Raw genomic sequence first — 56,000 nt, 5'->3', positions numbered from 1 at the left:
CGGGGCTGCGCCTCGCGCAGCGCGGCGGCCGCGGCGGCTCGGAACGTGGCCTCAGTGGCGGGCTGGCCGGTCAACACTTTTTCGGCCTCGCGCGAGCGCCAGGGCTGCGCGCCCACCCCGCCCAGGGCCACCCGGGCGGTACGGATGGTGCCGCCCTGCACGTCCAAGCCCACCGCGGCCGAGGCCAGGGCGTAGGCGTAGCTGCTGCGCTCGCGCACCTTCAGGTAGGTGGAGCGCTGGGCGTGGGCGGCCTGGGGAATTGTGACGGCCACGATTAACTCGCCCGGTTCCAGCACATTCTCTTTGTGCGGCGTGCGGCCCGGCAGCAGGTAAAATTCGGTTATGGGCACGCGGCGCTGCTTGCCCTTGGCATTTTCCAGCGTTAGCACGGCATCCAGCGCGGCCAAGGCCACCGCCAAGTCGCCGGGATAAGCGGTGGCGATGCAGCTCTCGCTCACCCCTAGCACGGCCAGGTTGTGGTTGTCGCCCTCCAGCGCCGGGCAGCCCGAGCCGGGCACCCGCTTGTTGCACGGAAAGGCCGCGTCGCGGAAGTAGCCGCAGCGGGTGCGCTGCAGCAGGTTACCGCCAATGCTGGCCATGTTGCGCAGCTGCGGCGAGGCGGCCAGCAGCAGGGATTTTGACACGGCCGGGTAGCCCTGCACCACCAACGGGTGCTCGCCCACGGCGCTCATGCGCGCCATTGCCCCAATGCGCAGCCCGTCCGGGGTTTGCTCGATGGCGGTGAGGGGCAGCGGGTTCACGTCGACCAGGTGCGGGGGCGCCAGCAGGTTGGCCTTCATCAGGTCCAGCAACGTGGTGCCACCGGCCAGGTAGGTGGCGGTGGGCTGGTCTTTGAGCAGGCCGGTGGCCTCCTTGGCCGTGGCGGCGGCGGTGTAGCTAAAGTCGTTCATGGAATAGCCTGTGTTAGCCTTTTGCTTGTTGCGTCGCCACCTCGCGCACGGCGGCCAGAATGTTGGCGTAGGCCCCGCAGCGGCAGAGGTTGCCGCTCATCCACTCGCGGGCCTGGTCGTCGGTGGTGGCGTGCCCTTCCTTCACGCAGGCCACGCCGCTCATAATCTGGCCTGGGGTGCAGTAGCCGCACTGAAAGCCGTCGTGCTTCAGGAAAGCCTCCTGCATGGGGTGCAGCGCCTCGCCCTGGGCCAGGCCCTCGATGGTAGTAATCTCCTTGCCCTGAGTGGTGATGGCCAGCGTCAGGCAGCTGTTCACGCGCTGGCCGTCCACGAGCACCGTGCAGGCCCCGCATTGGCCGTGGTCGCAGCCCTTTTTGGTGCCCGTCAGGTCCAGGCGCTCGCGCAGCGCGTCGAGCAACGTCACGCGCGGCTCGGCCTGCACCGTGCGGGGCTGGCCGTTGATGCGCAGCGTGAGGGTGGTGACGCCCGTGGTGGTTTTGGAATAGGCGGTGAGGCGCTCGGCCTGCCCGGCCAGCGGCGCCGCCAGCGCAAAGCCGAAAATGCCGCCCGCCTGCTTCATGAACGTGCGGCGCGAGTCGTCGGCCGGCTGCGGGGCGTCGGAGGCCGGAAAAAGGTCTTCTTGCATGGCGTGTATTAATAAGTCAGGGAAAGGCTCACCGGCTCAGGGCCGCTTTACCGCGGGGTGGGCAGCCCGGCAAAGCACTGGGCCGCTGCCATTACCCGTAAGAAATATAACCAAAATAAGGAAAAGGCATTCTCTTTTCATTATTCCTTATGCTTGTCAAGGCCTCGGCACTAACTCCTAACTGCCGGCCCCGCAGGGATGTTTAATCCCTGCTCACCAAACCGCCCGGCCGGACCTTCGTTCCGGGGCCTTCGCGACAACACAAAGCTCTGGCTGCACCCATGAGGCCGCGTTATAGAAATCAAAGCAATAAGTACAAAAATCAAACAAGCCGGCCGGCCCTCACGCCTGCTCCAGCATTTTCAGCACCAGCCGCTCCACGGGTGTCAGGGGGTCGTCGGCCTTTGCTTCGGCATCGTGCTTGCGCAAAAATTCAATCAACTGGCCCGATTTGAACAGCTCCACCACCTGCGGGTGGATGTAGTATTTTGAGCACACCGTAGGCGTATTGCCCAGGCCAGTGGCCACTTCCTTCACGGCTTTTTTGATGACTTTTTCGGGGGCCAAATCCGGTTCCTCGTTCAGCACGGCTTCCAGGCAGCTCACCATTTTCACGGTGCCGCCCCAGGTGCGGAAGTCCTTGGCCGAGAGCTGCAAGCCGGTGTGGCGGTGCAGGTAGTCGTTCACATCGCCCGATTCCAGGGCGTGGCGCTGCCCATCGGCCGAGTAAAACTGGAACAGGTGCTGGCCCGGAATTTCCTTGCACTTGCGCACCAGCCGCGCCAGCTTGGCATCGTGCAGGGTCACATCATGCGGCACGCCTTTTTTGCCCACGAAACTGAAATTCACGTCCGCGCCGTGGATAGCCACGTGCTTGTCCTGCAGGGTACTCAAGCCGTAGCTGGGCTTCGATTTGCCGTTTTTCTTCGCGTACTCCTTGTTGCCGACGCGGATAAACGACTGGTCCATGAGCGTGAGCACCAGGGCCACCACTTTTTCGCGGTCGAGGGCAGCGCGGCGCAGGTCTTTGCTGAGCTGCTCGCGCAACGGCCCCAGCTTTTCGCCGAAGGTGCGCAGGCGCGAAAACTTGGTGAGGCTGCGCATTTCGTCCCAAGCCGGGTGGTAGCGGTACTGCTTGCGGCCCAGGCTGTCTTTGCCCGTCACCTGCAAATGCGTGGTGGCGGAAGGCGAAATCCAGACCTCCGTCCAGGCCGGCGGAATTACGAAGCTGCTGATGCGGGCCAGCGTTTTCGGGTCGGTTATTTTCTGGCCTTTGGGGTCGTGGTACACAAAGTTGCCGCTGCGGGTAGGCTTGCGCGTCAGGCCGGGGCCGCTGTCGGTGGCGTAGCGCAGGCCCGCCATTTCGGCCTGCCGGGCGGGGTCTTTGTACACAATATGCGCCTCATCCTGGGGCAGAAGCTGCTTTTTGCGGGTTTTGGGGTAGGCGGTGGTGGTGGGCATGGGTGGGCGGGTAAGCGCGGGGAATTCAAGCGTCGAGCTTCTACGGGAAAAGGTGCCAGCGCGGCTGCCTTACTCTACTGCCGCTGGCGCGCCAGACCCACCCAAAGCCTTGCGCTACCAACGCTACAACCTGTCGGCCGTAGGTTTGTCCCATGAAGCTGCCTGCTGCCCTATCCAATTTTTCCGAGTGGACCGACCATCTATATACCCGCTTTTCGGCCCGGCGTGGCTGGCTGCGGCCCCTGCTAATCGACGCCTACCGCAGCTACGGCACCACCACGAAGTTCTACATCAAAGGCCGCCTGCTGGCCGACCCCGGCCTAGTGGCCGCCACCGCCACCGATTCCGGCTGGCGCAACTTCCGCAGCATGGTGCGGCGCTTCAACAGCCGCGAAGTAGCGGGGGCCGACCTCGTGGCCGAACTGCCCGACGGCAGCCAGCACCTCGTCACCACCGACGACGAAGGCTATTTCACCCTCGTCATCGAGCCGCAGGCGCTGCCCGCGCCCGTGGCCTACCTCTGGTACCCGGTGCCGGTGCGCGTGGCCCGGCTGCCCCGGTTCCTCAAGCTGCCTCACAAGGCTATTGCCACCGAGGCCGCCGTGCTGGTGCCGCCCGCCAGCGCCGAGTTCGGCGTGATTTCCGACCTCGACGACACGGTATTCGAAACCAGCGCCACCAATATTTTCAAGATGCTGGGCCGCGTGCTGTTCAGCAATGCCCAATCGAAACAGCCCTTCGAGGGCGTGGCCGAGTTTTACCGCCGGCTCCAGCACGGCCGCACCGGCCGGCCCGACAACCCGTTTTTCTTCGTGAGCAGCAGCCCCTGGAACCTCTACGATATGCTGGCCGAGTTTCTGCGGCTGCACGAAATACCCACCGGTCCGCTCCTGCTGCGCGACCTCAGCATTGCCCGCCCCAAAACCACGCCCCCGCCCGGCGTCACGGGCTCGGCCGCCATCCACTTCGCCCACAAGCTGCACGAAATCGACGACATTCTCACTACCTACCCCGCCCTGCCCTTTGTGCTCTGCGGCGACAGCGGACAGGAAGACGCTCGTATCTATCGCGAAGTGGTGCGCCGCCACCCCGGCCGCATCCGCGCCATCTACATCCGCGACGTGCAGGTGCCCGAGCGGGCCGCTCTGGTCGGGCCCATTATTGAGGAGCTGGGCCGGGAAGGCGTGCCCATGCTGCTGGTGGCTGATTATGCCACGGCGGCGGCGCACGCGGCGGGGCTGGGGCTGGTGGTATAGGCCGCCGGGCAAAACGCATTTCGCCCGCCAACGGCTCTTGGGAAAGCGGCTGGCGGGCGAAGTAAAGAAGCGAATTGGGGCGGCTAGTAGCAGGCCCAGAGGTCGTCGAAAGCGTCCAGCCCGAACACGTAGGTTTCGTTTCCGGTGTCGAGGTTGCCCATTCCGGCCACCAGGCTGCCGCTGCCCGGCTGGCCTATTTTGCCCCACTGCTTCCATTTGCAATTGTAATTCCAGAGCACGCCGCCACCGTCCTGCAGCAGCACGACGGGTTCACTGCCCGGGGCCATGACGGTGCCCAACGGCAAGGCCAGCGGCCCACCCGCCGGCTGGCCCGGGTTGGTCCACTGCCAGGCGCTGCCGTTCGGCGAGCAAGCCCACAGGTTGCCCTTGACATCGAGCGCAAACACGTTGGGCTGGCCGCCCACCGCGATGCCCCCCGCGCCCTGGACGGCCTGCAAGCCACTGGGTTGATTCAGCGTGCTCCAGACGGGTGCCCCCTGGTTCAGCCAGCCTCCCCACAGGGTACCCACGTCGTCGAGCAAGAAAGCGCTACTGCCGTGGCTGGTCATGAGGGCGGCCACGGGCTCCAATCCCGCGTCGCCGCCCGCCGGCTGGCCCAGGCTGGTCCACAGCCCGCCTTTGGCGTAGTCGCATTGCCACAAAATGCTCTTGTCGTCGAGGATGTAGACCGTAGAAAATCCGTTGCTGTCCACCGTGCCGGCGGCGTGCAGCAGCTGGCCCGTGGTGGGGGGCTGGCCCTGGCGGTCCCACTGCCAGTTGGGGCCGTTGAGCCAGCAGGTCCACAGGGCGCCTTTGTGGTCGAGCAGCAGCACGTTGGCACATCCGTCGATAAGGGCCGGGCCCACGGGCCGCGCCAGTGGCACGCCGGGGGGTTGGTTCAGGTTGGTCCACTGCCAGGTAGTGCCATTCAGCCAGCAGCTCCACAAGTTACCCTTGTTGTCGAGGCCAAACACGTTGGGGTTGCCTCCAGCGTTGCTGGTGCCCGCCGAGGCCACGATGTGCACGCCCGAGCCAGGCGAGCCCAGCTTGACCCAGCGAAAGGCACTGGGCGCACTGCCCGCGGGGTCAGTTGCCGGATTGGGGGAGTTATTGGGTTGTTCTGCCATACCGTAAGCGCATTAAGGAGTGAGCGTTAACCGGCCGCCGCCGTGGCAGCCGGGGCAGCAAACATACGCCAAGCTGCGGTACTTGCCGGGAGTATTTTACTGGCTGCCAGCTCTGTTACTGCCCTGTTGGTTCAGCCGTCCTATTATCGGTCCGCGCGGCCCGTTGCCACCGCGTCTAAAGTGGCTCAGAAACCACCGGTACCCCGGCCGCATTCGCGCCACCTACATCCGCGAAGTGCAGGGGCCCGCCATCGTCGGCCCCATCAGCGAGAAGCTGAAAACCCAGGACGTACTCATGCTGCTGGTGGCCGATTACGCCACGGCTGCGGCGCATGCGGTGGGGCTGGGGCTGGTAGGGTAATCCATTACCGCCCGCCTACTCCACCGCAGCCGCTCGCCGCGCACGGGCTACACGCAAAGGGCCCGGCACACGACCGGGCCCTTGCGCTGTGCGACGGCCGTGGCGCCTATTTAACCAGGGTGGCTTCCAGCTCCACGCTGAGGTTCGCGAACAGGCCTTTGACTTCCAGCAGCGTGGTGGCCTGCCGGACGCAGTGCCGGGCCGTCCATTCCTGGTAGACATCGGTGCAGGTGGTGAAAAACTCCGTCACCGAGGTGGTGTACACGTTCAGCCGCGCAATGCCCCGGCACTCGTAGCCGGCCTCGCCGATGAGCTGCTCCAGGTTCTGGAAGGTTTGCAGCAGCTGGCTGCGCATGTCGGCGGTGCTGGGCCGTCCTTCGGCGTCGAGGGCCACCAGCCCCGAGCAATAGAGCGTGGCTTCGGGCTGCTTGATTTCGACGGCTTGCACCGAGTTGGTGCGCTCGCCCCATATCCAGGGGTCAATGGTTCGCTTTTCCATTTGTTGATTTGTGGGGTTGGGTAAAAGGTGTTTGTCGTTTGACCCCACAAAATTTCCCGCCGCACCTGACAGCCCTATGTCAGCATCTTTTCGGGCACGCAAAAAAAATCGTGCGCCCGCTGGGCCAGCTCGCGCAGGTGTTCGCGCAGGGCCAGCGGCTCCACCGCCACCACGGCCCCCGCGTAGGGCAGCAGCCAGCTGGCCAGGTACGTCAGCGAGCCCAGCAACAAGGTCATTTCCAGGCGGCCATCGGGCAGCGGCTGCTCGTGGGCCCAGCCGTACTGGCGCTTGGTGTCGTGCAGCTGCTGCACCGTGGCCGGCGGCAGCGCCCCCAGCTGAAACCGGAGCACTACTTTTTCGCGCGGCCGCCGGCTGGCCTCCTCCTGCCAGTACTGCTGCAGGGTTTCGGGGCGCGCCGCAAACACTTCGGTGGTCGTTTCCAGGTGCTGGATGCGGTCGAGGCGGAAGTCGCGGAAGGCCTGCCGCAGCCGGCAATAGGCCACCACGTGCCACTGCCGGCCCCGGTACAGGCCAATGGGCTCCGCGGCGCGCGTTTCGGGCGCGGCGTGGTCGGCGGCCTGGTAGCGCAGGCGCACCACTTGCTGCGTGGCCACGGCCGTGAGCAGTAGCTGGTAGGCGTTGGGGCCGTCGGCCGGGCCGCGGGGTTGCAGCACCTGGATATGGGGGCTGAGGGTTTCGAGGTGGTCGCGGTCGGCGTGGCGCAGCACGGCGCGCAGCTTGTCCATGGCCGCGCCGCTGAGTTGAGCCGTGGGCGCGTCGGTAAGGCGGGCGGCCAGCTTTTCGGCCGTGAGCAGCGCCGTGGCTTCCTCCCGGGTGAACATGACGGGCGGCAGCCGGTAGCCCTCGGCCAGCGAGTAGCCCACCCCCGGCTCGCCAAACAGCGGCACGCCGGCTTGTTCCAGCGTGCGCAGGTCGCGGTACACCGTGCGCAAACTCACACCAAACCGCTCGGCCAGCGCGGGCCCACTCACCACGCGTCGGGTTTGCAGCTGGATGAGAATGGCCGTGATGCGGTCGAAACGGTTCATGGTAGCGGATTAAGGCCGGCCAAGCTACGCAGGAGATGGACGTTTGGGGCGCTGCGGCGACAGCGGCCAGGAAGACGCCTGCATCTACCGCGAAGTGGTGCGCCGCCACCCCGGCCGCATTGAGGCCATCTACATCCGCGACGTGCAGATTCCCGAGCGCGCCGCCCTCGTCGGCCCCATCATCGGGGAGCTGAGCGCCGAGCACGTACCCATGCTACTATCGGCCGACTATACCACGGCGGCGCACGCGGTGGGGTTGGGACTGGTGGGGTAGTATTTTTCATTTCAAATATGCACTGTTTCAGCTTGCGGGGCCACGCCAATGATGCAAGCTGCAATGCGGTAATCCACGGTCGGCAACACTCCTGACTCTTCTAGTAAGTGCTGCAAAACTTCAGAGGTCAGGGATACTTCGGCCCAATGCTTCTTTAGCGTTTTGAGACTAATGATATGGCGGTGATTTTTATTGGCTTGGCGTAATCGCCTTACATGAGGCAAAAGCAATTGCAGCCAATGCGCAGCCAGCCGCTCAAAATCCACCATCATTTCCTCCCGTCCTACATCAGAACCGCCTATGGATTTGACTGGTTGAAATAAACTCAGAACCTGCCGCAACAAAAAAGTACGTGAGTCGGATGTTGCTTTACTTTTATCAATATGCTTCAGGTGCAAGCGCACAATATCTTCGCCCACTTCCAATGCCCGGCGGGCGCGGTGAGGCAACAACTGACGCTCGGCTGCTTGTAGCTTCTGTAAAAAGTGATTTAGGTATGCGTCGCCATCTTCCCAGGCCAAAGAATTAGGCGGCTGTCCACTCAATCGAGCCCGTAGCGCATGACAAATTCGGGCTAAATCAGATTCTGGCAGCTCGTCGTCTATCAACAGATACCAGTTGCCGCTACGGGTTGTGCTACTGCGTAGGGCGAAAAATGCCCACGCCTTCTCCGCAGCTACGTAGCTCACACGGCATTTAATAGATTCACGTGAGGACCATATTTTTTCGTAAACTGCTTGCGGTACTAATTGATTAGCCCCTGACATCTTCAATTCGCGTACCGGTTGTAATGCGTCTTGAAGTCCTGTCCAACGGGCTTCATCACGGCCAGCTTGGCGAAACGGATTCAGCGACTTGGTGATACTGTTATGTTCTAGCCCGTCAACGTACTCCGCCAAATGCTCGTCAGGTAGCACCAGATTATTTCCTATCAATTGGCCCGCATGGCGCAAAGCTTGGATAAGATGCTCGTCGGCTTTTAGCGAAAAGGCGGAACTGTCCTTTGGCCAATAAGAAGAAATAGTTTCGTGCGGACTGTCGAGGCGGTCGAGGCGTCCCAAACGCTGCTCGGCTACCCGCAGCACGGTAGGCATATCGAGTTGCACCAGGGCCGAGGTCTGCTGAAGGTTGAGGGATTCCGATACCACATCCGAGCAAAAGGCCACAATCCCGCGGGCCGTTGAGCCAAGCTTGAAATCAGTCTCCAACCGTTTGCGGGCGCGCTGTTGCGCTCCCGTCACGGTGAAGCTCTGGTATTCAGTCAACGCCTGCTCCTCAAATAGCATCCGTAGGCGCTCTAGGGTAATCAGGGAATGGTCGAAAGCCAGAACCAAGTCATTGCCTTCGCTCAGCAGTTTGGCAATGAGCCGCACTTTGCCGCGCTCCCGTGATTCGGTGAGTTGGTCGAGCAGCGCCAATATTTCCCTGTAAACGGCCACCTCAGCAGCGCATTGAGTCTGCCAAGAAGCTAGCTCGTACAGCCAGAGTTGGGGCACTAATACGTCTGGTAGTTTATCGGCGTCACGCTTGGGTAATTTCCCCTTGGCTAGCACTTCTTCCAATTGCTGAATGACGCCCTGAGTTCGGAGCCGGGCGGCAGGCAATTCGGTCAGACCAAATTTTGTGGCTGCGTCCTGCGCTCCGGCCAGGTGCTCGTGCAAGGCCGCATTGGATGAGCGCAAGGCCTGCCGTAGACTAAAACGCGCTAGATACGGAGCCAACTCTACGCGCTTTTCCAAATAGCGGCGCTTTTCATCGTCAGTCAAATAGTGGCTCTGTTTGGGGTCAAGGTCAAGTAGGTAGCGTATACCTACGAGCTTTTCAGCAGCTTCTCGCATCTGCTCCGCAATTCTCTGGTCGGCGGCAGTTTCTTCGGTTTTGTATGGTTTGGGCTTGTGCTCGGGGTAATTGCAGCCCCGCAGTGGGGCTGGTCGCTCGTATTCTTTCGGCTGGCGCTTTATCTGGCTGGTGAGTTCGTACCGGGTACGGCGCAATAAGAACTGGCCCACAAACTGCCGAAGTTGTTCCACGTCAGCGTCGGCAAACTTGCGCAGGGGTTTGCTGCGCAGCCGCTCCAGTGTGAGCAGGTCAGTATCAGACAAATTATCCACGTCCAGCAATTCTATGAGGCGCAGTAAGTCGGTAGCATGCTTATTCAGCGGCGTGGCCGTAGTCAGCAGCAAATGCTGGTAGCTGTGCTGCACGAGTTGTTGGGTGCGCAGACTGCGGGCATTCAGGTAGCGGTGTGCTTCGTCAAGTACTAATACATCGGCTGCTTGTAGCTCCTGACGGATGCCATGCGGGTCTGGTGAACCCTCCTTTTTGCTGAGTTGTCCACCTGAAATGCCCACTAGTCCCGCCCGGCCCAATTCGAGGCACCAGCTTTTCCAATCTTTCAGAATAGCAGGCGGTGCAACCACGGCTAAGTTAAGCGGGCGGGGCTGCCGGGCTTGCTTGCGACGCTCGAGGGCCACCAGCAAAGTGCCTACTAATTTCGTTTTGCCCGAACCAGTGGGGTCGGCCACCAGCACGTTGCCGAGGTGGTCGAGCACGTAGAGCGCCTGCGCCACACCCTGCCGCTGGTGCGGCCAAAGCTTAGGCGCACCGGCCAATAGGCCACCGGTTTCAAACAAGGAATCGCCTTCCAAAATTTCGGCAATGGCACGGGCTAGGGCCTCGGGCCAGGTCACAACCTGTAGCAGCGACTTGAGTAGCTCCACAGCCCGCTTGTTGTAATCTACTCCCGCATCCCAAAAATTCTGCCCCAGTTGCTGCACGTATTCGTAACGCTTAGCAATGGCACGGCTGCGGCTGTGTCGTTGAAACCGCACGTTGGCTTCAATCTGGCGATTCATGCCCAAGCCATAAGGGCTGAAGTTGCTCGACCCTAACATGGCATGGGTATCACCCACGTATAGCTTGGCGTGCAGCCCTTCCAACAGCCGCATTTTCAACCATCCTTCCGGCTCTTCCAGCAACGCAATTGTGCGCAAAATAGCCCCGCCGTGGATAATCGAAATTCCACGTTTCAGCCAGTAGTCCCGAATTTCATCGGCCAGTGGCTGATGCACCGGCCAGCCTTTTTTGTCTCGGGGTCGAGGCTCCTGCTCAAATCCCAGCATCACCCGTACCGCCCGAAAAGTGGGCAGGTCATATTTATTGCCTCCAAACAACGTTACTAATTCGCTCAGCGAAGTAAAGCCCGTCAAGATGCCGTATTCTGTCGACGCTTTCAAATCGCGCAGAAACCACGGTTCCACCCGCAACTGCCTGGGGTGCCAATTGATAGGCTGCAAATGTTGCGGCGGCCACTTTGGGCCGTCAAAATCTAGGCTATGCTGGGTAGAATTAGGTTTGGGCATGATACGAGAGGAGGATAAATTTTTTATAGAGCAAATTCATATGCTTCCCTCCTACCATTCCAGACGCTGAAATACTCCCACTAAATCATGTTGATACAACGCGCTAGTGGTAAGTATAACATAAACTTCGAAGGTAACGCTTATAGCAAATTTGAAGGAGTGAATGGGAATGAATTAACTATAACATGTGACTTATTAGCGAAGGCAAAAGGGTGCGAATGAGTAGGCACGAACTAAATAAAGAAGGGGCGTTCTAGGTATTTTTATAAATAAAAGCCCTCTTGCTTCCGGTTCTCAGCACTTGTCAAATCCGGAAGCAAAATATTTCCGCAATAGCTTCCGGGTTTTTACGTTGCTTAAATACCGGAAGCAACTCAAATCATGCCTACTACTACCGTGCTACTAGCCCGTTTGCGCGAATGGTTTGGTCTAAGTCAAACTGAATTAGGCAGCTATTTAGGTCTTCAAAGAGAAGTGATATCCCAAGTCGAGCGCGGCATCCGCCCCCTGCCGCTCCCGGCTGCCCTGCCGCAGGCGGCCCTCACCCTGGCCTACCACAACACCCCGGCCGAACCCGAACCGGAAGCCCCCGACGCGCACGCGCTGCACAAGCAGCAGCGCGCCTGCCAGCTGCGGGCCGACCAGCTCAGCCACGAGCTGGACCAGCTGCCGGCGCGGGCAACCTGGGCGCGGCGCCGGCTGGCAGCCCTGCCGGTGCTCACGGCCGCCCTGACGCCGGCGGGCGGCGCGGCCCCGGCCTGGCTGGCCACCTTCGAGGCAGAGGCCCACGCGGAGCTGGCCCGCAGCGGCAGCACCGCGCAGGCCCGGCTGCGGGTGCGCATTGCCGGGCTGCGGGCCAAAGCGGACGCCACCGCGCAGGAGCTGGCCGCAACGGAATAGCCCTGAAAAGATTGTGTGATTTACTGCACGATATTGATTGGTTAATAGCGGTTTAGGGGCAAGCGGAGCGCGGGAGCGAGCCGGCAGTTTCAACTACCCTTTTTACTGTTTACAATTATGGCTTTTTCCGTAAATCTGCTTACCACGCAGGCCGAGTGCGACGCCCTGCTCGCCACCAAACAGCGCGAGCGCACCGGCCTGGTGAACCGCCTCAACAACCTCCAGTTTCAACTCGATAACTGGAACGACGCAACCAGCGCCGCCACCGAGCTCACCGCTACCCAGGCCCTGATTGCCGGCCTCTCGCCCGTAGTAGCGGCCCTGGCCGATGGCGACGACAAGCGCCGCAACCAGAACATGCTCAACCGCTACGAAACCCGCGCCAACAACCTCACCAGCAAAGTGGAGAACTACGGCACCACCGCCCTGCTCGAAAAAGAGCTGGACCGCGATACCCTCACCGGCGACATTGCCACCCTCGACACGTTCGTGACCGCCGTCACGGACCGCCGCGAAAAGCTGTAGCGCCGGCTCTCAAGTAAACAAAAAGCCCGCTCCGGCCCGGAGCGGGCTTTTTGTTTGTGGGTAACTCCGCAGAATGGATGCCCCCGGCCCCGATAGCTAACTGCCGCAGTCCCACCGGCGCGAGTGGCACGAGCCGCAAAACATCGGCCGCCCTCAGCCGATAACAGCAGTACCCCCCCACCGCCAACCCCGCCCAACCGGGCTATCTTGCCGCATGCAGCACCAGGAACTTGAAGCGCCGGCCGCCCTACAAGATGCCATCCAGGACTTTTGGTATCTCCGCCAGGACTTTGGCGAGCAGCCCGGCCGTTTCGAGGTGACGCCGGATGGCTGCGCCGAAATCATCTTCCATTTCGGCCAGGGCTGCAGCCTGGCTACCCCCGGCGGCCCGCAGTCCCTGCCCTCCCCGTTTCTGGTGGGCTTGCTCAACCAGCCCATCCACTTCCACGCGCAGGGCCGCCTTGAAGTCATCGGCATCAAGTGCTTCCCCTGGGCCGTGTTCGAGCTGCTGGGCCTGCCGGCCGGCCCCGGCGGCGTGCGCGAAATGGCGCACCCCATTGCCCGGCTGCAAGCCCCGCTGGCCCAATGGCTGCAAGCCGGCAACGTCGCGGCCGCCCTGGCCGAGGTCTGCCACTACTTTGAGCAGGCCCGGCCGGACCAGGCCGGCAGCCCGCTACTAAGCAAAGCGGGCGGGGCACTGCGGGCCGCCGGCGGCACCCTCCCCGTGAGCCAGGTAGCGGAGGCTGCCCACGCCACGGTTCGCACCCTGGAGCGCAGGTTCAAGCAAGCGGCCGGGCGCAGCGTAAAAGACATTTCGGGCCTGATGCGCTTCGAGCAGGCCCGCGACCACCTCTGGCTGCACCCCACCGCCAGCCTGGCCGGTCTGGCGCAGGACCTGGGCTACACCGACCAATCGCACCTCGGCCGGGAATTCAAGCGCTACAGCGGCACCACGCCCGCCGCCTTCGCCCGCAAAGCCACCCGCTGGCAACAAACCGTTAGCACCGATTTTGTCGCGTTTATGCTAGCCTAGGCTCCCCGCTACCCGGAATTTTGAGGGGCCATCAGGCAAGCAATAGCCCCTCAAAATCAACCGCAAATGGAATCCGCCCACGGAAAGCACGTCCTCATCTCCGGCGCCAGCATCGCCGGCATCTCACTGGCCTACTGGCTGAATAAATTAGGCTACCGCGTCACGGTAGTAGAGCTAGCCCCCGCACCCCGCACCGGCGGGGCCGCCATCAACGTGCAGGGCCTGGCCCTGGACAGCGCCCGTCGCATGGGCATCTTCCCGCAGCTAAGCGCCCACCGCCTGCAGCTGGAGCGCCTGGAATTCAAAAACGCCGCCGACGAAACGGAAGGCTCAGTGCAAATGCAAAACCCCGACGCCCTGCTTTCCGACGACGACATCGAGGAAGTAGAAATTGAGCGCGCCGAGCTAATAGACATTTTAGCCAACGCCGTGAAAAACGAAGTTGAATTCCTGTTCAACAACCGCATCACCGCCCTCCGCGAAACCGCCGATGCCATGCAGGCCACCTTTCAGGACGGGCTGCCCCGCAACTTCGACTTGGTATTTGGCTGCGACGGGCTGCACTCCGGCGTCAGGAAGCTGTGGTTTGGGCACGAGGCCGAGTACGCCCACTTTATGCAGCATTACTCCTCGCTCACCATCGTCAACCGCTCGCTCATCGCTCCCAACACCGCCCAGCTCTACAGCATACCCGGCAAGGGCATCATGCTGAATGCCTACAACGGCAAGACCGATATTATCTTCTGGTTTTTCTCTGAGAATGAAATCCCCTACGATTACCGCGATGCCGAGCAGCAGCGGCAACTGGTGGTAGCGCAGTTTGCCGGCCAGGGCTGGCGCACCGCCGAGTTGCTGGAAGCCGTAAACCAGGCCGGCATTTCTTATTTCGACAAATTCAGCCAAATCAAAATGCTGTCGTGGACCAAAGGCCGCGTCGCCCTGGTGGGCGATGCCGGCTATTGCGCGTCGCCCGCGGCGGGCATTGGCGCCTCGCTGGCCATGGCCGGGGCCGCCGCCGTTGCCCAGGCCCTGGAGCAACACGACGGCGACTTCGAAGCCGCCTTTTGGGCCTACAACCAACACCTGCGGCCGTTTATCGAGGAAACCCAGGCCACGGCCCTCACCATGCTCCACGACTTTTTCATCCCCAAAACCGAGGAGGCTATTTACGCCCGAAACACGCAGGGAATCCCTTTTTAGCGGGTGCTCTTGCTTTGGAAAGGTGACGAGGGCAACAAACCGGGTGCGGGGCCGGCAATGCAGGTACAGCGCCTGCGACCACCCTGCCCGCCCCGCACCCGGCCGGCCGCTACTTCCCCGGCTTCAGGTTCCAGTAGCTTTTGCCCCCTACCGACACCTTGGTTAGCGAAGGGCGCTGGTCCGGCCGCTTCCGGCCCACAATCAGCCCGCCCAGGTCGGTGAGCACCAGTGGCACGTCGGCGATGTAGGAATGGCCCAGGCCAAAATTCAGCCCCAGCGCCTCGGGGTCGGCCTCCGAGGCCACAATGGTTTCCATGCCCCGCATCGTGTAGGGCACCTGCGCGTCCACCAGCCCCAGCCGGGCATACCGGCCGTGGGCCAGCCGCGAAGCCTTGAGCGCCTTATCGCCGCTTGAGGCGTAGAGCGTGGTATGAATGTGGCTGCGCGCCAGCACCGGGGCAATGTTGCGGTTGAACACGGCGGCGTCGATGTCGGGCGCGGCTAGTATCAGCTCCTGCACTTTCGGGGCCAGCCCGGGGTGCTCCGTCAGCACGTCGCGCATGGCGCGGGCCACCAGCCGGTTGCCCATGCTGTGCGCGATGATGTATACCTGCTGCGCGTTGGTTCGCGTCAGAAAATCCACCAGAAACGTCTTAAAGTCGTCCTGCGCCCATTCCGCGTTCTGCTCATCCACCACGTAGGATTCCACGGCTGCCTGCGAGGGCCAGCTGAAAAACATCGGCACGCCCGGGAATTTCAGGTCGTAGTGCATCTGGGCCGTGCGCCGCGCCGCCTCGGCATACGACACGTTGTAGCCGTGCACGAACACAAACGCCGCCGGCTGGGCGCTGCGTGCCACCTGCGCGCGCAGCTGCTCAAAGAACGCCGCGTTGGCCAGCACCTGGTTGCTTTGCAGCACCACGTCCACCTGGGGGTCCTCCCGCCCGAAGAAGCCGGGGCGCTCCATGCCTCCCTTCTTGTGAATGCCCGGGATGGTGACCAGCGCCGTGCCATAGCTCACGCCCCGGCCCCGGGTAGTGCCAAAGTCCGTTAGTGCCCCCGCCGTCTTTTCAGCCTGGCGGTCAGTGGCAAAATACACCTGCACCTTGGCAAAAGTCTCGGCCTTATCCGCCGGCCCCGCCGGCCCCACGCTCCCAACTATCATCACCAAATCCTTCTTTCCCGACAGCAGGTAGAACGTGGGCGGCTCGAAGTACTGCTTCCGATAGCCAAAATCTGCTTTGTCGATGTGGTACGGCCGCGTGGCAAATCCCAGGGAGCTTATAGCCAGGTCACACTCCCCAAAAGGCAGCAGCCAGCAGGCTGAATTTGCCGCTTGAGTCGGTTGCTACGCCCACGTTTTTGCCTTGCACAACCACCGTGGCTCCCACTATCGGGTGCCCGTGCGCCGAATCCAGCACCATGCCCCGCAGTTGCACCAGCGAATCGAGCGGCTGGGCCGCCAGTGGTGTCTGCTGCTGAGCGCTGGCCCCCAGGCGCACGCCCAGCAAGCCGGCCAGCATCAGCCACCGCCCCTCGCCCTTCCACTTCACCCACCTGTTTGCCGGGGCTGTGCCCTGGCTGCACTTTTTGCTAACCATTGTGCTCAAAAGGAAAAGCCGTGGGCAATAAGCGCCACGGCCCTAAAGTAGTGATTAATTACATAAAATTCAGTCTTTATGCAATTAAATCGTTCAGCTTGGTTTCCTTTTCAGCCCCGGCGCTAGTTGGTATGGTCGGCCACTACCACCCACCGGCCATCAATCTGACGCAGCACCAACAGGAAATACCCCTGCAAGTCGCCCAGTGTCGCCGGTCGCGCCAAATGCCAGTGCCCCACCACCTGCGCCGCCGTGGGAGCCACCAGCGTCACCCGCAGCCCCGAGAAATCCAGTTGGCCCATAGCGGCCGCGTCGGGGTAATTTTTCTGGTAGTTGGCCATCGTGGGCTGCCAGCCGTAAGTCGGCCCCTTCCGCCCGATAAAAACCAGCGAATCGGACTTCCAATATCCCTCCATGAAACCCGGGATGTCGCCTCGGTTCCAAGCCGCCGTCTGGGTCGTGAGCACCTGCACGATGGCTTGGCGGGCAGCGGCGGGGTCGGTAGTGGCAGAAGGGCGTGCCGCAGTGCATCCGGCCAGCCCCAGCCCAACAGTCATGCAGAGCGCAGCGAAGCATCTCGCCCGCTTCGTCCACATCATTGGTTTACTGTCTCGGGTAAGATGCTTCGCTGCGCTCTGCATGACGTTTTGACTACTGATTAACAAATAATAACTGCCGACCTCTACCCCTATTTCAACATCTCTGCCACGTACCGCGTGCCGCCCAAGTTGCGCATCAGCCGCAGCACCCGCAGCTGCTTGGCCCGCGCTACCGGCCCAGGATTTGAGGCACGGAAGCGGAGCGGGTTGGGCAGCACGCCGGCCAGCAGTGCTGCCTCGGCCGGACTCACCTGGCTGGCTGGCTTGCCGAAATAGCGCTGGCTGGCGGCCTCTACCCCGAAGGTGCAATCCCCCATTTCGGCTACGCTGAGGTACATTTCCATGATGCGGCGCTTACTCCACAGCGTCTCAATCAGCACCGTGAAATACGCCTCGGCGGCCTTGCGCACGTAGCTGCGGCCCTGCCACAGAAACACGTTTTTAGCCACTTGCTGCGAGATGGTGCTGCCGCCCACAATGTGCTTGCCGTCGCCGTTCCAGTTCCGCTTGGCAGCTTTGGTGAGCGCGTCCAAGTCGAACCCGTGGTGAATCAGGAAGCGCTGGTCCTCGGCCGCCACTAGGGCCAAAGGCACGCTGGGCGCTACTTCATCGAGGCTGCGGAACCGGTAGCGAATGTGTCGGGGCTCCTCCTGAATGCCATAGTAGCCCAGCCCCACGGGCGCGTGGGCGCGGCGGTCCAGCATCAGCCAGGTGGCAGGGGGCGATACCCAACGGTAAATCAGCACCCAGGCAATGGAGGCCAGAAACAGGGCGGCCGCTACTTGCAGCAACAAGCGGCCGGTTTTTTTGAGCAGTACGGAAACGTCGGGAATCAGCTTGGCAGCAGGCATGGGGCACAAAAGTAGCGCGCCCGGCGGGGTTTCGGCTTTCGCACCTACCTTGCCGCGGCTTCATCTGCTACGGGTTCCGTCTGGCCGCCCAAAACCCAACCGCCCGCTCCCGTTGTTGGGTTGGTAGTTACAGTCCTCTTTCGTTTCGCTGCCCATGGCCCGCCTGATTCCGCTGTTTCCCTTAAATCTGGTTGTTTTTCCAGGCGAAAAACTGAACCTGCACATCTTCGAGCCCCGCTACCGGCAGCTGGTGCGCGAGTGCATCGAGCAGAACACCACCTTCGGCATTCCGCCCTACCTCGATAATTCCCTGAGCGAATTAGGCACCGAAATGCGCCTGGTGAGTGTGGAGCAAACCTACGCCAGCGGCGAACTCGACATCCGCACCCGGGCCGTGGGCGTGTTTCGCATCAACAAATTCTACCGCCAGGCCCCCGGCAAGCTCTACGCCGGCGGCCTTATCGAAGAAGTGGTGCAGGACGACGAGGCCGACCCGGTGCTGCGTGAAATCATCACCAAACAGGTCCGCCAACTCTACGAAGCCCTCGGCCTACGCAAGCTCCTGCTGGAGCTGCCCGCCGACTACTGCATTTTCGACGTGGCCCACCACATTGGCTTCAGCACCGAGCAGGAATACCAGCTTCTGGCCACTACCAGCGAACAGGAACGCCAGGAAATGGTGCGCGAGCACCTCGACACCATCCTGCCCGTGGTGCTCGAAACCGAGCGCCTCAAGGACCGGGTGCGGCTTAATGGCCATTTCAAAAACCTCACGCCGCCTAACTTTTAATTGCCTGTCATTGCGAGTGGAGCGCAGCGCAACGCGGCAACCCGTCTTCTCGCTGCGACCAGCTCTAAGATGTAATAAAGCTTTTTTATCGACAAAAGCCCCGACACTGACTGAGCAGGGTCCGGGGCTTTCTGATATAAGAGAATGTCTGGGTTTGAGAGGACAGATTGCCGCTGCGCTCCACTCGCAATGACAGACGGAATTATTGCTTCAATCCTGCTGGTACGCCCTGCGGATACTCGGCGGCAATTTCCTTCTGCAACTCGCCGATGCGGTTGCCCGGGTCGGGGTGCGTGCTCAGAAATTCGGGCGTGCTGCTGCGGCCTTCTTGGCTTTGCAGCATTTCCATCACTTTTATCATCGAGCGGGGGTCGTAGCCGGCCTGGGGCGTGAAATCCACGGCCAGCTTATCGGCCTCCAACTCATCATTGCGGCCGAAGCGCAGGGTTATGACCTTGGCAATGGCGGCAGCCACCGCCGCCTTCGCCACCGAGCTGCCGGGGCTGTTGGGGTCATAAGAAGCAATGGTTGCGGCTCCAGCCAACCCCTGTGTCAGGTTCGACTTTGCTACCTGTGCCGCCGAGTGGCGGCCCACCACGTGGCCAATTTCGTGGGCCAGCACGCCGGCCAGCTGCCCTTCAGAGGTTAGGTTTTTGAGCAGGCCCTGGGTGATGAATACCTGCCCGCCGGGTAGCGCAAAAGCGTTGATTGTCTGGTCATCGGCCAGCAGGTGAAACTGGAACTTGTAGGGCGTCTGGCCGGCTTTCGTGCTGCTGATGATTTTCTGGCCCACCGCCTGCACGGCGGCCGTGGCGCGGGCATCGGGGCTTTCGCCGCCATACTGAGCCGCCATTTCGGGGGCGGCCTGCACGCCCAGGGCAATTTCCTGGTCGGCACTCATGTTCACGTGTTGGGTTTCACCGGTTACCTCATTTTTGGAGGTATTGAAATAGTAGCCGAATAGGGACACCGCCGCCACGATGATGGCAATGATGAAGCGGAGATTTAAGCGCATGACAGGGGAAGAAAAAGGGTGAAAAAGAAACGGGCGCAGCCATAGCTCACTGCTACGGGCTGCGCCCGATGCGCTTTAAACGCACCCTTCCGCTTCTGGTTATTCCGAGTGCCTGCTTTTATTGCATCCGTCCCGCCCCTCCGCGCTGGCTGGCAAACGCCGAGGCCGCCGTATCCACATTCAGCCACTGCGAGCGGTAGCCCGCCCCCGCCGGCCCGTGCAGGTATATCACACTGCCCCCCCGAATGGTTTTCACAATGGCCGCCGTTTCGGCTACCGGCAGGGCCGGGCAACCCTGGCTGCGCCCCAGGCGGCCGTGGGCTTTCACAAAGTCTTCGCACACGTAGTCGGCCCCGTGCACCACCACCGCCCGGCTCTCGGCATTGGAATTGAAGCCCGGGTCCATGCCCGCGATTTTCAGCGACAAACCGTGTTTGCCCATGTAAGTAGTTGGGGCCGTGCGATAAAACCCCAAGCTGCTCATCTCCGAGCCGTCCTTATTAGAAAAAGCCAGCGGCCGGTCTTCCCCGCTCGCCTTGCCGTGTGCCACCAGCGTATGAAACAGCACTTTGCATTTTTCTACGTTGATTACCCACAGTCGCTTTTGCTGGCTGGATTGGCTAAAGTCAATTAGCGTGAGCACCGGCGGCGCGGCCGCGTAGTTGCCCGTCGAGCGCAGGTTATAGTAGCCCACTAGTCCTTCCCGAAACACCGGCAATGACAGCCCGGATGCCCCCAGGCCCATTTTGGCATACATTGCCATGGCTTGCTGCATAAACGCCACCTGATAGTAGGCCCGCCGCGCAGGTGCCGGCAGCGCCCCTACGGCTGCTTTTTGGCTCTGGGCCACCACAGGGTTGGCAGCAGCAAACAAGCACAATAGCGCAATAGTGGAAAAAAACCTTCTAGTCATCAAATAATTAAAGCTATATGAGATTTGAATAATTTTTATACAAGCCCCAATACACCGCCAAGCCAAAAATAGTGCTTAGTTTCGCTAAGTCACTACCTCTTCCAAACGTTTATTTCCGTTTTTTCTGATGTCAGCCGCTTTTTTTTCATCATTGTTTAGGCAACTGACCGCCGTTACGTTTGGCAGCGCCCTCCTGTTTGGCTGTGGGCATGCCCTGCCCCGGGTGCCTGGTTTTGATGCCGCTGCGTGGCGTGCCGACCCATATGCCTGCAAAAACCAGCGGCGGGCGGCGGTGCCGGCCCTCACCCAGGCCAAAGAGCAGCTCTACGAGGCCCGGGCAGACGACGTGAATGCCCTGCTCGGCCCGCCCGATGAAGAGGAGTTGCGGGCCGGCACCGAAAAAGTTTACTTTTATTACCTGGAGCCCGGCTCCCAGTGCAACGCGGGCCACGCCCGTTCGGGCGCGCCCTGCATCAGCCTGCGCTTTGGCCCGCTGGGCACCGTCACAGAAGTGCTGACCGACCCACTCTCATCAAAGTAAAAAAGGCCCGCCAAATTAATGGCGGGCCTTTTTTACTTTGATGGAGCAATTATTAGCCGAGTCCGTTGCCGGTATTGGCCGGTGCGTTGTTAGGCTGGCCGTTTTGCTGCTGGAGCTGGCTGAGCTGCGAAGGCGTGAGAATGCGGCTGCATTCCTGCTCAAACTGGGCTTCCAGCTCGGCCGTTTTAGCGGCGCGGGTGGCTTCATCGGCTTTGTATTGCTGGTCAATGCTGTGCAGGCCAGCAAGCTTGGTACGGTTCAGGGGCAATAGCTTCAAAAACTGCCCCTCATTGAGTTGGAGGCGCTTAGTCATCTCCCGAGTTTCGGCTACGGCGGCTTCCTCAGCAGACGATTTCCGCGCCAGGTTGCTTTTAACTGCCGGGTGTTCGGAAAGCCGGTCAGCCATCTGTGCACGGGCTGAGAAAGAAGCCAGTGCAAAAACGATTATGAGAGAATACTTGGACATAAAAGACATCTTTTTGTCAGCAAACAAGTGCTGATTTTCTCCTAAACGCCTGCAAGTTATTATTTAGTTTCTGTTTTGTCTAATTTTTCTTATAAAATCTAAAAAACACAATACTGCTGGGCTCAAAAAAAGGCCCTCGAAAGGGCCTTTTTTCGTTAAACATTCACTCGCAAAGCATTTACAACCAATTACTCGATACCAGCTATAGCCTGATGCTCAGAGGCTTTAAAGTATTGCATGGCAATGAGCGACGTAACCACGCCAGTCATGGTGCCCAGTAGGATGATGCCCAGGCCCCCAATGAGTACTCCGAGGTCGGCACCGAACAAGTCGCGGGCCTGAATTTGCCGCACCGCAGCCTGGCTAATGCCACCCAACAACCAGAAGAATGCGCCCAGCAACACCGAGGCTGACAAGGCCGTGATGATGCCTGTACTAAACCCTTGGAAGTAAGACATGTGCCGCCCCTTTGCCTGCTTAAGCCGGCGAATAGCCAGCACCACGCCGGCCGCCAGAATCACGATATCAAGCGTGCCAGCTTCGATTTGACCAAGAAAACCAGCCGCGGCGGCAATGCCCGTGTAGGCTGCCAGCACGGCGGCCGTGATTACGCCCATGCGGAAGCCGTTGCTTTCGGAAGTCAATTGATTGTCTGCCATGCCCGTAAGTGGTAAAAAGTGAAGAATAGGCCGACTCGCCGGCAACTACTGCTATGCTTGCTATACTTGTCCCGGCAGCCGAGGGTTGTATCGAAAAGGCTCGGGGGCGTGGGCCACACAGTGCGTGCCCCCGGGCACTAATTGCCTTGCTAGTTAGTTATTTTCGTCAGGCTTGTCAACTACTTTTTTCGCAACGATTCCAACGGGAGTCCTGTTGCGTAATTTTGCCGGGCTGCCGCGTGCCAAATGCGTGGTTTTTGTGAGCTACTATTTTCTGACTGAATGATTTCCACCTCCAATGTGAGCCTGCGCTACGGGAAGCGCGTGCTGTTTGAAGACGTTTCCGTTAAATTCCTGCCTGGCAACGTATATGGCCTCATTGGGGCCAATGGCGCAGGTAAATCAACTTTCTTGAAAATCCTGGCGGGCGAAATTGAGCCCAATACCGGCTCGGTGGAAATGCCGGCCGGCCAGCGCCTGGCCGTGCTCAAGCAGAACCAGTTTGCCTACGACGACCAGCCCGTGCTGCAAACCGTGATTCAGGGCCACCAGCGCCTGTCGGAGGTGATGAAGGAAAAGGACGCCCTCTACGCCAAATACGACGCGGGCACGGCCACCGATGCCGACGGTGAGCGCCTGGGTGTGCTGGAAGGCGAGTTTGCCGATATGAACGGCTGGGACGCCGACTACCAGGCCGCCGAGCTGCTCTCCGGCCTGGGCATCACCGAAGACAAGCACTACTCGCTGATGGCCGACCTGGGCGCCAGCGAAAAGGTGCGTGTGCTGCTCGCCCAGGCCCTGTTTGGCAACCCGGACGTGCTGCTGCTGGACGAACCGACCAACAACCTGGACGCGGAGAGCGTGCTCTGGCTCGAGAACTTCCTTGATAACTTCGAGAATACGGTGATTGTGGTGAGCCATGACCGCCACTTCCTCGACGCTGTGTGTAACTACATGGCTGATTTGGACTTCTCGAAAATTACGATGTACCCCGGCAATTACTCGTTCTGGTACGAGAGCAGCCAGCTGGCCCTGCGCCAGCGCCAGGACGTGAACAAGAAAACCGAAGACAAGCGCAAGGAGCTTGAAGAGTTTGTGCGCCGCTTCTCGGCCAACGCCTCGAAATCGAAGCAGGCCACCAGCCGCCAGAAGCTGCTGCAAAAGCTGACGCTGGAAGAAATCAAGCCTTCATCGCGCCGCTACCCCTACATCGCCTTCAAGCCCGAGCGCGAAGCCGGCAACCAGCTGCTGGCCGTGGATGGCGTGAGCAAGACCGTAGACGGCCAGTCGGTGCTGAAAAACGTAACCTTCACGCTTGACAAGGGCGATAAGGTGGCCATCGTGGGCCGCGACGACCGGGCGGCTTCCCTCCTGTTCGACATCATTTTTGGCGAAGCCAAGGCCGATAAAGGTGAATATAAGTGGGGCACCACCATCACACCCAGCTATTTCCCGAAAGAGAACAGCGCCTTTTTCCAGGCCGATAACATGAACCTGGTGGACTGGCTGCGGCAGTATTCGGTGGACAAAGACGAAAGCTTCGTGCGCGGCTGGCTGGGCCGGATGCTGTTTTCGGGCGAAGAGTCTCAGAAAAAGCCCAACGTGCTGAGCGGCGGCGAGAAAGTGCGCTGCATGCTCTCGAAAATGATGCTGGAAAGCGGCAACGTGCTGGTGCTGGACGACCCAACGAACCACCTGGACCTGGAAAGCATTCAGGCCCTGAACAACGGCTTGAAAGAGTTCAGCGGCTCGCTCATCTTTGCCTCGCACGACTTGCAGTTCATCGACACGGTGGCCAACCGCATCATCGAACTCACGCCCGATGGCATCATCGACCGGCGCATGAACTACGAAGAATACCTGGCCGATGAAACTCTGAAGGCCCAGCGCCAGAAAATGTACCAAATGGCCTAAGCAATCGACGAATGGCGGCCGGAAAATGAATAATTTTCCGGCCGCTTTCGTTATCTGGCTAAGTACATTTACCCTTCTTACGTCCCTTTACTTCCTTCGCATGAAACGTCATTTGCTTCCGGTACTGCTGTTGGTTGCGGCGGCTGGGCTGCCCACCTTCCGGGCCCAAGCCCAGGACAAGCCCGTGCTAAACACGGCCCCGCCTGCGCCGCAGCCCGCCCAGCCCCGGCCCGTTGAGCCCACGCCGGCCCCCGCCTCTACCCCGGAACCCACGCCCGAGCCAACTTACAACGCCCCGGTGCAGTCGACACCCGACGCGCCTTCGGGCCTGGATTTTCCCAACCGCAAGAATACCAAAGCCGGAGGCGCCGAAGACAAGCCGCCGACGAGAAAATTCATCTACACCAACTTTGGGTTGGGCTTTAGCTCCTACAACAACCTCAACCAATTCAACGTGAGCGCCTCGCCCGCGCTGGGTTTCCGTCTCACCGACAAGTTTGCCGTGGGGCCGGGCATCTCCTATGCCTACAGCAGCTACAGCCTCGATAATAGCGCGCGTAATGCTGGCTATGTCCTGAACAGCAAAGGCGACAAAAGCATTAACTCCAGCAGCGTGGGCCTAAAAGCCTTCGCGCAGTACATCGTGTATAAGGAGTTTTTCGTGCACGCTGAGTACGAAGTCACCAACGCGGAGCTGATTGACGTGGATGGCACCAACGGCTATTACAAGTACAAGCGCACGGTGGCTACGCCGCTAGCCGGCATCGGCTACCGCTCCTACCTGGGCCAGAACGCCGCCGCCGACATCGTGGCCCTGTATAATTTCGACAACTCTGTTTTTTCGCTTTATCCCGGGCTGGTTATCCGCTTCAGCTTCCTGTTCAACATTGGCAAATAGCTGAACCGAACAAACACAAAAAAGCCGCTCCATTGCCGGAGCGGCTTTTTTGTGTTTTTAAATTAACCCTTGCGGGGTGCTTTAGACCGCGCTTCGGCCGCTAATAACACGCAGCAGGATGGCGATGATGGCAATAACCAGCAGGACGTGAATGATACCGCCGGTGAAGTAGCCGCCGAAGAAGCTAACAGCCCAGATGATGACCAGAATGACGGCGATGATATACAGAAGGTTGCCCATGGCTTGGAGGTATTAAAGAAGAATGAAGGGGAGGTGAAAAAATGTTAGAGAAGTGTCTCTGGAGCTTTGTACGGGGTGTTTATTAAAAGGATATATTAATTGAAAAAATATTTCATTAACCGCAAACAAAAACGCCGGTTACTGATGCTACCGTAGCTTTGTGGCGACGGCCCGACGGGCTGTCGTTCTCATCCCACCCATTCTTTTTCCGATACTTATGAACGTCGCCGTTATTGGCTCCGGCACCATGGGCAATGGCATTGCCCACGTATTTGCGCAGCACGGTTTTTCGGTCTCCCTGATTGACATCAACCAGCCGGCCCTAGACCGCGCCCTGGGCACCATCACCAAAAACCTGGACCGCCAGGTGGCCAAAGCCACCCTGAGCGAGGACGACAAAACGGCCACCCTGGGCCGCTTGAAGACGTTTACTTCCATCGAAGCAGGCGTGGCCGGTGTGGGCTTGGTGGTGGAGGCCGCTACCGAAAACGTGGATCTCAAGCTGCAAATCTTCCGCGACCTGGACCAATACGCACCAGCCGATGCCATTCTGGCTTCGAATACGTCGTCGATTTCCATCACCAAAATTGCGGCCGTGACCAAGCGGCCCCAGCAGGTGATTGGCATGCACTTCATGAACCCCGTGCCGGTGATGAAGCTGGTGGAGGTGATTCGGGGCTACGCCACTTCGGATGCCGTGACGGAACGCGTGATGGACCTGTCGCGCCAGTTGGGCAAAACCCCGACCGAGGTGAACGACTACCCCGGTTTCGTGGCCAACCGCATTCTGATGCCCATGATAAACGAGGCCATCATCACGCTGTTTGAGGGCGTGGCCGGCGTGGAGGAGATTGACACGGTGATGAAGCTGGGCATGGCTCACCCGATGGGCCCGCTGCAGCTGGCCGATTTTATTGGCCTGGACGTGTGCCTGGCCATTCTGCGGGTGCTGCACGAGGGCCTGGGCAACCCCAAATACGCCCCCTGCCCGCTGCTGGTGAACATGGTGATGGCCGGCCGCCTGGGCGTGAAGTCGGGCGAGGGCTTCTACCAGCACACCGCCGGCTCGAAGGAGCTGGTGGTGGCCGCGCGGTTCCGGAAGTAGGAGCAGTAGATAATAAGAAAGCCGTTCGCACGCCCGTGCGAACGGCTTTCTTATGTACCGGAAGTGCCCTGTACGCCCGTGCACCGGCTTCCAGTTGGTGGTGGGCCAAGGCTGTAAGGAAATAACCTGCGCTACGTCTACCGCGTTGTTACCAACAACAACGAATCAATTCCCTACTCATGCAAAAAGCAACATTTGGCGCCGGCTGCTTCTGGTGCGTCGAGGCCGTATTTCAGAATTTGAAGGGCGTGGAAAAAGTGGTATCGGGCTACACCGGCGGCCGCATTTCCAACCCCACATATAAAGAAGTATGCAGCGGCCTCACCGGCCACAATGAGGTTATCGACATCACCTTCGACCCGGCCGTCATCAGCTACAAGGAGCTGCTCGAAATCTTCTGGAAAACCCACGACCCCACCACCCTCAACCGCCAGGGCAACGACGTGGGCACGCAGTACCGCTCGGGCATTTACTACCACAACGAGGAGCAGCGGCAGCTGGCTGAGGAGTATAAAAAGAAGCTCAACGACAACCAGGCCTTCCCCAACCCTGTGGTGACGGAGATTCTGCCCGCCCCGGCCTTCTACCCCGCCGAGGACTACCACCAGAACTACTTCAACCTGCACGGCCACGAGCCCTACTGCCAGTTTGTGGCCCGGCCGAAGGTGGACAAGGTGAAGGCTTTATTCTCTGACAAATTGAAGGCTGGCGTTTAATTCATTTGCTTTGCTACGATAAAAAAGCCCGCTGATTAGCGGGCTTTTTTATTGGCCATGGCGGCAAGGTCGGCCTCCATAATATCGAGCCTAGTTAAGAATTCTTCAGCGTATTCCCACGGATTGTTTTCGCGCTTAGTGGCTTTTTCCGCTTCGTGCCTTTGTCGTCTAAATGCATCGGTAGCCATTCGCAGTATGGCTTTATCAGCTTGACCTGCGATTTTGAATTGCCCAAATGCAGTTGCAATTACGGCTTTATCAGTTTCGCCATTCAATGATAATTCATCCCGCGACATGACATCCAATTGTGCGGGTTCTATTACGTCCAGATAAGTGGCATCAAATCCCCACTCATTGACTATCATATTGCGGAGAAATGTCGCCGCTTTAGCTCCTGCGGTGCGCTCCTGATACCATTCTTCGAGATTGGCTAAAGTATCGTTCCCTGAATCATTGCCGAAAGGGGAAAAGTCATCTCCTTGGTCGTAATAGAAATCAGCCGTTGCGTGCTCAACAAAGACAGGATGGCTCGTTTCCCGAGCCAATCCTTCTTCTTGGTCGTCAAAATAGTACGTACTCATACATTAAACCGACACCCCGAAATCCCGCAGCGCGTCGTTGAGCGACGTCTTCAAATCGGTGCTGGGCTTGCGCTGGCCGATGATGAGGGCGCAGGGCACTTGGTACTCGCCGGCCGGAAATTGCTTGGCGATGGAGCCGGGGATGACCACCGAGCGGGGCGGCACGTAGCCTTTGTATTCCTTGGGCTCGGGGCCGGTGACGTCGATGATTTTGGTGCTGCCGGTGATGGTGACACCCGCGCCAATCACAGCTTCCTTGCCGATGCGGCAGCCTTCCACCAGAATGCTGCGCGAGCCGATGAAGGCGCCGTCTTCGATGATGACAGGGGCAGCCTGTACAGGCTCCAGCACGCCGCCGAGGCCTACGCCGCCGCTCAGGTGCACGCCCTTGCCCACCTGGGCGCAGCTGCCCACGGTGGCCCAGGTGTCCACCATCGTACCCTCGCCCACATAGGCGCCGATGTTGGTGTAGCTGGGCATGAGAATCACGCCGGGGGCCAGAAACGCGCCGTAGCGGGCCACAGCGGGCGGCACTACGCGCACCAGTTGGCCAGCATAGTCGGTTTTGAGCAGCATTTTGTCGTGGTACTCAAAGGGGCCTACTTCCTGCGTGCTCATCTGACGGATGGGGAAGTAGAGAATCACGGCCTTTTTCACCCACTCGTTGATGGTCCACTCGCCGCCGTCTTCGGCGGGCGGGGTGGCCACGCGCAGACGGCCTTTGTCGAGCTCTTCGATGACGTGCTCGATGGCGGCTTTGGTTTCGGGGTTTTGGAGCAGGGCGCGGTCGGCCCAAGCGGCTTCGATTTGGGTTTGCAGGTCAGCCATTGGAGAAGGCGGAAAGATGAATGAGAGAAAAAGCCGTCGGCAATGGCGGAAGCGGCTTGGAAACCGCAAAACTACCATCTTTGGGGCGTGCTTGGCTCCGGTTCTTCTCAATTAGTGGTTTTGCTGGCCTCGGTGCTGAAGCCCGTGGACGATACCCGCATGCGGGGCAAGTTTGCCGAAACCCTTGCAGGCAGGCCGCAGGTGCAGGTTCACGTAGCGGGCCGCGGCACGGCGCGGCTATCCGTTTCTCCAACTGTGGGCGGCATTTCTCAACACGGCATTTTCAAAGGCTCCCGGCTAAGCCTGGAACGGCTGGCCGCGCAGTGGCGCTACGGGCTACTGCTGCACCGGCTGAAACCTGATTTAATCATCGTGCACGCGCCGGAGCTGCTGCCGCTCACGCTGCTGTGGCAGGCGATGGGCCGGGGCGGCCAGTTCGTTTACGACATCCGCGAAAATTACGCGCTGAATGTTTCGACGCAGCATGTTTATCAAGGCCTCACGCGGCGCTGGCTGGCGGCCGGGCTGCGCTGGGTGGAAGCGCGGGCGGCGCGGCGGGCGGCCGCTGTTATTCTGGCCGAAGCCAGCTACGCCGCCGAGCTGCCGTTTCTGAACGAACTGCCGTCGGAACGTGTGGTGGTGCTCGAAAACAAGTACCAGCCACATTCCGACGAAACACTACGCCAGCAACCGATAAAGCTACCGCCCTCCACGGAGCCGCTGCGCCTGCTCTATTCCGGCACCATTTCGGAGCTCAACGGCGTGTGGGAAGCCATTTCCCTGGCCCACCAGCTCCGCGCCGCGTGGCCCGGCGGGGCGTGGCTCACCATCATCGGCTTCTGCCAGCAGCCCGAACTGCTGCCGAAGCTGGAATTGGAGGCAGTAGCCCATGCCGACTGGCTCACGCTCATCGGCGGGGTAGAGCCGGTGCCGCACGCCGAGATTGTGGCCGAAATCGGCCGCAGCCACCTGGGGCTGCTACCCTACCGCCCGCACCCCAGCACGGAACGCTGCCGGCCCACCAAGCTGTTTGAGTACCTGGCCCACGGGCTGCCGGTGCTGGCCTCGCCCAATCCGCTGTGGCAGGAAGTGCTGGATGCCCACGGCGCGGGACTAGCTGTCGACTTCTCGCAGCCCGCAGATGGGCCTGCGCTGGTGGCGCGGCTGCAAAACCAGCGGTTCTATCCCAACGGCGTCCCTACTGACGTACTCTGGGCCAGCGAAGGCAAAAAATTGTGGCATTTGCTGGATTCTGTGATTTAACCTGCCACCTTTGCGCCCCAATTTGCCCGTAGCACGTAGTTACTTCATCGATTTTATCCTGCCTCTGCGGCGGTTCTCACTCCCCTAGCCCACTTTTACCTCCCTCATCCATGGCCACTTTACGTCACTCATTCATCGCCGGGGTCGGCCACTACGTGCCGAGCCGCGTGGTTAAAAACGCCGAGCTGGAGCCGATGATGAACACCTCCGATGCCTGGATTCAGGAGCGCACCGGCATCCAGGAGCGTCGCTGGTTCGAGGAAGGCACCGACACCACCGCCAACATGGGGGCCAATGCCGCCCGCAAAGCCCTCGAAATGGCCGGTGTAGAAGCCAACGACGTGCAAATGATTGTGTTTGCCACGCTCTCACCCGACTACTTCTTTCCCGGCTCGGGCGTGCTCATGCAGCGCGAGTTGGGCATGACCAATAACTGCCCGGCCCTCGACGTGCGCAACCAGTGCTCGGGCTTCATCTACGCCCTGTCGGTGGCCGACCAGTTCATCCGCACCGGCATGTACGAAACGGTGCTCGTGGTGGGCTCCGAAATCCATTCCTCCGGCCTCGACAAGTCGCCCGAAGGCCGGGGCGTTTCCGTTATTTTCGGCGATGGCGCGGGCGCCATGGTGCTCCGCCCCAGCACTTCCGACGAGCACGCCATCCTCAGCACGCACCTGCACGCACAGGGCGAGCACGCCGAAGAGCTTATCGTAAAAGAGCCCGGCTCGAACCGCGACAACCGCGTTGAGTACGTGGTGGCCAACAAGCAGGACCTCTACCCCTACATGAACGGCCAGAACGTGTTCAAGCACGCCGTGGTGCGCTTCCCGCAGGTGATTAAGGAGGCGCTCGACCAGAACGGCCTGCAGGCGTCCGACATCGATATGCTCATCCCACACCAGGCCAACCTGCGCATCACCCAGTACGTGCAGCAGAAAATGGGCCTTGGCGATAATAAGGTATTCAGCAACATCCAGCGCTACGGCAACACCACCGCCGCCTCCGTGCCACTGGCCTTCAGCGAAGCCGTGCAGGAAGGCAAAATCAAGCGCGGCGACCTGGTGTGCCTGGCTGCCTTCGGCTCGGGCTTCACCTGGGCCTCGGCCTTGCTGAAGTTTTAAGTTTTGATTGTTGAGTGATTGGGGGCCAGTGCGAGGCGTGCATTTCATTTTGAATGCAGTTTTGCACTGGCTTCACCGTGCCAGCCCCGTCCCGAATGAGCGAATCCCCGTCTACTATCCCATCCGCCAAACTGCCCAGCCAGACCGAGGAAAACTACCTCAAAGCCATTTTTAAGCTGGCCGAGGCCGAGCCGGAAACCGCCGGCGTGAGCACCAACCGCATCGCGGCGGCGCTGGACACCCGCGCGGCTTCCGTCACGGATATGCTGCGCCGCCTGGCCGAAAAGGGCCTGCTCAACTACGAGAAATACCGCGGCGTGCAGCTCACGGCCGAAGGCCAGCGGCTGGCGCTGCTCACCATCCGCAAGCACCGGCTGTGGGAGGTTTTCCTGGTGCAGCAGCTCGGCTTCAACTGGGATGAGGTGCACGAGGTAGCCGAGGAGCTGGAGCACGTGCAGTCGCCGCTGCTCATGCGCCGGCTCGATGCCTTTCTGGGCCACCCCGCCCTCGACCCGCACGGTGACCCCATTCCGGCCGAGGACGGCGCCATTCGTCGTCCTGCCCATCGCCTGCTGGCCGACCTCTGCAAGGGAGAAACCGGCACGCTGGCCGCTGTCAAAAATACTTCCGCCCCCTTCCTGCAATACCTCGACAAAGTGGGTCTACAGCTGGGAGCCGTAATTGAAGTACTGGATAAGGTAGCATTTGATAATTCATTCGAGCTCAGAATAAACCGTGAGCGTACCGCCCTCATATCAGCCGAAGTGAGCCGCAACTTGTTTGTAACCGCGTAAGCAAATCGCAGGGATAATCGCCCACAACCATAGGTCAGCGAAGCCAAAATTCGGTTAATCCGGCAAATCCAAAAATCCGTGGTCCAGACAATTTTCTCCGACACCATCGTCGCCTTATCGACGCCGCCGGGCGCGGGCGCGCTGGCCGTCGTCCGCCTTTCCGGGCCGGCCGCCGTGGCCATCACTGCGTCTGTGTTTTCCAAAAAGAGCTTCGCCGAAGCGACCGGCAATACCCTACACTACGGGACCCTGCGCGACCCCAACGCCGGCGAAATCCTCGATGAAGTCGTGGTCGGCCTCTTCCGAGCCCCGAAGTCCTTCACCCGCGAAGACGTGGTCGAAATTAGCTGCCACGGCTCCGACTACGTAGTGCGGCAGGTGCTGGCCCTACTCCTACGCCAAGGTGCGCGCCTGGCCGAAGCCGGCGAGTTCACCAAGCGCGCCTTTCTAAGTGGGGCCATGGACCTGGCCCAGGCCGAAGCCGTAGCCGACCTCATCGCCGCCGATTCGGCCCTCAGCCACAAAGTAGCCCTTAACCAATTGCGCGGCGGCTTTTCGCAGGAACTACGCGACTTGCGGGCCCGCCTCATCAAATTCGCCGCGCTGCTGGAACTGGAGCTGGATTTCGGCGAAGAAGACGTGGAATTTGCCGACCGCACCGGCTTGGCCGCGCTGCTGGCCGAGGTGCGCGGCGTGGTGCTGGGCCTGCTCCGGTCCTTCGAGTTGGGCAACGTCATCAAAAACGGCATTACCACCGTTATTGCCGGCCGGCCCAACGCCGGCAAGTCCACGCTGCTCAACGCCTTGCTGCGGGAGGAGCGCGCCATCGTCTCGGCCATTCCCGGCACCACCCGCGACTTCATCGAAGACGAGGTGAGCATCGACGGCTTGCGCTTCCGCTTCGTGGACACGGCCGGCCTGCGCGACGATACTGCCGATGAAGTTGAGGCTATCGGGGTGGCCCGCACCCGGGAGCGGGTACGGAAAGCGTCCTTATTGCTCTATTTATTTGACTTGGCTGAAATGACACCTACGGCAGTGCGTACTGAAATAAAGGCGCTGACCGCCGGGCTGAAGTTGCCCGTGTTGGCTGTGGGCAATAAAACCGACCTGGCTTCTACCGGAGCGCTCGACGCTTTTGGAGCTGAATTTCGGGCCAACCTCACGGGTGAAGCCAGCGGAATTCCGCTGGTATTGCTGGCCGCCGGCCAAAACCAAGGCCTCGAAGCCTTGCAAACTGCTTTGGTTAAGCATGTGCGCGGCTCGGCACTCGAAAACAACGCCTCAGCCACCATCGTGACCAACGTGCGCCACGCCCGCGCCCTCGAAACCGCTGCCGCCCACCTCGCTGCCGTCCAAACCGGCCTCGATACCGGCTTCGGCACCGAGCTTCTGGCCGCCGACCTACGCCACGCCCTGGCGGCGCTGGGCGAAATCACCGGCGAAATTTCCTCTGAAGACCTCCTCACCAGCATTTTCACCGAGTTCTGCATCGGGAAATAATCCGTTCTTCATACTCCATTGTGAACTTGCAGGCTAAATCGACGCAAACGTTGCCAAACGGCGTATTCTGGCTTTTTAAGCAGTTTTTACAAAACTTAGTGCTTCCAAAATTGTAGTACTCCGGGTTAAAGTCCGGTTAAAATTTCCCGGCTTACGGCCTATGGCTTAGTTTCGCACTCTATTTCCCTCACACCCCTCCCGCCCATGGCAGAAACTGCTGAACTCATCCTCGACGGCAAGTCCATCACCTTGCCCGTAATCGAAGGCACCGAACACGAAAAGGCGTTTGACATCGGTAAGCTGCGCGACCAGACTGGCTACGTCACCCTCGACTCGGGTTACAAAAACACCGGCGCCACCAAAAGTGCCATCACGTTCCTCGACGGTGAGGAAGGCATCCTGCGCTACCGTGGCTATCCCATTGAGCAGTTGGCCGAAAAGTCAAGCTTTCTGGAAGTAGCTTACCTGCTGATTTACGGTGCATTGCCCACCCAGGCCGAGCTCGACAACTTCAGCGGCCAAATCACCAAGCACACGCTGGTGCACGAGGACATGCGCAAGATTTTCGACGGCTTCCCGTCGGCTACGCACCCAATGGCCATCCTGTCGTCGCTCATCTGCGCCCTCACTGGCTTCTACCCGCAGAGCGTGTCGCCCGACCTCAGCCCCGAGGAGATGGAGCTCAACATCATTCGCCTGCTGGCGAAGATGCCGACCATCGCGGCCTGGACCTACAAGAACAACATGGGCCATCCGTTGAACTACCCGCGCAACGACATGGACTACTGCGCGAACTTCCTCTACATGATGTTCAGCTTCCCCACCGAGAAGTATGAAATCAACCCCGTAGTAGTTAGCGCCCTCAACAAGCTCCTCATCCTGCACGCCGACCACGAGCAGAACTGCTCCACCAGCACGGTGCGCCTGGTGGGCTCGGCCAACGCCAGCCTCTACGGCTCGGTTTCGGCCGGCATCAACGCCCTGTGGGGCCCGCTGCACGGCGGTGCCAACCAGGAAGTTATCGAAATGCTGGAAGCTATTGAGGCCGACGGCGGCGACACCAGCAAGTTTATCGCCAAAGCCAAGGACAAGAACGACTCGTTCCGCCTCATGGGCTTCGGCCACCGCGTGTACAAGAACTTCGACCCGCGCGCCAAAATCATTAAAAAAGCGGCCGACGAGGTGCTGCAGGCCCTCGGCATGCAGGACAGCCCGCTGCTGAAAATCGCACAGGAGCTGGAGCAAGCCGCTCTCACCGACCAGTATTTCATCGAGCGCAAGCTCTACCCGAACGTAGACTTCTACTCGGGCATCATCTATAAAGCCCTGGGCATCCCCACCGAGATGTTCACGGTGATGTTTGCCCTGGGCCGCCTCCCCGGCTGGATTGCCCAGTGGAAAGAGATGCGCGAGAACAAAGAGCCCATCGGCCGTCCGCGTCAGATTTACACCGGCGAGTTGGAGCGCGACTACACGGCCATCAACGCCCGGTAGTTTTCGCTGCCTTGCCTGGTCAGGCAAACAAAAAGCCCGCTCTATGGAGCGGGCTTTTTCGTGTCCGGCCGGGAAGGTTGCCCTCCCCTATTTCAGGCGGTGCGCGGTAAAGTTGGTACGGAGGTTCTGATAGGCAATCAGCTGCTGGGGCTGCAGGATGCTCGCCAGCTCGGTTTCGTAGCGCTGCTGCGCCTGGGCAAGCTGGGTGTCACGCTCTTCGGCACTGGCACCGTTGAGCATAATTTCCAGGTCGCGCCGCTCGGTGAGCATATTCAGGTGCAGCTGCTTCACGGCGAGGTACTGGGCCTCGTTGAAATGCACGTGCTGCGCCAGCGCCCGGGTGAGCGTGGTGGCCCGCGCCATCATGGCGTGCGAGTAAGAACCGTCGCCGGGGCCAGCCGCAGCCACCGGAGTGGCGGTAACACCCGCAGCAAAGCAAGTAGCCAAGAACAAATTTTTCATGGAACGTGGGGTTATGGTGATGAGATAAGGCAAGTGCCCTTCTGGAGTGCAATTGGGCTCATCAAACATAGCCAAATAATTAATTTGAACTAAAAATATTTTTTCTGTCACTTTTTTAATCACATGGTTCTTACATCATTCTATAACTAACTGATTTATATCTATTTGAATTTTATAAAAAAATTGACTGCTGAGGTCAAAATAAAATTTTTCAGTGGCCGAACCATATATTTTTCCGGCCAAATCCAATAATATTTTACCTTATCTAAAGCCTTACTTTAAGTAGAAAACGCTTTTGAAGGGTTTTCTAAACTATTGGTTTAGGTACCCGAAACACCTGATAATGCAGTTACCGCAACTAATTTTCGGGCGATGCCGGTACTGAAAAGCTCCTAACAGAGCCTCTTTTTGCCAATAGGCTACTTCAAGAGCCCCTTAAGTATTCCAATCAGGGCACAGCATTTCTACCTGCCGTTCGCACGACGTCTAGAAGAACATGACTGCCGACCAACAAAAACGGGCTGCCGACTAGAAAGTCAGCAGCCCGAAAACAGAAATCATGGCTATGATGCCAGCAGTTCCTACAGAATGTGCAGCTCGATGCGGCGGTTGAGCTGGCGGTGTGCTTCCGAATCGTTGGCGGCCAGCGGGTGGCCTTCGCCGTAGCCTTTGGAACGCAGCCGGGTAACCGAAATACCGTGCCCGGACAGGTATTCGACCACAGCCTGGGCACGGCGCTGCGAGAGCTGCAAATTGGCATCGGGAGCACCCACGTTGTCGGTATAGCCGGATACCTCAATCTGCACGTCGCGGTACTGCCGCAGGAACTCAATCAGGCGGTTGAGCTCGGTGCGGGACTGTGGCTTGAGGTCATATTTATTAGTGTCGAAGAACAGGTTGTTCAACACCACGCTACGGCCGGAACGCACGGGCTCCAAGTAAATATCCAGCGCTGTGGGGTTGAAGTTGTGCTGGTTGGAATAGTCGAAACTGAGGCTTTTGAGCAGGTACTTGTCGGCTGCGGCATACATGGCGTAGTGGTGCCCTTCGTTGAGTACCACCGTGTAGTCGCCGTATTCGGGGTCGGAGGTCACGAACTGGGTGAGCACATCGGTATCAAGGTCGTAGAGCTTCACATCGGCCTTGAGCGGCTTTTTGGTGTTGGCATCGAACACACGGCCCTGGGTATAAGTGCTGGTTTCGCGGGCTTTCACGGGCGGCGGCACTGCAAACCCAAACAGCTCAACCGGCCGCTCGCGCGACAGCCGGTAGCCACCCGGCGGTTCCTCCGAGGCCCGGCTGCGCGAGCAGAACCCTTTCTGGTTATCGGAAGAGATGAACAGCGAGGCTTCGTTTTCGAAAGTATTCAACGGGAAGCCCAGGTTACGCGGCTCGCTCCAGGTGCCGGCCGGCTGCTTCTCGCACCGAAATACGTCGAGCCCGCCCATGCCCACCAAGCCGTCGGTGACGTAGTAAAGCGTGGTGCCGCTGGCGTGGATGAACGGGGCCATGTCCTTGCCGGGGGTATTTACGGGCTTGCCCACATTTTGGGCAGGGCTCCAGTTGCCGTCCGGCTGCAGGGTGGTCACGTAAATGTCTTCCTGGCCCTGGCCGCCGCGTCGGGTCGAGGTGAAGTACAGCGTGCGGCCGTCGGCCGAGAGCGAGGGCTGCGAATCCCATTCCGTGGAGTTCACGTTCAGGCCCAGGTTGACGGGCGTGCTCCAGTTGTTGCCGGTGCGGCGCGAAATGTACAGGTCACAGTTGCCAATGGCCTTAGGCCGGTCGCAGGACGCGAACACCAGGGTTTTGCCATCGCCCGAAATTGAGCCCGCACCTTCGTTGTAGCTGGAATTGATGGCCGGCGAAATGGGCACCGGCTCGCCCATAGAGCCGTCTTTGTTCTGCCGGCTCACATAAAGGTCTTCGCCGCTGCTGGCGGCCGGCCGGCCCGTGAAAAGCAGAAACCGGTTGTCGGCGGTGAGAGCCGGGAAGTATTGAAATTTGAAGCTGTTCAGGGGCGCCGGCAGCGGCATGGGCGCCTCGCCCACCGGGTGCTTCATGGCATCAAGGGCAAACTCGCAGGTGAGGAGCTGCCGCTGCGATTTGGCCAGGTTCTTCTGGGCTTTGGGAGCCACCTTCATTAGCTTCTGGTACGCTTCGAGGGCAGTCTGGTACTCGCCGTAGCTCAGGGCGAGGTCGCCCAGAAGTTGATATTCGGAGGCATGAATGGCCTCGACGGGGACCTTGGCCAACCCGTCGCGGTAGGCAGCCAGCGCGCCGCGGTTGTCGCCCATGGCTTTCAGCAGCGAACCTTTCAGCAGGAAAGCTTCGCCGAAGGAGGGAAACTTCTGGTTGAGCTGATTCAGCGTCTCAACGGCCTTGATAAAATCCCGCTCCTTGGTTTGCTGCTGCGCCTTTTCGAGCAGGCTGCGGGCCTTGGTGTTGGTAGGCGTCTGCACTTTGGGCGGCAGCTGGGCCCAGGCCGTTTCGGCGGAGGCCAGCCCCAGCAGACACATCATTCCGAGGCGCACGGCCCCCAACACTGAACTGCGACGCATACGGTAAGCTAGGGAATGTCGAGGTATTTGTGGGTCTGAAGCGACACCTGCCAGCGCGGGTGCTGCTTCACGTAGTCTACCAGCTCGGGTGTCATGCGCGCGGCACGGCTCCACTCGGGCTGCAAGTATAAGCGCGTAGTGGCCGGAACCAATGCCGCGTGCTCCTCGGCCCAGTCAAAATCGTGCCTATTAAAGACGACGACTTTCAATTCGTGGGCAGCCGCCAGCACGTCCGGCAGCGGGGCTTTGAATTTTTTGGGCGAAAGGCATACCCAGTCCCAGGTGCCGGAAAGCGGGTGCGCGCCCGAGGTTTCGAGCCAGGTGCGGCAGCCAGCCGCTTGCAACGCTGCCGTGAGCGGCCCGAGGTTGTGCATCAGCGGCTCGCCGCCGGTGATGACTACATCGCGGCCTGGATAAGCCAGCACGGCCTCTACCAGCTGCGCCACCGATTGGCGGGGGTGCGCGTCGGCATCCCACGATTCCTTCACGTCGCACCACACGCAGCCCACGTCGCAGCCACCCAATCGGATGAAATAGGCCGCCCGGCCGGTGTTATACCCTTCGCCCTGAATGGTATAGAACTGCTCCATCACAGGCAAATAGGTGCCAGCAGGGGCAGCCGTCACATCATCGGAAGATGCAATTATTTCGGGGGTAAGTAACGTCACGGGTATTATCACAAAAAAGCCTCAGGAAGCGAAGCAACCTGAACACCAACTATAGGACGCACTGTTCCCAAGGCCGGACTTTAAAAGTACGGTCTGAGCCCAGGATAACCAAATATTCCTAAAAATCAGCCGGCTGCGTGCGGGTAGATTTCGCCCTTCGCCGACCGCAGGGTGTTCAGCAAAAGCATGGCGATGGTCATGGGGCCCACGCCGCCGGGCACTGGCGTGATAGCGGCAGCCAGTGGGGCCACTTCGGCAAAGTTCACGTCGCCTTTCAGGGTGTAGCCGCTCTTCTTGCTGGCGTCGGGCACGCGGGTGGTGCCCACGTCAATCACCACCGCGCCGGGGCGCACCATGTCGGCGGTCACGAACTCGGGGCGGCCGATGGCGGCCACCACGATGTCGGCCGTCCGGCAGATTTCGGCCAGGTTTTCGGTGCGTGAGTGGCATAAAGTAACGGTGCAGTTGGCCGTATCTAAATTCTTGGCAAGCAATATGCTGACTGGCGTTCCTACGATATTGGAACGTCCAATAACCACGGCGTGCTTGCCACTAGTTTTGATGCCCTGACGGCTCAGCAGCTCCACAATCCCAGACGGCGTAGCGGGCAGCAGCGCCGGCAAACCGGCTACCATCCGGCCGATGTTCATGGGGTGAAAACCGTCGACGTCCTTCTCGGGGCTGATGGCTTCAATGACTTTTTCGGGGTTGATGTGGGCTGGCAACGGCAGCTGCACAATGAAGCCGTCAATCTCCGGGTCGCGGTTCAGCTCATCCACTTTGGCCAGCAAGTCGGCTTCGGTAATGTCGTCCTCGTAGCGCAGCAGCGTGGAGGCAAAGCCCACTCGCTCGCAGGCCAGTACCTTGTTGCGCACGTAGGTTTCGGAGCCGCCGTCGTGGCCCACGAGGATGGCGGCGAGGTGCGGCACTTTCTGGCCGGCGGCTTTGCGGGCAGCCACTTCGAGGGCAATTTCGGCTTTGATGTCCTCGGCGGTCTGCTTGCCGTCGATGAGGTTGGAGGTGGTGGTTGGGTTCATAGGGCGGTTGGTTGTCATTCCGAACGCAGTGAGGAATCTGAATCAGTCATTTCCGATTAGTTGAGCTCGGGTTAGCAATGCTATTCCCAGATTCCTCACTGCGTTCGGAATGACACAATAAAAAAGGCGGCCCGAAAGCCGCCTTTTCAAATCAATCAATTTTAAGCACCGCCAGAAATGCTTCTTGCGGGATTTCGACGGAGCCCACGGAACGCATCCGTTTCTTGCCCTCCTTCTGCTTTTCGAGCAGCTTGCGCTTGCGGCTGATATCACCGCCGTAGCACTTGGCAATTACGTTTTTGCGCAGGGCCTTTACCGTTTCGCGGGCAATGATTTTCTGGCCAATGGAAGCCTGAATGGCGATGTCGAACATCTGGCGGGGCAGCAGCTCGCGCAGCTTCTCGCAGAGGCGCTTGCCCCACTCGTAGCTCTTGGAGCGGTGCACGATGGCCGAGAGGGCATCCACCTTCTCGCCGTTCAGCATCACGTCGAGCTTCACCATGTCCGACTCGCGGAAGCCAATCAGCTCGTAGTCCAGCGACGCGTAGCCGCGGCTGATGGACTTGAGCTTGTCGAAGAAGTCGAACACGATTTCGGACAGGGGGAGTTCGAAGCTCATTTCCACTCGCTCGCTCGTCAGGTAGCTCTGGCCTTTGATGATGCCACGCTTGTCCATGCAGAGCGTGATAATGGGCCCTACGTACTCCGAAGCCGTGATAATCTGGGCCTTGATGTAGGGCTCCTCGATGTGTTTAATCAGGTTCGGCTCGGGCATTTCGCTCGGCGCGTTGATGGTCAGCATCTGGTCCTTGGTACCGGTAGCGTGGAACTGCACGCTGGGTACCGTGGTGATGACCGTCATGTTGAATTCGCGCTCAAGGCGCTCCTGTACGATTTCCATGTGCAGCATGCCCAGGAAGCCGCAGCGGAAACCAAAGCCGAGCGCCACCGACGTTTCGGGCTCCCAGACCAGCGAGGCGTCGTTGAGTTGCAGCTTTTCCATGCTGGAGCGCAACTCTTCGTACTCGGTGGTATCGACGGGGTAAATGCCGGCGAATACCATCGGCTTCACGTCGGCGAAGCCCTGGATGGCTTCCGGCGTGGGCCGGTTGACGTGGGTGATGGTGTCGCCCACCTTCACTTCGCGCGCTTCCTTAATGCCCGAGATGAGGTAGCCCACGTTGCCGGCCTGCATTTCCTGGCGCGGCTCCTGGTTCAGGCCCAAGATGCCGATTTCGTCGGCGCCGTACTCTTTGCCGGTGGCCATGAAGCGGAGCTTGTCGCCCTTTTTCATAGTGCCGTTTTTGATGCGGAACAGGACTTCGATGCCGCGGTAGGAATTGAAAACGGAGTCAAAAATTAGCGCTTGCAGCGGACCTTCGGGGTCGCCCTTCGGCGCGGGTACCCGCTCGCAGATGGCGTTGAGGATTTCCTCAATGCCGATGCCGGCCTTGCCCGAGGCGTGGATGATGTCCTCCGGTTTACAGCCAATCAGGTCCACGATTTCGTCGGTCACTTCCTCCGGCATGGCGTGCGGAAGGTCGATTTTGTTAAGCACGGGAATGATTTCCAAGTCGGCCCCGATGGCGAGGTAGAGGTTGGAAATGGTTTGGGCTTCGATGCCCTGCGAGGCGTCTACAATCAGCAGGGCGCCTTCGCAGGCGGCGATGCTACGGCTCACTTCGTAGCTAAAGTCGACGTGGCCGGGAGTGTCAATCAGGTTCAGCGTGTAGGTTTCCCCTTTGTAGGGGTATTGCATCTGAATGGCGTGGCTCTTGATGGTGATGCCGCGCTCGCGCTCCAAGTCCATGTTGTCGAGCAGCTGGGCCTGCATGTCGCGCTTGGCCACGGTGCTGGTAAACTCCAGCAGGCGGTCGGCCAGGGTACTTTTGCCGTGGTCGATGTGGGCAATGATGCAAAAGTTGCGGATGTTCTTCACGGGTGTTTCTTCTTCTGGGTTGCTGGCGGGGCGGTTGGAATTTAAGGGAGCTGGGTGGGTCGGTGGCCGACCTACTGCTACCCTGGTGCCCGTTTTGCCAGCTTGAGCCTGCAAATTACGACCAGAATATCTAGTCTGCGCGATTTGGCATGTGCAGGGGCAAATTCTGAGGTGGCTGGCCTAGGGCAGTAGTTGTTCAGGAGCGGGGATTTTGCGCAGCCTTGCTCATTCAGTAAGCTATGATTTCTGGCCTGATGAAGCCACAGCGCCCTTGCCCGAAGCGGGCAGGCGGCAAAAGCCTGTCGATGAGAAATCTCATCAATTACCATGACCTTCATCACGGGACTGCAGAGGTGAGGCAGTCACTTTTACCGGTTGTTACCCTCACCCAAAAAATCTGTCCATGTGTGCGTTAAAGCCCCTGCTACCGGCGATTTTACTGACGGCCATTCTTGCTGGTCCGTGCAGTGCTAAGCGCCCGGTAGCGCCCGGTGCCCTGGCAAATAACTATCCCACGGACTCGTTGACCAGCCGCATCAGGAGCCTGCTGAACAGCCCAGCGACCGGGCAGGCGCTGCCACTGGCTTTGGCCGATGGCGCCACGGTGCGGGCATTTTATGTTAGACGCAGCTACTCGGCCGCTTGGTGTGCCGGGACCGGTGCAAAAGGCCAGGCAGCGCTGGCTTTGCTGGCCCAGGCCGGCGATTACGGCCTGGTGCCGGCCCGATACCATGTGCCGCAGCTCAGGGCACTGGCCGATTCATTGGCTCAGCCGGCTGACGCGGTTGGGCAGGTGGCCCGCCTGGCTCGTTTCGAAGTATTGCTGACCGACGGGGTGGTGCAATTTGCGCTTCATTTGCGGCGGGGGCAGCTGCATGCGTTCACGCCTTCGCCGCTGGAAAAAACGGGGGCGCCGTTCGTGCCAGCAGTGTGGGTGGCCCGGGCACTGGCCGCGCCCGGCTTTGCGGCGGCCCTGCTGCGCTGCCAGCCGCCGCAGCGCGAATACCGGGAGCTGCAGCAGGCGCTGGCGCGCTGGCGGCGGCAGCCTGCCGGGCGCAACCCATCGGCCCACAACCGGCGTACGCAGCAAATGGCCCTGACGCTTGAGCGGTGGCGCTGGCAGGCCATCCCGGAAAGCGAATACGTACTGGTGAACCTGCCGGCGTATCGGCTGGAAGTGGTGCGCAAGGGCCAGGTGCGGCTCAGCCAGCGGATTATAATTGGCCGGCCGGGCCAGCCTACTCCCACCTTGAACAGCCGGCTTACGTCCTTCACGATTGCGCCCGAGTGGAATGTGCCCCGGAGCGTGGCGGTGCGCCACATTCTGCCATATCTGAAGGTCAACGCGCGGTACTCACCGGAACAGGATTTCCTGGCCAATAACAACTACCGCTTATTTGACGCCCAGGACCGGCCGGTGAATCCGGCCTCCGTGAACTGGCAGGCCATCACGGCTCAGAACTTTCCGTACACCATTCGCCAGAGCCCGGGGTGTGGCAACCTGCTGGGCAACATCATCTTCCGTTTTCCCAATCCCTACGGCCTGTACCTCAGCGATGCACCTGAACCCAAGCGGTTTGCACGCCCCTACCGTGCCTTAGAGGAAGGCTGCATGAACTTGGAGCGCCCCGTGCACCTGGCGGCTTACCTGCTGGGGCCCGATAGCACCAGCGCGGCCCTGCCCACCGAGGCTCAGTGCGAAGCCAACCCGCAGCCGCGCACCATCTTCCTGAAGCGCCCGCTGCCGCTGCATGTGCGCTACGCCACCTGCGCGGTGGAAGCAGGCCGGCTACGCTTCTACCCCGACGTGTACGGGCAGGACGCTACCCTGCGCCGACAACTGTTGAATATGCACAAAGCGCCCCAGCGCAGCATGCAGGCAAGCCTCAAACAGCACCGTAGCAAAGCAGCTAATGGAGCCAACGGTACTGCCTTCGCCGGGCAACGGGACTAAAATGCGCCGACTGACGAGCTTTTATGGAGGTTGACCATTACGGTACTTCCCGGTATCCAACTAATTACGACAGTGGGAAGTAGCAGCACAAAAGGGAAGGGAAAGTTGCGTTCTGACAACTTAATTTCGGGAGGCAAATAATAATATCAATATTTATAGTTAAAATAATATATATTGCATTTATAATTATAAAATTTATCCCGTGAAGTCATTTGTCCCAACCAATGCCCCGGAGCGCCGCAACTGGGCCGATACGCTGCTGGCCAGCAGCCAGCACATGGCGCTGATTGACGCGGCCAAAACGTTTCAGCACTACCAGCGCGGGCAGATACTGTTCCGGGAAGGCGACCACGCGGCGGGGCTGTACAGCGTCAGCTCCGGCCATTTTAAGGTGACGAAAGTGGGCGGCGATGGCAAGGAGCAAATCATTCGCCTGGCCAAAACCGGCGATATCATGGGCTACCGGGGGCTGCTGGCGGGCAGTGGCCACATGGCCAATGCCATGGCCCTCGACGAGGCCGAGGTGTGCTTTATTCCCAAATCGGTGTTTTTTGAGCTCATCGAGCACAACCCGGGGTTTGCCACTTCGCTGATGAAGCTGATGGCCAACGAGCTGGCCGAAACCGAGGAGCGGATGCTGCACCTGGCCTACAAGCCCGTGCGCGAGCGCTTGGCCGAGGCCCTGCTCCTGCTGCTGCGCACCTACCAGCCGCCGGCCGATGGCCCGCCCAGCTTCACCATTTCGCGCGATGACCTGGCCGCGCTGGTGGGCACCGTGCGCGAAACCGCCAGCCGGTTTATGGCCGAGCTGAAGGCGGAAGGCGTGCTGAGCACCAAGGGCAGCAGCATCACCATCCTGGATATCAGGCGGCTAATTGAGATTTCGACGCTGTACGATTAGGCTGGGCCAGGCCCGGGTGCCGTTGCCGGACCAGGTGCCAGTGCCCCAGCATGGTGGCCACGTTGCGCACGTGGCCTTGGGCTTCGGCCGCGCCGGGACCGTGGAAATACTGCCGAAAAGTGCTTTCCAGCACTGCGCACCAGCGCTCGAAGTAAGTGTTGCACGGCAGTTGGGCGGCGGTATCGGCCAGGAGGCGGCCGTAGTAGCGCATGCCGGTCAGGGCCTGCTCCCACCAAGCAAACTCGCCCCGCGAAACGTGCCCCGCGCGCCCGAAAATCGGCCCCAATAATTCGTCTTCGGCAATGCGGGCGGCAAATAGTTCGACGAAGCGGTGCCGTTGGGAAGGAGTAGCCAAATCAGAAGGAAAGTGCGCGGTCATGATTCGATAAACGGGTGGTAAGCTCGCAAATTTGGCTGTTTCCCCCTGCCATTCCCATGGCAACAATCAGCCGATTGCCTGATATAAATCATTCATAACCACTGGAAATTCTAAACTTTAAACTGGACTAGCCCCCACTACGCGCTGCGCCAGGTCGTCAGGGGCCGGCTTTCGCATAACCCCTAACGACCTGGCTGAACGAGCGGCCTACTCTTACTTCTTAGCGTTCTGGGCCTGGTCGGCGTTTTTACCCTGGCCGTTGTGCACGGGAATGCGCTGCTGGGTGGTTTTGGGGGCACCTTTGGGCACGTGCACGTGCAGCACACCGTTTTGGAAGCTGGCGTCAATCTTGGCGGCGTCGGCGGTATCGGGCAGCTGGAAGGTGCGCAGGAAGGAGCCGTAGGAGCTTTCGATGACGTGGTAGCGGCGGTCGTTGCGCTCGTTCTCAAACTTGCGCTCGCCCGCGATGGTGAGGCGGCCCTGGTCGAGGCTCACGTTGATGTCTTCTTCCTTCATGCCGGGCAGAGCGGCGTCGATGTCGTAGCTCGAGTCCGTTTCGTAGGTGTCGACTTTGGGAAAGAACCGGTTCATCTGGCCCCGCATGGGCATGTTCATGTTGTCGTCAAAAAACCGGTCGAGCAGGGTACTGAAACGGGCAGGCATGACGTCAAAAAACGAGTCCTGCGATTTTTGAATGTTGCTCATGGCGTTTAAGTATTTGGGGTGAATAAACAGGGAAAGCAGCGTAGAGCGGCAGGCGCGGAGGCCGCCGGCCGAGGCTCAGAAAATGGGGCCAACCGATGCCACACACGGGGCTGCGGCCGAGCAGGTTGGCATTAAAAACCCATAACAAAAAGGCGTCGCATCCGGAAGCGGAAGGCCAACCAGAAGGCCGGCCATCAATGCCGCCAGCAGACACCCAAAATTGCCTGCATCGGCCCGCACAATCCATGACATAAATCAATAGTTACCATGACTTTGCACATGGCTCCCGACCCTATTTGGCCATCACCTTGCAGGGAGCTTTCGCCGCTGCATCCGGCGCATTTCCCTACGCTCGCCCACCGCCATGGCCACCAGTACCACCGTTGCCGAAACCGGCGCCATTACCCGGTTTGCCGGGCGGTTTTTTCAGGAGGGATTTCGGCCGCGCTACGAGGTGCAGGAGTTGCTGCACCAGTGCTTCGTGGTGGGCTACCAGTCGCTGCCGCTGGTGGGCATCACAGGGTTCATCATGGGCATGGTGCTCACGCTGCAAAGCCGGCCCACCATGGCCCAGTTCGGGGCCGAGTCGTGGATTCCGACCATGGTGGGCCTCACCATCATCCGCGAGATGGGGCCGATTATCACAGCGCTGATTTTCGCGGGCAAAATCGGGTCCAGCATTGGGGCCGAACTGGGTTCGATGCGCGTGACCGAGCAGATTGACGCCATGGAAGTATCGGGCACCAACCCATTTAAGTATCTGGTGGCCACGCGGGTGCTGGCCACTACGCTCATGCTGCCGGTGCTCACCGTGCTGGCCGACGGCATCGGGCTGTTTGCCTCGTTTCTCGGCATTAACCTGAAGGGCGTGACCAGCCTGGCCCTGTTCACCAACAACATTGTATCGGCCTTGACTTTTGGCGACGTGGTGCCGGCGGTTATTAAAACCTTCTTTTTTGGCTTTGCCGTGGGCATTATTGGCTGCTACAAGGGCTATTATGCCGACAAGGGCACCGAGGGCGTGGGCCAGGCCGCCAACTCGGCGGTGGTGGCTTCGTCGCTGGTCATCTTCATTCTCGATTTGCTGGCCGTGCAAACCACCGGCCTACTGGGCCTCAACTAACCCCCTTGCGATGCTGCCCGCCCCTGCTCCCGTGGCCGCGCCCGCGCCGGCCCCCGCCGCTGCCGAAATCGTGCTCACGGTGGCCAACGTCAGCAAGGCGTTTGGCCCCAACCAGGTGCTGCGCAACTTCTCGCTGGACGTGCGCCGGGGCGAAAACGTGGTGGTGCTGGGCAAGTCGGGCGCGGGCAAATCGGTGCTGATTAAGTGCATCATCGGGCTGCTGCCGGTGGATGCGGGCACCATCCAGGTGCTGGGCCAGGACGTGGCCGCGCTGGACCACGCCGCCCTCGACCAGCTGCGGGCCAAAGTGGGCTTTCTGTTCCAGAGCAATGCGCTGTACGACTCGATGACAGTGCGCGAAAACCTGCTGTTCCCGCTGCGGCGGCACTGGCTGACGCACGGCCCCGGCGAAGAGGACGAGCGGGTGCGCCAGGCCCTCGACGACGTGGGCCTGGGCCACACCATCGACATGATGCCGGCCGAGCTGTCGGGGGGCATGCGCAAGCGCATCGCGCTGGCCCGCACCCTCATCCTGCAGCCCGATATTATTCTCTACGACGAGCCTACCACCGGCCTTGACCCCGTGACGGCCCGCGAAATCGACCAGCTCATCCGGGAAGTGCAGCAGAAGTACGGCACGTCCTCACTCATTATCTCGCACGACATGAACTGCGTGCGCCTCACAGCCAACCGCGTGGCCCTGCTGGTAGAAGGCCGCTGCTACGCCCAGGGCACCTACGCCGAGCTAAAAGCGAGTACCAACCCGGCCATCCACGAGTTTTTTTCGGAATAGTAACCTTTTAATTCCTCCCGCCATGCCGCAGCGCCCCGCCAGTACTTATTTCCGCTTGGGCTTGTTTGTACTCGTCGGGCTGGGCTGCCTAGTGGCCGTGCTGTTTATGCTGGGCCGCAAGCAGAATCTGTTTGGCAATTCGCTGGAAGTGCAGGCCGATTTCCGGAACGTGTCGGGCCTGCTCACGGGCAACAACGTGCGCCTAGGCGGCATCAGCGTGGGCACAGTGAAGGCCATCCGCATTCTGAACGACAGCACCGTGCGCGTGGGCCTGAGCCTGGACCGCGAGGTGCAGCCCTACGTGAAGAAAAACACCATTGCTTCCATCGGCACCGACGGGCTGGTGGGCAACACCATCATCAACCTGAAGGCCGCGCCCGCGCCGTCCCCGGCCATTGAGAGCGGCGACGTGCTGCGCACCACCACCCCACTGGCCCTGGATGCCATGCTGGGCACGCTCAACGTATCGAACAAAAACCTGGTGGGCATCACCAAAGACCTGCGCGAAATTACCCACAAGCTCAACGGCAGCGACGCGCTATGGAAGCTACTGAACGACCAGCAGCTGGCAGTTGAGATGCACCGCAGCCTGCAAAACCTGGCGGCGGCCACGGCCCAGCTGCAAGGCTCGGCCACAGACATGCAACAGCTCACGCACGGGCTGCGCCAGGGGCGCGGGCCGGCCGGCTACTTGCTCACCGACACGGCTTTTGCCGGCCGCATGCGCCATGCCACGCGCCAGCTGGCCAGCACTTCCGATACCCTGGCCCACACTTTGGCCGGCCTCAAACACCAGATGCAAACCCCCAACGGCCCGCTCAATACCTTGCTGGCCGACACGGCTACGGCCCGCAACCTGCGCCAGAGCCTGCGCAATGTGGAGCTGGGCACGGCCGGCTTCAGCCAAAACATGGAGGCGCTAAAGCATAATTTTCTGCTGCGCGGGTATTTCCGCAAGCAGGCCAAGAAGGACAAGGCCAGAGCAGCGGCGGAGTGAGGATGAGGCCCCACGGCAACTTACTCGCTCCGCACTTCCGGCATGTCAATTCCGTGCTCGCGGATGTAGGCGGCGTGTTCGGTGAGTTTCAGCTGGCAGAACTGGGCCAGGGCCGGGCTGTTGGGCTGGGGTTCGATGCGGTCGAGGGCGGCCATCACCAGCTGGTAGCGGCTCATGTTGTTGAGGACCAGCATATCGAAGGGAGTGGTGGCTTGGCTTTCCTCCAGGTAGCCGTGCACGTGGAAGCGGGCCGGGGCGGGCCGGTGGTGCAGCAGCTCATGAATGAGCAAGGGGTAGCCGTGGAAGGCGAAAATCACCGGCGCATCGGCCGAGAACAGGCCCAGAAAGGCGGCTTCCGACAAGCCGGGCGGGTTGGTGTCGGGCGCCATCAGGGCGAGCAAATCCATCACGTTCACCACGCGCAGGCGGAGGGAGGGCAGGTGCTGCCGGAGCAGGGCGGCGGCGGCGATGATTTCCTGGGTGGGCACGTCGCCGGCGCCGGCCAGTACCAGGTCGGGGTGCGGGTGAGAGTCACTGCTGCTCTCGTTGCCGGCCCAGTGCCAGGCTGAAATCCCCCGCTTGCAATGCTCGCGGGCGGCCTCAATGCCCAGCCATTGGGGCTGCGAAGCCTGAGAGGTCACTACCAGGTTGATGGCATCGCGGCTACGCAGGCAGGAGTCCATCACGGCGAGCAAGCAGTTGGCATCGGGCGGCAGATACACCCGCGCCACCGAGCTTTTCTTGGCCGCCACCGCGCTGAGGAAGCTGGGCACCTGATGGGCGTGGCCGTGGTGGTCCGGCCGCCACACGTGCGAGGTGAGCAGGTAATTAAACGAAGCCACGGACTGCCGCCAGGATAAGTTCTTGCTTGTTTCCAACCACTTGGCATGATGATTCAGCATGGAATCGACCAAGGGCATGAAGGATTCGCAGCAGCAAAACACCCCGTGCCGACCGGTGAGCAGATAGCCCTCGAGCCAGCCCTGACACGTTTGCTCGCTCAGCATTTCCATCACGCGGCCCTCGGGCGCTAAATCCTCGTCGGTTTCGTGCAATGGCCCCAGCCAGGCCCGCTGGGTGGCCTCGAACAACGGCAGCAGGCGGCTGGCAGTGGTTTCGTCGGGGCACACCACGCGGAAGTTGCGGGCGTCCTCGTTGCGCCGGAACACGTCTCGCAGAAAAGTGGCCAGCTTGTGGGTGGCCGCCGCCGTCGCGCCGCCCGGCGCCGATACCATCGCCCCGTAATCGCAGAGGTTGGGCAGCCTGAGGGGCACCAGCAGCTGGCCGCCGTTGGCGTGCGGGTTCCGGCCGAGGCGGTGCTCGCCGGTGGGGCAGCCGCTCAGCAGCTCCTCGCACAGGGCGCCGGTGAGGGGGCGGCACAGGTCCTGCGGGCGGTAGCAGCGCAACCAGCGTTCGAGGATGGGCAACTGGATGGGCCGGCCGGCCGGGTCGGCCACGGGCAGCTGGTGGGCACGGGCGGTGTTTTCGACGGCCTGGCCGTCTACCGCGAGCGGGCAGGTCCAGCCCTTGGGCGTTTGCAGGATGAGCATGGGCCAGGCCGGCACCCCGTCGAGCAGCCCCAGCCGGGCGTGCTCCTGAATGCGCCGGATTTCGGTGTGCGCCCAGTCCAGGGCCTGCCACATGGCGGCGTGCACCTGGTGGGGTTCGCTGCCGCTCACAAACCGCACCTGGTAGCCGTACCCGGTGAAGAGGTGGCGCAGCTCGTCGTCGCTCATCCGCCCAAAAATGCTGGGGCCCGACAGCTTGTAGCCATTCACGTGCAGAATGGGCAGCACTGCTCCCGAAGTGGCCGGATTCAGGTACCTGTTGGAATGCCAGGCAGCAGCCAGCGGCCCGGTTTCGGCCTCGCCGTCGCCCACCACGCAGGCCACGATGAGGTCAGGATTGTCGAGGGCCGCGCCGTAGGCGTGGGCCAGGCAGTGGCCCAGCTCGCCGCCCTCCTGAATCTGGCCGGGCGTGCCGGGCCCCAAGTGGGCGGGCAGGCCGCCGGGCCACGAAAACTGCCGAATGAGCTGCTCCAGGCCGGTGCGGCTGAGCGAGAATTGCGGGTCTACTTCGCCCAACGTGCCTTCCAGAAACAGGTTGGCCAGAATGGCGGGCGCGCCGTGGCCCGGCCCCGTCACCAGCAGCACGCTGGCCTCGGTGTCCTGCACCAGGCGGTTGAGGTGGGCGTACACCAGGTTCAGGCCCGGCTGCGTGCCCCAGTGCCCCAGCAGGCGCGGCTTGATGTCGGCGGCCTGCAAAGGTCGCTCCAGCAAAAAGTTGTCGCGCAGGTACAGCTGGGCCGCCCCGAGGTAATTAGCAGCCAGCCAGTAACGGTGCAGCCGGGCCAGGCGGGTGGCCTGGGGCACGGCGGTGGCGGTGAGTTCGGGAGTCATGGGCAAGTGCTGGCGAGAAGATTGAGGAGCGGAGGCCGGCAACCGGCTCAGTCGGTCGTGGGCAGCACCAGCACCGGCACGGGGCTGCGATGCAGCAGCTGGGCCGTCACGCTGCGGTGGAACAGGCCCCCGAGTAGGGTGTGCGGGCGGGCCATCACCACAATGAGTTGGGCGTTGACTTCGGCCGCGGCGTGCAGGATGCCGTCGGCGGTAGCTTCTTCGCGCACTTCGTAGAGGCTGTTGTTGTCGATAGGTCCGAACAGGCCCGTGCGGCGCACCGCATCGAGGCCGATGCCGGCTTTCGAGGGGCCTTGTGCGGCGGCTACGTGCACCACCGTCGTGGTGGGGTTCAGGGCCTCAAACAAGTCGGCCAGGGCCAGCGACGGCGCGGTCAGCCAGAAGGGCTGGTCATCGGCGGCCACCACCACGCGGCGGGGCAGCTCGGGGTCGGAGCATTCCTCGGGCACCAGCAGCAGCGGGTAGTGCGCGCCTTGCAGCACGGGCAGCGCCATGTTGCTGAGCACGCGGTCAATCAGGGTGGTGGGCTGCTCGCGGCCGGCGGCCAGCAGCAACGGGTGGTGGCGCTGTACGGCATCGGCCAGGGCCAGGCCCAGGGTGTCCACGGTCACTTCCGGCTCGGCGGGCACGGGCAGCTGCCCGGCGCGCTGGGCCAGGTCGGCCATCATTGCGTGGCGGCTGGGCGTGGTCACGGGCACCATTAGGGCCGATTCGGGGAACAGCAGCGGGTCCTGAAACACGTGCATGAGCACGAGGTGGCCTTCGGGCAGTTGCGTGGCCAGCTGGCTGGTGTAGCGCAACACCGCATCGGTGGCGCTGTTCAGGTCGGAGAGAACGACGAAAGTTGGTTGCATAGCAGGAAGCCGGAAGGAATGGGTGAGCGCCGGTCCCGCCGGTTCCGGCGCTGAGCCAAGCGGGGTGCGCAACCGAATACAGGGGGAGCAAGCTTAGCTCCGCAGGAGAGTTAAGGCTGACATGAATGGGGTTGATAACCGGCCCCTATCTGATAACCGGCCCCTATCCTAATCACAAATAATTCACGCAAAGCCGCTTGCCTACATTCAGTAGGTCAAAGGACTTGTCTTAAATTTCGGCAGCACAACCGCCAGACACTATAAGAATTATCAATCTGCGGCATGAATTATATCATTGCCGACCACCACTCCGACATCTGCGCCTGCCCTGCTACGCTTCTCCCCTGCTTAGCCAGCGGGCAGCGTTGTACTGGCCGGTCGCTTGCCGGCCATCACCCAGCCCAGCAGCTGGCCAAATACCAGCGTGGCCACGGCCGGCCCGGCAATGAGCAGCACAGCTACCGACGTAAGCTTTTGTAACCCCAGCAGGCGGTGCAGCAACGGCTCCACATACGCCAGAATTATCAGCCCCGAGCACAGGGCCAGCGCCAGCCACACGTAGCGGTTGCGCAGCACATCGTTGTGCCAGAGCGGCGTGCGCCCCCCTGCCATGTTGAAAACGTGCACCAGCTGGGCGGCCGACAGCCCAAAAAAAAGCACGGCATTGGCAGAGGCCGGGGCCAGGCCCAGCTGGTGCCGGGCCAGGTAGTCGGCCCCGAGCAGGGCCACGGTCATAAGCGCGGCGTAGGCCACCGCCAGCCGCCAGTCGCCGGGCCGCATGATGGGGCCTTGTGGGTCCTGCGGGGGGTGCTGCATCACGTGCGGGCTGCCCTTGCCCACGCCCAGCGCCAGGGCCGGAAACACGTCGGTGAGCAGGTTCAGAAACAGGATTTGCAGGGGCAGCAGGCCCGCGCCGTGGCCCAGCAGGCCGGCGGCCGTCACCACCAGAATTTCGCTCAGGTTGCACGACACCAGGTAGAGCACGAAGCGCCGGATGTTGGTGAAGATGATGCGACCCTGCTCCACGGCCACCACAATGGAGGCAAACGAGTCGTCGCGCAGCACCAGGGCGGCGGCTTCGCTGGCCACCTGCGTGCCGCGCCGGCCCATGGCCACGCCAATGTCGGCTTTTTTGAGGGCCGGGGCATCGTTCACGCCATCGCCGGTCATGGCCACCACGTGGCCCTCCTGCTGGTAGAGGCTGATGAGGTCCAGCTTCTGGGCCGGGCTCACGCGGGCAAATACGCTGGCATGCCACAAGCGGTGGCGGCCTTCGCCGTTGGGCTGAGCGAGCAGGCTTTCCAGCTCGTCGCCCGTCACCACGGTGGCATCCGAGTCCTGGGTGAGGTGCACTTGGTGGGCCACGGTGCTAGCCGTAGCGGGATGGTCGCCGGTCACCATCAGCACCCGGATGCCGGCGCGCTGGCAGGCCTCCAGGGCGGGCACCACTTCAGCGCGGGGCGGGTCGAGGAAGGCCACTAGGCCCAGCCAGGTCAGCTCATCGGTCCAATCGGGCTGGCACGCATCGGGGAGCTCGCGGCAAGCCAGGGCCAGCACGCGCAGGCCGGTGGCGGCCAGCTCATTGGCGCGCTTCAGCCATTCGGCCCGCTCATTGGTGCCAAAGGGTTGGGGGCCCGTGGCAAGCTGCTGCCCGGTACAATGCTGGAGCACAGCTTCGGCGGCACCCTTCACGGCTACCCAGGGCCGGCCATCGGGCTTCCGGTGCAGCGTGGCCATGAGGCGGGTATCGGAGTTGAAGGGCTGCTCGGCCAGGCGCTGGTGGGCCTGGGCCGCCGGCACATCAAACGGCCCGCCGTGGGCCAGCGCCAGTAGCGCCACTTCGAGCGGGTCGCCGAGGGCCGCGTCGGCGGTGGCGGGCGAGTAGGTGGCATTGTTGCACAGCACCGCCACCCGCAGCAGCAACTGGTAGGCCGCGCCCGTGAGCGCCGCCGGAGGGCCGCCCGCAGCCGCCAGCGGATACCGGAGCTGGCCCTCGGGCAGCCACACGGTGTGCACGGCCATCTGGTTCTGGGTGAGGGTGCCGGTTTTGTCGGTAAAAATTACGTCGGTGCCGCCCAGGGTTTCCACGGCGGCCAGGCGCTTCACCAGCACGTTGTGGCGGGCCAGGCGCATCATCCCGAAGGCCAAAGCCAGCGTGGCCACAATGGACATGCCTTCCGGAATGGCCGCCACGGCCAGCACAATGGCAATTTTCAGGAGCCCAAACACCGGCTGGCCCTTCAGCAGCCCAATGGCTACGTAGACCGCCGCTAGCCCCACCGTGATGTACACCAGCTGCCGGGCCAGCCGGTCGAGCTTGGCTTCGAGCGGCGTGGCCGCGCGGGCGGCGTGCTGCACCAGCTGGGTGATTTCGCCCAGCTGCGTGCCGCTGCCTACCCCCGTCACGTAGGCCCGCCCCGTGCCATTGACCACAGCTGTGCCCTTAAACAGCTGGCATGCCGCCTCGGTGGTTTTAAAATCGCACCCCTCCCCAACGGCCGGGTCCACGGCTTTCCCGGCGGGCATCGACTCGCCGGTCAGCGCTGACTCGTTCACCTGGAGCTGCTGGGCTTCGAACAGGGCCGCGTCGGCCGCCACTACCTCGCCGGCTTCCACCAGCAGCACATCGCCGATGGTGACGTGGTGGGTGGGCACGGCGCACACCCGGCCGTCGCGCAGCACGCGGGCCGTGGTCAGGCCCAGGCGGCGCAGGGCCGTCATTGAAGCTTGTGCACTCCATTCTAGCCAGAAGCCAATGCCGGCATTGAGGGCAATAACGGCCAGAATGGCGATGCCCTCGGCATGGTCCTGAAAGGCAAACGAAAACCCCGCCGCGGCCCCCAGCACCAGCACAATCAGGCTGCGAAACTGGCGTAGCAGCACCTGCCACCAGCTGTCGGGCACCACGGGCTCCACGGCGTTGGGGCCGTATTGCTGGAGCCGGGCCCGGGCCTCTGCTTCGGTGAGGCCCACCACGCGGGCCGCAATGGTCGGCGACGGTGGCGGTTCGATGAGCTCGGGCATAACAACGGCTGTGAGAAAGAATCCAGTTGATACCAACTACGGTACTTTATCTACCCCAATGACATGAATTACAATTTAGTAAATCAGCCATTAAGCCATTAAGCCAGCACATTATCGGCCGCGTGGTGGGCCTGCCGGCGTTGGGCGGCCGGAGGCTCAGCGGCCGGCACGGCCAGCACCGGCACGGGGCTGCGGCGCAGCACTTCGGCCGTCACACTGTGATGGAACAGCTCGCCCAAGTAGCTGCGCTGGCGGGTGAGCAGCACCACCAGGTCGGCTCCCATGTCGTCAATGGCGGCCAGAATACCATCGGCCGGGCGGGCGTACTGGTAGCCGCGCGGCTCCACTTCGGGCAGGTCCGTGGTCAGGCCGCTCAGCTCCACGGCGTGCCGGGCGCGGGCGCAGTTTTCATCGTCCTCAATGCCTGACACGTGCACAATGGTGACGTGCGGAGCCAACTGGTGGAGCAATTGCTTCACGCCCTCGATGGCCGGGGGCAGGGCAAAAGGCTCGCTGTCGGCGGCGATGAGCACGCGCCGGGGCGGCGTGGCGGCGGCCGTGCGCTGGGGCACCAGCAGCAGCGGCAGCTGCACGGCGCGCAGCAGCTCCAGCAGCATCAGGCTCACCTGGTCGGGGGTGGCGGCGTCATCGGCGGGCCGCCCTACCACGAACAGCGCGGGGTTGTGCTGACGGGTGAGGGCCTGGGCCGCCGTGGGCAGCAGGTCGGTGATAAGCTCTACCGTGGCCGGCGTGTGCAGCTGCGCGGCCATGTTGGCCAGCATGGCCTTGATGCCCGGCTCGTCGGCCAGCTCCTGCCGCCTCCAGCTTTCTCCGGTAAAAATGTAGGGGTCGAAGAAAGAAATGCGGTTGGCGTGCAACAGAAGTAGGCGGCCGTCCACGCCGCCGGCCAGCTCGTCGGCATAAAGCACGGCGCGCTGGGCCTCGGGGTAAAAGCTGGTTAAGACAATGAAGGAGAGTTTCCGGGCCGTTTTCATTGCAGAAGAAATTATGGAAGCTGTTCAGAGAGCCCGGCTATTCCGGTTCAAAACGACCCGGCGTAAGCGCCCAGCGCGCCGGGGTTGCGGGCCATGCCGGCCTCCTCGGTCAGCGTATCGTCGAGCCGGTAGTCGAATTCGGTCAGCAGGCGAGGCTCCCAGTAGCGCTCTGGGGCCGGATGATACGGGAAGGCGGTGCGGCCGATGGCGGGTGAGTCAGCGGTGAGCGGGGACTGAGAACTGGGTGAAAAAGCGGTTTTTTGAGTTGGCTGGGTCATAATTTTAAAAGAGGCTTATCAGCAAATTGATTATCAAGCCGTACTCGTATCATCATAGTTATTATAGTTTTATAATCAGCCCGCCAGCTTCAGTGCAGGGGCTGTAAGTGGTTGTTAACATCGCGGGCCCCGCAGTCGCGGGCATCGGCGGCGGCGTGCTGGCGCTCCAGCCACGTATCCACGGTGCCGGTGAGGGTGGCGCGGCCGTTGGCCACGTGCACCTCGATATCCTGGTCGTGCAGCAGCGCCGACCAGTAGTAATGCAGCCGGATGCGCTGCTCCAGGGCGAGGTCGGCGGCGGGGCCTTCGAGGTCGGCCGTGTCGTCGTCATCGCCGGGCTCGGCGCGGGCCGGGGCTACGCGCACGTGGTTTTCCAGCCCCACCACCCCGTTGATGCCGCTGGCCACTTCGGCCGTGCGC

The 56,000-nt window shown here is 61.1% G+C and carries 54 protein-coding genes (2 of these 54 only partly in view); 23 read left to right on the top strand and 31 right to left on the bottom strand.

The window, feature by feature from the left end:
* From I7X13_RS03015 to I7X13_RS03005, 3 genes are all read right to left on the bottom strand, one after another.
* Positions 1-911, bottom strand: the 5' portion of a protein-coding gene (locus I7X13_RS03015) for an FAD binding domain-containing protein (protein ID WP_198074292.1). The gene continues 73 nt to the left of window position 1, outside the view; 911 of the gene's 984 nt are visible here — the first part of the coding sequence; its start codon is at positions 909-911; the stop codon falls past the left edge of the window.
* A gap of 13 nt (positions 912-924) precedes the next feature.
* Positions 925-1,557: a (2Fe-2S)-binding protein gene (locus tag I7X13_RS03010; RefSeq protein ID WP_198074291.1), complete on the bottom strand. Its 633-nt coding sequence runs from the start codon at positions 1,555-1,557 to the stop codon at positions 925-927.
* A 342-nt stretch (positions 1,558-1,899) separates the two neighbouring features.
* Entirely contained in the window at positions 1,900-3,018 is a 1,119-nt protein-coding gene (locus I7X13_RS03005) for a DNA topoisomerase IB (RefSeq protein ID WP_198074290.1), read from the bottom strand.
* A gap of 152 nt (positions 3,019-3,170) precedes the next feature.
* Here I7X13_RS03005 and I7X13_RS03000 point away from each other — a divergent pair, with 152 nt between their 5' ends.
* Positions 3,171-4,274, top strand: a complete 1,104-nt coding sequence (locus I7X13_RS03000) for an App1 family protein (RefSeq protein ID WP_198074289.1) — start codon at positions 3,171-3,173, stop codon at positions 4,272-4,274.
* An 83-nt stretch (positions 4,275-4,357) separates the two neighbouring features.
* Here I7X13_RS03000 and I7X13_RS02995 read toward each other — a convergent pair whose 3' ends face one another.
* Entirely contained in the window at positions 4,358-5,401 is a 1,044-nt protein-coding gene (locus I7X13_RS02995) for a hypothetical protein (protein ID WP_198074288.1), read from the bottom strand.
* Between the two features lie 163 nt (positions 5,402-5,564).
* Here I7X13_RS02995 and I7X13_RS02990 point away from each other — a divergent pair, with 163 nt between their 5' ends.
* A complete protein-coding gene (locus tag I7X13_RS02990; protein WP_198074287.1) occupies positions 5,565-5,762 on the top strand; it encodes a hypothetical protein in 198 nt (65 codons plus the stop codon).
* Positions 5,763-5,868: 106 nt separating this feature from the next.
* On the opposite strand, the gene I7X13_RS02985 is transcribed toward I7X13_RS02990, so the two are convergent.
* The gene (locus I7X13_RS02985; protein ID WP_198074286.1) at positions 5,869-6,261 is read right to left on the bottom strand and encodes a RidA family protein; all 393 of its coding nucleotides are present in this window, start codon (positions 6,259-6,261) and stop codon (positions 5,869-5,871) included.
* Between the two features lie 74 nt (positions 6,262-6,335).
* Positions 6,336-7,310, bottom strand: a complete 975-nt coding sequence (locus tag I7X13_RS02980; RefSeq protein WP_198074285.1) for a helix-turn-helix transcriptional regulator — start codon at positions 7,308-7,310, stop codon at positions 6,336-6,338.
* A gap of 43 nt (positions 7,311-7,353) precedes the next feature.
* On the opposite strand from I7X13_RS02980, the gene I7X13_RS02975 reads away from it, so the two are divergent.
* The gene (locus I7X13_RS02975) at positions 7,354-7,584 is read left to right on the top strand and encodes a phosphatase domain-containing protein (protein WP_198074284.1); all 231 of its coding nucleotides are present in this window, start codon (positions 7,354-7,356) and stop codon (positions 7,582-7,584) included.
* A gap of 11 nt (positions 7,585-7,595) precedes the next feature.
* On the opposite strand, the gene I7X13_RS02970 is transcribed toward I7X13_RS02975, so the two are convergent.
* A complete protein-coding gene (locus I7X13_RS02970; RefSeq protein WP_198074283.1) occupies positions 7,596-10,946 on the bottom strand; it encodes an SNF2-related protein in 3,351 nt (1,116 codons plus the stop codon).
* A gap of 381 nt (positions 10,947-11,327) precedes the next feature.
* On the opposite strand from I7X13_RS02970, the gene I7X13_RS02965 reads away from it, so the two are divergent.
* The 4 genes from I7X13_RS02965 (at position 11,328) to I7X13_RS02950 (ending at position 14,604) form a co-directional block, all read left to right on the top strand.
* Positions 11,328-11,846, top strand: a complete 519-nt coding sequence (locus I7X13_RS02965) for a helix-turn-helix domain-containing protein (RefSeq protein ID WP_198068277.1) — start codon at positions 11,328-11,330, stop codon at positions 11,844-11,846.
* Between the two features lie 117 nt (positions 11,847-11,963).
* On the top strand, positions 11,964-12,371 hold the full coding sequence (locus tag I7X13_RS02960) for a hypothetical protein (RefSeq protein WP_198074282.1): 408 nt from the start codon (positions 11,964-11,966) through the stop codon (positions 12,369-12,371).
* Positions 12,372-12,585: 214 nt separating this feature from the next.
* Complete coding sequence (locus I7X13_RS02955; protein ID WP_198074281.1) at positions 12,586-13,404, top strand: helix-turn-helix domain-containing protein; 819 nt, start codon at positions 12,586-12,588, stop codon at positions 13,402-13,404.
* Between the two features lie 66 nt (positions 13,405-13,470).
* Positions 13,471-14,604 (top strand): FAD-dependent monooxygenase, encoded by a 1,134-nt coding sequence (locus tag I7X13_RS02950; RefSeq protein WP_198074280.1) that lies wholly within the window; start codon positions 13,471-13,473, stop codon positions 14,602-14,604.
* A gap of 109 nt (positions 14,605-14,713) precedes the next feature.
* Here I7X13_RS02950 and I7X13_RS02945 read toward each other — a convergent pair whose 3' ends face one another.
* The 4 genes from I7X13_RS02945 to mtgA form a co-directional block, all read right to left on the bottom strand.
* Positions 14,714-15,769 (bottom strand): alpha/beta hydrolase, encoded by a 1,056-nt coding sequence (locus tag I7X13_RS02945; protein WP_198074279.1) that lies wholly within the window; start codon positions 15,767-15,769, stop codon positions 14,714-14,716.
* 127 nt (positions 15,770-15,896) lie between these two features.
* Positions 15,897-16,205 carry a carboxypeptidase-like regulatory domain-containing protein gene (locus I7X13_RS02940; RefSeq protein ID WP_198074278.1) on the bottom strand — a complete coding sequence of 103 codons (309 nt, stop codon included), beginning with the start codon at positions 16,203-16,205 and terminating at the stop codon, positions 15,897-15,899.
* Between the two features lie 122 nt (positions 16,206-16,327).
* Positions 16,328-16,762, bottom strand: coding sequence for a YybH family protein (locus tag I7X13_RS02935; RefSeq protein WP_198074277.1), 435 nt, complete (start codon positions 16,760-16,762; stop codon positions 16,328-16,330).
* 131 nt (positions 16,763-16,893) lie between these two features.
* Complete coding sequence (gene mtgA / locus I7X13_RS02930; RefSeq protein WP_198074276.1) at positions 16,894-17,655, bottom strand: monofunctional biosynthetic peptidoglycan transglycosylase; 762 nt, start codon at positions 17,653-17,655, stop codon at positions 16,894-16,896.
* A gap of 154 nt (positions 17,656-17,809) precedes the next feature.
* On the opposite strand from mtgA, the gene I7X13_RS02925 reads away from it, so the two are divergent.
* Positions 17,810-18,445 (top strand): LON peptidase substrate-binding domain-containing protein, encoded by a 636-nt coding sequence (locus I7X13_RS02925; protein WP_198074275.1) that lies wholly within the window; start codon positions 17,810-17,812, stop codon positions 18,443-18,445.
* A gap of 202 nt (positions 18,446-18,647) precedes the next feature.
* Here the strand turns inward: I7X13_RS02925 and I7X13_RS02920 are convergent, their stop codons facing one another.
* Positions 18,648-19,460, bottom strand: coding sequence for a M48 family metalloprotease (locus I7X13_RS02920; RefSeq protein WP_198068268.1), 813 nt, complete (start codon positions 19,458-19,460; stop codon positions 18,648-18,650).
* A gap of 118 nt (positions 19,461-19,578) precedes the next feature.
* On the bottom strand, positions 19,579-20,334 hold the full coding sequence (locus tag I7X13_RS02915) for a murein L,D-transpeptidase catalytic domain family protein (RefSeq protein ID WP_211531958.1): 756 nt from the start codon (positions 20,332-20,334) through the stop codon (positions 19,579-19,581).
* A 190-nt stretch (positions 20,335-20,524) separates the two neighbouring features.
* Between I7X13_RS02915 and I7X13_RS02910 the strand changes: the two genes are divergently transcribed.
* Positions 20,525-20,914, top strand: a complete 390-nt coding sequence (locus tag I7X13_RS02910) for a hypothetical protein (RefSeq protein ID WP_198074274.1) — start codon at positions 20,525-20,527, stop codon at positions 20,912-20,914.
* Positions 20,915-20,966: 52 nt separating this feature from the next.
* Here the strand turns inward: I7X13_RS02910 and I7X13_RS02905 are convergent, their stop codons facing one another.
* Both I7X13_RS02905 and I7X13_RS02900 read right to left on the bottom strand, forming a co-directional pair.
* Entirely contained in the window at positions 20,967-21,227 is a 261-nt protein-coding gene (locus I7X13_RS02905; protein ID WP_198074273.1) for a hypothetical protein, read from the bottom strand.
* A 341-nt stretch (positions 21,228-21,568) separates the two neighbouring features.
* Positions 21,569-22,039, bottom strand: coding sequence for a hypothetical protein (locus I7X13_RS02900; RefSeq protein WP_198074272.1), 471 nt, complete (start codon positions 22,037-22,039; stop codon positions 21,569-21,571).
* A gap of 282 nt (positions 22,040-22,321) precedes the next feature.
* Between I7X13_RS02900 and I7X13_RS02895 the strand changes: the two genes are divergently transcribed.
* Both I7X13_RS02895 and I7X13_RS02890 read left to right on the top strand, forming a co-directional pair.
* Positions 22,322-23,953, top strand: coding sequence for an ABC-F family ATP-binding cassette domain-containing protein (locus I7X13_RS02895; RefSeq protein ID WP_198074271.1), 1,632 nt, complete (start codon positions 22,322-22,324; stop codon positions 23,951-23,953).
* Between the two features lie 100 nt (positions 23,954-24,053).
* Positions 24,054-24,851 (top strand): PorP/SprF family type IX secretion system membrane protein, encoded by a 798-nt coding sequence (locus tag I7X13_RS02890; RefSeq protein ID WP_198068262.1) that lies wholly within the window; start codon positions 24,054-24,056, stop codon positions 24,849-24,851.
* 81 nt (positions 24,852-24,932) lie between these two features.
* On the opposite strand, the gene I7X13_RS02885 is transcribed toward I7X13_RS02890, so the two are convergent.
* On the bottom strand, positions 24,933-25,091 hold the full coding sequence (locus I7X13_RS02885) for a lmo0937 family membrane protein (RefSeq protein WP_198068261.1): 159 nt from the start codon (positions 25,089-25,091) through the stop codon (positions 24,933-24,935).
* Between the two features lie 217 nt (positions 25,092-25,308).
* On the opposite strand from I7X13_RS02885, the gene I7X13_RS02880 reads away from it, so the two are divergent.
* Both I7X13_RS02880 and msrA read left to right on the top strand, forming a co-directional pair.
* Positions 25,309-26,196, top strand: a complete 888-nt coding sequence (locus I7X13_RS02880; protein ID WP_198074270.1) for a 3-hydroxybutyryl-CoA dehydrogenase — start codon at positions 25,309-25,311, stop codon at positions 26,194-26,196.
* Between the two features lie 179 nt (positions 26,197-26,375).
* Positions 26,376-26,912: a peptide-methionine (S)-S-oxide reductase MsrA gene (gene msrA / locus I7X13_RS02875; protein WP_198074269.1), complete on the top strand. Its 537-nt coding sequence runs from the start codon at positions 26,376-26,378 to the stop codon at positions 26,910-26,912.
* A 35-nt stretch (positions 26,913-26,947) separates the two neighbouring features.
* Here msrA and I7X13_RS02870 read toward each other — a convergent pair whose 3' ends face one another.
* Both I7X13_RS02870 and I7X13_RS02865 read right to left on the bottom strand, forming a co-directional pair.
* Positions 26,948-27,493: a hypothetical protein gene (locus I7X13_RS02870; RefSeq protein ID WP_198074268.1), complete on the bottom strand. Its 546-nt coding sequence runs from the start codon at positions 27,491-27,493 to the stop codon at positions 26,948-26,950.
* 3 nt (positions 27,494-27,496) lie between these two features.
* Positions 27,497-28,321 carry a 2,3,4,5-tetrahydropyridine-2,6-dicarboxylate N-succinyltransferase gene (locus tag I7X13_RS02865; protein ID WP_198074267.1) on the bottom strand — a complete coding sequence of 275 codons (825 nt, stop codon included), beginning with the start codon at positions 28,319-28,321 and terminating at the stop codon, positions 27,497-27,499.
* Between the two features lie 114 nt (positions 28,322-28,435).
* Here I7X13_RS02865 and I7X13_RS02860 point away from each other — a divergent pair, with 114 nt between their 5' ends.
* The 5 genes from I7X13_RS02860 (at position 28,436) to I7X13_RS02840 (ending at position 34,496) form a co-directional block, all read left to right on the top strand.
* Complete coding sequence (locus tag I7X13_RS02860; RefSeq protein WP_198074266.1) at positions 28,436-29,584, top strand: glycosyltransferase; 1,149 nt, start codon at positions 28,436-28,438, stop codon at positions 29,582-29,584.
* A 110-nt stretch (positions 29,585-29,694) separates the two neighbouring features.
* The gene (locus I7X13_RS02855) at positions 29,695-30,705 is read left to right on the top strand and encodes a 3-oxoacyl-ACP synthase III family protein (RefSeq protein ID WP_198074265.1); all 1,011 of its coding nucleotides are present in this window, start codon (positions 29,695-29,697) and stop codon (positions 30,703-30,705) included.
* A 95-nt stretch (positions 30,706-30,800) separates the two neighbouring features.
* Positions 30,801-31,499, top strand: coding sequence for a metal-dependent transcriptional regulator (locus tag I7X13_RS02850; RefSeq protein ID WP_211531956.1), 699 nt, complete (start codon positions 30,801-30,803; stop codon positions 31,497-31,499).
* Positions 31,500-31,577: 78 nt separating this feature from the next.
* Complete coding sequence (gene mnmE / locus I7X13_RS02845; protein WP_198074264.1) at positions 31,578-33,002, top strand: tRNA uridine-5-carboxymethylaminomethyl(34) synthesis GTPase MnmE; 1,425 nt, start codon at positions 31,578-31,580, stop codon at positions 33,000-33,002.
* A 204-nt stretch (positions 33,003-33,206) separates the two neighbouring features.
* The gene (locus I7X13_RS02840) at positions 33,207-34,496 is read left to right on the top strand and encodes a citrate synthase (protein WP_198068253.1); all 1,290 of its coding nucleotides are present in this window, start codon (positions 33,207-33,209) and stop codon (positions 34,494-34,496) included.
* Positions 34,497-34,583: 87 nt separating this feature from the next.
* Here I7X13_RS02840 and I7X13_RS02835 read toward each other — a convergent pair whose 3' ends face one another.
* The 5 genes from I7X13_RS02835 to lepA all read right to left on the bottom strand — a co-directional run bounded on the left by I7X13_RS02835 (position 34,584) and on the right by lepA (position 41,160).
* Positions 34,584-34,958: a hypothetical protein gene (locus I7X13_RS02835; protein WP_198068252.1), complete on the bottom strand. Its 375-nt coding sequence runs from the start codon at positions 34,956-34,958 to the stop codon at positions 34,584-34,586.
* Between the two features lie 581 nt (positions 34,959-35,539).
* On the bottom strand, positions 35,540-37,516 hold the full coding sequence (locus I7X13_RS02830; protein WP_233454642.1) for an OmpA family protein: 1,977 nt from the start codon (positions 37,514-37,516) through the stop codon (positions 35,540-35,542).
* Between the two features lie 8 nt (positions 37,517-37,524).
* Positions 37,525-38,106, bottom strand: a complete 582-nt coding sequence (locus I7X13_RS02825; protein ID WP_198069003.1) for a 7-carboxy-7-deazaguanine synthase QueE — start codon at positions 38,104-38,106, stop codon at positions 37,525-37,527.
* Between the two features lie 203 nt (positions 38,107-38,309).
* Entirely contained in the window at positions 38,310-39,221 is a 912-nt protein-coding gene (locus I7X13_RS02820; protein ID WP_198074583.1) for a bifunctional 5,10-methylenetetrahydrofolate dehydrogenase/5,10-methenyltetrahydrofolate cyclohydrolase, read from the bottom strand.
* Positions 39,222-39,372: 151 nt separating this feature from the next.
* Entirely contained in the window at positions 39,373-41,160 is a 1,788-nt protein-coding gene (gene lepA, locus I7X13_RS02815; RefSeq protein ID WP_198068250.1) for a translation elongation factor 4, read from the bottom strand.
* Positions 41,161-41,683: 523 nt separating this feature from the next.
* Here lepA and I7X13_RS02810 point away from each other — a divergent pair.
* Positions 41,684-43,114 (top strand): L,D-transpeptidase scaffold domain-containing protein, encoded by a 1,431-nt coding sequence (locus tag I7X13_RS02810; RefSeq protein ID WP_198074263.1) that lies wholly within the window; start codon positions 41,684-41,686, stop codon positions 43,112-43,114.
* 202 nt (positions 43,115-43,316) lie between these two features.
* Positions 43,317-44,015: a Crp/Fnr family transcriptional regulator gene (locus I7X13_RS02805; protein WP_198074262.1), complete on the top strand. Its 699-nt coding sequence runs from the start codon at positions 43,317-43,319 to the stop codon at positions 44,013-44,015.
* On the opposite strand, the gene I7X13_RS02800 is transcribed toward I7X13_RS02805, so the two are convergent.
* Complete coding sequence (locus I7X13_RS02800) at positions 43,978-44,394, bottom strand: globin family protein (protein ID WP_198068247.1); 417 nt, start codon at positions 44,392-44,394, stop codon at positions 43,978-43,980. The genes I7X13_RS02805 and I7X13_RS02800 overlap by 38 nt on opposite strands.
* A 213-nt stretch (positions 44,395-44,607) precedes the next feature.
* Entirely contained in the window at positions 44,608-45,099 is a 492-nt protein-coding gene (locus I7X13_RS02795; RefSeq protein ID WP_198068246.1) for an Hsp20/alpha crystallin family protein, read from the bottom strand.
* Positions 45,100-45,463: 364 nt separating this feature from the next.
* Between I7X13_RS02795 and I7X13_RS02790 the strand changes: the two genes are divergently transcribed.
* From I7X13_RS02790 to I7X13_RS02780, 3 genes are read left to right on the top strand one after another with little or no spacing between them, the layout of a single operon-like run.
* On the top strand, positions 45,464-46,222 hold the full coding sequence (locus tag I7X13_RS02790) for an MlaE family ABC transporter permease (RefSeq protein ID WP_198074261.1): 759 nt from the start codon (positions 45,464-45,466) through the stop codon (positions 46,220-46,222).
* Positions 46,223-46,232: 10 nt separating this feature from the next.
* A complete protein-coding gene (locus tag I7X13_RS02785; protein WP_198074260.1) occupies positions 46,233-47,015 on the top strand; it encodes an ABC transporter ATP-binding protein in 783 nt (260 codons plus the stop codon).
* Positions 47,016-47,037: 22 nt separating this feature from the next.
* On the top strand, positions 47,038-48,012 hold the full coding sequence (locus I7X13_RS02780; protein ID WP_198074259.1) for an MlaD family protein: 975 nt from the start codon (positions 47,038-47,040) through the stop codon (positions 48,010-48,012).
* Positions 48,013-48,032: 20 nt separating this feature from the next.
* Here the strand turns inward: I7X13_RS02780 and I7X13_RS02775 are convergent, their stop codons facing one another.
* The 6 genes from I7X13_RS02775 to I7X13_RS02750 form a co-directional block, all read right to left on the bottom strand.
* Entirely contained in the window at positions 48,033-50,411 is a 2,379-nt protein-coding gene (locus tag I7X13_RS02775) for a phosphoketolase family protein (protein ID WP_198074258.1), read from the bottom strand.
* 47 nt (positions 50,412-50,458) lie between these two features.
* Positions 50,459-51,283 (bottom strand): universal stress protein, encoded by an 825-nt coding sequence (locus tag I7X13_RS02770; protein ID WP_198074257.1) that lies wholly within the window; start codon positions 51,281-51,283, stop codon positions 50,459-50,461.
* Between the two features lie 348 nt (positions 51,284-51,631).
* A complete protein-coding gene (locus tag I7X13_RS02765) occupies positions 51,632-54,307 on the bottom strand; it encodes a cation-translocating P-type ATPase (RefSeq protein WP_198074256.1) in 2,676 nt (891 codons plus the stop codon).
* Positions 54,308-54,405: 98 nt separating this feature from the next.
* Positions 54,406-55,302, bottom strand: coding sequence for a universal stress protein (locus I7X13_RS02760; protein ID WP_198068239.1), 897 nt, complete (start codon positions 55,300-55,302; stop codon positions 54,406-54,408).
* A 47-nt stretch (positions 55,303-55,349) separates the two neighbouring features.
* Positions 55,350-55,580, bottom strand: a complete 231-nt coding sequence (locus tag I7X13_RS02755) for a hypothetical protein (protein WP_198068238.1) — start codon at positions 55,578-55,580, stop codon at positions 55,350-55,352.
* Between the two features lie 89 nt (positions 55,581-55,669).
* On the bottom strand, positions 55,670-56,000 hold the end of the coding sequence (locus tag I7X13_RS02750; RefSeq protein ID WP_198068237.1) for a BON domain-containing protein. 1,088 nt of this gene lie beyond the right edge of the window; the window shows 331 of its 1,419 coding nt (coding positions 1,089-1,419); its start codon lies off the right edge, out of view — the gene reads right to left on this strand; the stop codon is at positions 55,670-55,672.

The sequence above is a fragment of the Hymenobacter negativus genome (assembly GCF_016056375.1).
Classification (GTDB): Bacteria; Bacteroidota; Bacteroidia; order Cytophagales; family Hymenobacteraceae; genus Hymenobacter; species Hymenobacter negativus_A.
This window is presented reverse-complemented; position numbering and strand designations above follow the sequence as displayed.

Coding starts and splice junctions, on each gene's coding strand:
- I7X13_RS03010 (WP_198074291.1), bottom strand. CDS start 1,557: ATGCAAGAAGACCTTTTTCCGGCCTCCGACGCCCCGCAGCCGGCCGAC.
- I7X13_RS03005 (WP_198074290.1), bottom strand. CDS start 3,018: ATGCCCACCACCACCGCCTACCCCAAAACCCGCAAAAAGCAGCTTCTG.
- I7X13_RS03000 (WP_198074289.1), top strand. CDS start 3,171: ATGAAGCTGCCTGCTGCCCTATCCAATTTTTCCGAGTGGACCGACCAT.
- I7X13_RS02995 (WP_198074288.1), bottom strand. CDS start 5,401: ATGGCAGAACAACCCAATAACTCCCCCAATCCGGCAACTGACCCCGCG.
- I7X13_RS02985 (WP_198074286.1), bottom strand. CDS start 6,261: ATGGAAAAGCGAACCATTGACCCCTGGATATGGGGCGAGCGCACCAAC.
- I7X13_RS02980 (WP_198074285.1), bottom strand. CDS start 7,310: ATGAACCGTTTCGACCGCATCACGGCCATTCTCATCCAGCTGCAAACC.
- I7X13_RS02970 (WP_198074283.1), bottom strand. CDS start 10,946: ATGCCCAAACCTAATTCTACCCAGCATAGCCTAGATTTTGACGGCCCA.
- I7X13_RS02965 (WP_198068277.1), top strand. CDS start 11,328: ATGCCTACTACTACCGTGCTACTAGCCCGTTTGCGCGAATGGTTTGGT.
- I7X13_RS02960 (WP_198074282.1), top strand. CDS start 11,964: ATGGCTTTTTCCGTAAATCTGCTTACCACGCAGGCCGAGTGCGACGCC.
- I7X13_RS02955 (WP_198074281.1), top strand. CDS start 12,586: ATGCAGCACCAGGAACTTGAAGCGCCGGCCGCCCTACAAGATGCCATC.
- I7X13_RS02950 (WP_198074280.1), top strand. CDS start 13,471: ATGGAATCCGCCCACGGAAAGCACGTCCTCATCTCCGGCGCCAGCATC.
- I7X13_RS02945 (WP_198074279.1), bottom strand. CDS start 15,769: ATGATAGTTGGGAGCGTGGGGCCGGCGGGGCCGGCGGATAAGGCCGAG.
- I7X13_RS02940 (WP_198074278.1), bottom strand. CDS start 16,205: ATGGTTAGCAAAAAGTGCAGCCAGGGCACAGCCCCGGCAAACAGGTGG.
- I7X13_RS02935 (WP_198074277.1), bottom strand. CDS start 16,762: ATGACTGTTGGGCTGGGGCTGGCCGGATGCACTGCGGCACGCCCTTCT.
- mtgA (WP_198074276.1), bottom strand. CDS start 17,655: ATGCCTGCTGCCAAGCTGATTCCCGACGTTTCCGTACTGCTCAAAAAA.
- I7X13_RS02925 (WP_198074275.1), top strand. CDS start 17,810: ATGGCCCGCCTGATTCCGCTGTTTCCCTTAAATCTGGTTGTTTTTCCA.
- I7X13_RS02920 (WP_198068268.1), bottom strand. CDS start 19,460: ATGCGCTTAAATCTCCGCTTCATCATTGCCATCATCGTGGCGGCGGTG.
- I7X13_RS02905 (WP_198074273.1), bottom strand. CDS start 21,227: ATGACTAAGCGCCTCCAACTCAATGAGGGGCAGTTTTTGAAGCTATTG.
- I7X13_RS02900 (WP_198074272.1), bottom strand. CDS start 22,039: ATGGCAGACAATCAATTGACTTCCGAAAGCAACGGCTTCCGCATGGGC.
- I7X13_RS02895 (WP_198074271.1), top strand. CDS start 22,322: ATGATTTCCACCTCCAATGTGAGCCTGCGCTACGGGAAGCGCGTGCTG.
- I7X13_RS02890 (WP_198068262.1), top strand. CDS start 24,054: ATGAAACGTCATTTGCTTCCGGTACTGCTGTTGGTTGCGGCGGCTGGG.
- I7X13_RS02885 (WP_198068261.1), bottom strand. CDS start 25,091: ATGGGCAACCTTCTGTATATCATCGCCGTCATTCTGGTCATCATCTGG.
- I7X13_RS02880 (WP_198074270.1), top strand. CDS start 25,309: ATGAACGTCGCCGTTATTGGCTCCGGCACCATGGGCAATGGCATTGCC.
- msrA (WP_198074269.1), top strand. CDS start 26,376: ATGCAAAAAGCAACATTTGGCGCCGGCTGCTTCTGGTGCGTCGAGGCC.
- I7X13_RS02870 (WP_198074268.1), bottom strand. CDS start 27,493: ATGAGTACGTACTATTTTGACGACCAAGAAGAAGGATTGGCTCGGGAA.
- I7X13_RS02865 (WP_198074267.1), bottom strand. CDS start 28,321: ATGGCTGACCTGCAAACCCAAATCGAAGCCGCTTGGGCCGACCGCGCC.
- I7X13_RS02855 (WP_198074265.1), top strand. CDS start 29,695: ATGGCCACTTTACGTCACTCATTCATCGCCGGGGTCGGCCACTACGTG.
- I7X13_RS02850 (WP_211531956.1), top strand. CDS start 30,801: ATGAGCGAATCCCCGTCTACTATCCCATCCGCCAAACTGCCCAGCCAG.
- I7X13_RS02840 (WP_198068253.1), top strand. CDS start 33,207: ATGGCAGAAACTGCTGAACTCATCCTCGACGGCAAGTCCATCACCTTG.
- I7X13_RS02835 (WP_198068252.1), bottom strand. CDS start 34,958: ATGAAAAATTTGTTCTTGGCTACTTGCTTTGCTGCGGGTGTTACCGCC.
- I7X13_RS02830 (WP_233454642.1), bottom strand. CDS start 37,516: ATGCGTCGCAGTTCAGTGTTGGGGGCCGTGCGCCTCGGAATGATGTGT.
- I7X13_RS02825 (WP_198069003.1), bottom strand. CDS start 38,106: ATGGAGCAGTTCTATACCATTCAGGGCGAAGGGTATAACACCGGCCGG.
- I7X13_RS02820 (WP_198074583.1), bottom strand. CDS start 39,221: ATGAACCCAACCACCACCTCCAACCTCATCGACGGCAAGCAGACCGCC.
- I7X13_RS02800 (WP_198068247.1), bottom strand. CDS start 44,394: ATGACCGCGCACTTTCCTTCTGATTTGGCTACTCCTTCCCAACGGCAC.
- I7X13_RS02795 (WP_198068246.1), bottom strand. CDS start 45,099: ATGAGCAACATTCAAAAATCGCAGGACTCGTTTTTTGACGTCATGCCT.
- I7X13_RS02790 (WP_198074261.1), top strand. CDS start 45,464: ATGGCCACCAGTACCACCGTTGCCGAAACCGGCGCCATTACCCGGTTT.
- I7X13_RS02785 (WP_198074260.1), top strand. CDS start 46,233: ATGCTGCCCGCCCCTGCTCCCGTGGCCGCGCCCGCGCCGGCCCCCGCC.
- I7X13_RS02780 (WP_198074259.1), top strand. CDS start 47,038: ATGCCGCAGCGCCCCGCCAGTACTTATTTCCGCTTGGGCTTGTTTGTA.
- I7X13_RS02775 (WP_198074258.1), bottom strand. CDS start 50,411: ATGACTCCCGAACTCACCGCCACCGCCGTGCCCCAGGCCACCCGCCTG.
- I7X13_RS02770 (WP_198074257.1), bottom strand. CDS start 51,283: ATGCAACCAACTTTCGTCGTTCTCTCCGACCTGAACAGCGCCACCGAT.
- I7X13_RS02765 (WP_198074256.1), bottom strand. CDS start 54,307: ATGCCCGAGCTCATCGAACCGCCACCGTCGCCGACCATTGCGGCCCGC.
- I7X13_RS02760 (WP_198068239.1), bottom strand. CDS start 55,302: ATGAAAACGGCCCGGAAACTCTCCTTCATTGTCTTAACCAGCTTTTAC.
- I7X13_RS02755 (WP_198068238.1), bottom strand. CDS start 55,580: ATGACCCAGCCAACTCAAAAAACCGCTTTTTCACCCAGTTCTCAGTCC.